Genomic DNA, 57435 nt, shown 5'->3' on the forward strand with positions numbered 1-57435 from the left:
CCCGCTCCCACAATGGCTCCCAAGGCAATGACGCCAATGTTCATGGCCGAGAACACCAGTGTGGGATTCTCCGGGAAAATCTGGTGAGCGCGGATGTAGAAGAAAATATTCCCGAAATTCAGCAAGCCCAGTACCAGACCGGCCAGCAGGCTGCCTCGGTGCCAGACCGTACGCTTGGCCAAAAGCCAGCATAGCATCAGCACTCCTGCCAAGGAGAAGGACACGACCAGACTGCTGGAGAAGGCAGCCCCGGCTTTGGAGAGCTGTTTGAACATGATGTCGATCACGCCATAGCCCAGCCAGACAGCCAGCAGCATCAGGGCGGGATGTCTGGCGCCCGTGTCCTGCTTACTGGTTTGGTGGGGGCGTATCAGCAAGCACAGCAGGGCGGTCAGAGCCAAGCCTATGCCCAATAGCTTCTGGCCACCCAGATGCTCGCCAAACAAGAGAAAAGCTGCCAGCAGGGGAAGGAACAGGGACAGACGCTGGGCGGCATCGCTCAACACAATACCGGCCTGTCGTACTGCTGCCGCCATGAACAGAAAGACACTAGGCAAAAGCACGCCCAAGGCAATCAGAATCCACCAGGGCGTGGAGGGATTGAGCAGGCTGCTGGGGTGGGGTTGCAGCAGTACCAGGCTAAGCGTGACGGCCACCCCGTAGTTGACCACGATGGCCTGGGCCACATCGATCTGCCGCTGACGCGCGACTTTCAGCAGAATGGAAACCGCCACACTGCACAGAATGCTGGCAATCAGGGTGAGCATATTAGAGGGCCTCGACCATAGCGCGTGGACGGGCTTGTTCCAAAGACAAAGGAGGTTCGGACAGTGTGGTTTTGGCCGCTTCCAGCTGCAGGCGGGCAAACAGGTCCTGGTCCGCCACAAACTGCGGGTTGCCGGTCGTCAGCAATTGCTCGCCATAGAAAATGGAGTTGGCACCCGCCATAAAGCACAGAGCCTGGGTGCTGTCATCCATGGTTTCGCGACCCGCTGACAGGCGTACGGCGCTGGTGGGCATCAGGATACGGGCAATGGCAATGGTACGTACGAACTCGAAGGGATCCAGATCATCAACCTGGTCCAGCGGTGTGCCCGGCACTTTTACCAACTGGTTGATAGGCACGGACTCGGGATAGGGGCGCATATTGGCCAGCTGAGCCAGCAAACCAGCACGCTCGCGACGGCTTTCGCCCATGCCGATGATTCCGCCGCAGCAACTGTTCAAACCGGCTGCGCGTACGCGTTCCAGTGTGTCCAGTCGGTCCTGATACGTGCGCGTGCTGATGATCTGGCCATAAAACTCGGGAGAGGTGTCCAGGTTGTGGTTGTAGTAGTCCAGACCGGCATCTTTCAGGCGCTCGGCCTGACCGTCTTTCAGCATGCCCAGGGTGACACAGGTTTCCAGCCCCATCGCTTTGACGGCACTGACCATATCAATGACCTGATCCAATTGTTTTTCTGTAGGCGAGCGCCAGGCAGCTCCCATGCAAAACCGCTGTGCGCCCTGTGCCTGGGCAGCGCGGGCCGCTTCCAGTACCTGCTCCAGGGGCATCAAGGGTTCAGGTTCCAACTCGGTCTGGTATTTGGAGGATTGCGGGCAGTAGGAGCAATCCTCGGGACAGGCACCTGTCTTGATGGACAGCAGGCTGGAGAGCTGGATTTGATTGGCCGGGTGATGCTGTCTATGTACGGTCTGCGCCTGGAACACGAGGTCCATAAAGGGCAGCTCGTACAGCTCCATGATGCGACGAATCGTCCAGGGTGCGGGGGTATTTACAGACATGGCAGGCTACCTTATTCAGTGACGCGGCTATGCTAGGTTCTCTGTCTGTGAAAGACGACTCCAGGGCCTGTCTGATAGTGAAGGTTTTCGCTGCCACAGGGCTTATCTCAGTGATAGTTAAGCGAAATTGTTGCTAACTTCGCTTAATTTGCTTTCTTGTGGTCGATACAAATTGTTTCTTCGCTATTGTTTTCAAAATGTTTCCTCGATTGATTCAGCACCGGATTACCTCGGGCTTGAGCTTTTCATCCGAGGTAAACTGACAGGCGATTTTGCGAGAGGATAAGCATGCATGTGTTCGAGCGCCGCATCACCGTGGAATGGGGTGATTGCGATGAGGCCGGGATTGTTTTCTATCCCAATTATTTTTATTGGTTTGATTGCACGTATCAGGCGTGGTTGCGGCAAGTCGGTTTAAGCCAGCGAGTCTTGCGACAAGAATATGATGCGGTAACGCCTTTGGTGGATGTCGGTGCCAACTTCCGTGCCCCCGTTACCTACGACCGCGAGATCCGCGTTTGCGTGCAGGTGGCTCAATGGCTGGAGCGTCGCTTCAAGCTTGAATATCAAGTCTTCAATAGGGATGGTGTGCTGGTCGCAACCGGCCACGAGTGGCGCGCCTGGGCACAGGTCTTGCCGGAAGGGCGGCTGAAAGGGGCAGCCATTGCTGAAGGTTTCCGCCAGCGTTTAGAAGGGAACGGGGCTGTTTGAATCGGCCTGAGCAGACACGGGCAGGCGCTGCTGCACTTGATGCAACTGCGGCTTGCCATTGAGCGGGATATAAACAAAAGCCAATTGCTTGAACAGGCGTGCTTGCCAGCGTGCTTGCTGCAGGCTGATGTCCAGCACCAGCAGGCTGGGTTCGTCCGGCCATTTGCCTTTGGGGTCCAGGTTCACGGCGGGCCACCAGCGCAAATCCAGCTTCTGCAAATCGCGCAGCAGGCTCTCCTGAACCGCATCGTTGAATGCACGGCTGCAAATTTGCGCACCTGGATTGCAGGCCGTCAAAATCGCCGCGCCACGGCTGTTTTCTTGTTCCAGTAATTGGTTCAGCGGGCGGTTGAGCTGGCCGATGCGCACGTCCATATCGCCCTGTGGGCTGTGTACACGGTAGATCGCCTTCTCGAAAGCGTGAGACAGGGCGGCGGGCAGGTCTTTCTGTGTAGACATAAGCTATCTTGCGTCGTTCTGTTCTCCGGACCCACAAGACTGGCAGTGGGATGCATGGTTTGTTTGTGTTCAAACCACGCATCCATTATTTACACAGTTTCAGCCTTCAAGCAAGTTATGAGACGCGTGGATCCTGGATTCGATTCCAGATCGAATACAAGCTGGGCAAGAACAAGAGCGTCAGGATGGTGCCAATGGCCGTGCCGCCGATCAGTGTCAGAGCCATGGAGCCCCAGAACACGGAGAAGGACAAGGGGATGAAGGCCAGCACCGCTGCCAGTGCCGTCAGAATAACGGGGCGGGCACGCTGTACCGTGGCCTCAATCACGGCATCGTAGGGGGATGCGCCTTCGGCCCGGTTGGTCTTGATCTGTTCAATCAGAATCAAGGTATTGCGCATCAGAATCCCCGCCAGACCAATCAGCCCCAGAATTGCGGTAAAGCCAAAGGGCTGCTGGAAAATCAGCAAGGCGGGCACGCTGCCGATCAGGCCCAAGGGGGCGGTCAGGAACACCATGATCATGTTCGAGAGCGAGCGCACCTGAACCACGATAACGAGCAGCATCAAGGCAATCATGACCGGGAAGACGGGCAGCAGCGCGTCGTTGGATTTCTTGGCCTCGGCGGTAATCCCGCTCATCTCGATCAGGTAGCCAGGGGGCAGGGACGCCTGCAAGGAAGCGAACTCCTTCATCACCCGATTGGCCACTTCTGCCGGTTGTACGTGCGGGGCAATATCACCTCGTACCGTCATGGTGGGCAGGCGGTTGCGACGTGCCAGCTTGGGCTCTTCCTGCATGATTTCCAGCTTGCCGACTTGCTCCAGGGGCAGGTTCCGGCCCTGGTCATTCATGACGGTCAGACCGGAAAGACGGGTTGGATCATGGCGGTTGATGGCCGAGCTGCGCGCCACAACCAGCACATTACGCAAGTCCTCGCGGTATTCCGCAACGGTTGTGCCATCCAGCTGCAACTGGATTTGCTCGGCCAGACTCTGGCGATTCAGGCCCAAAGCTTGCAGACGTTGCGGGTCCACATCCAGCTTCAGGACAGGCACACGCGAGCCCCAGTCCACGTTCACCTGGCGCATGTCCTTGTCGGCACGCATGACAGCCATGGCTTGTTCGGAAATATCACGCAGCTTGTCCAGATCGGGGCCACGCACCAGAAACTCCACCGGGTATTTGGTGGATGGCCCGAACACCAACTGAGTAGCCCGAACTCGTGCTTCAGGGGTCAGACCATCGGCCACCACCTGGCGGAAGCGTTGCAACAAGGCGTCGCGGTCGTGATGATCGGCCGTCAGCACCACCAGACGCGCAAAGGAAGGGTCAGGCAGTTCAGGGTTGTAGGACAGGAAGAAACGCGGCGCACCTTGACCGGCATAGCTGGTGACCAGCCTGGTTTCGGGTTGCTCGCGCAACCAGCTTTCCACCTTGCGAGTGACCATCTGGGTGGACTGGATGCCGCTGCCTTCGGGCAACTGCACTTCTACCAGCAGCTCGGGCCGGTCAGAGGTGGGGAAGAACTGCTGCTTGACGAAGCCCATGCCCACCGCCGCCAGCACGAAGGCAGCCACCACGATGCCGGCTACCAGGTATTTGTGGTGTACCGACCAGGCAATCATGCGGCGCAGACGCATGTAGTTTGGAGTGTCGTAAATGGCTTGGTGACCGCCAGGACGGGCAGGAATCGCGGGCAGCAGTTTCACGCCCATGTAGGGGGTGAAGGCCACGGCAACCAGCCAGGACGTCAGCAGGGCGGCGGCCAGAATCCAGAAAATATTGCCGGCGTATTCCCCGGCAGAGGAGCGGGCAAAGCCTACCGGCAGGAAACCGATAATCGTCACCAGTGTGCCGGACAACATGGGGGCTGCCGTATGGTTCCAGGCATAGGCGGCCGCCTTCAGGCGGTCCATGCCTTCTTCCATTTTCACGATCATGATCTCGATGGCGATAATGGCGTCGTCCACCAGCAGGCCCAGCGAAATAATCAGCGCGCCCAGCGTCACCCGGTCAAACACCTTGCCCGTCATCATCATGATGACGAACACCATGGCCAGCGTCAGGGGAACGGCCGCTGCCACCACAATGCCGACACGCCAGCCCATGCTGACCAGACACACCAGCAGCACCACGCTCAGCGCGGCAAAGAACTTGAACATGAACTCGCCCACGGCGGAGGCAATGTTCACCGACTGGTTGGTGACCGTATCCAGCGAGAAACCCAGAGGCAGGGCAGCGGCTATATCTTCCCGTGCCTTTTCCAGATCCTTGCCCAGATACAGGCCGTTGTAGCCCTCTTGCATCACCACATCCAGCAGCATGGCAAATTCGGCGTTGTGGTGAATCTCGAAGCTGGGCGGGTCCTCGTATCCTCGGCTGACGGTAGCGATATCACCCAGTCGTAGCGTGTGGCCTTGCACGTAGATATAGGTATTGCTGATGGCCTCTACATCATCCAGCCCGGCGCTGAGGCGCATGTGAATGCGCGGCCCATCGGTGCTGACGGCGCCACTGGCTGTCATGGCGCTGCGCTTGGACAAGGCTTCCAGAATCTGTTGCGGATTGAGCTGCAGATTGTGCAGCTTGGCCTCGTCCAGATCGATAAAGATGCGCTCGCTTTGTTCACCCAGAATATTGACCTTCTTGACGCCGGGAACTTGCAGCAGCTGGCTGCGTACTTTCTCGGCCTCGCGGGTCAGCAGGCGTGGCGGCAGGCCGGGTGCTTGCAGTGCAAACAGGCTGAAGGACACGTCCGAATATTCATCGTTCACAAACGGCCCTTGCACGCCTTTGGGCAAGCGTGGGGCCTGGTCCTGCAGCTTCTTGCGTAACTGGTAGAACTCGCTTTGAACGTCTGCGGGCGGCATGGTGTCTTTCAGGGTCACCACCATCAAGGCCGTGCCGGGGCGGGTCACCGTCTCTACCTTGTCAAACCAGCGCAGCTCCTGCATGCGCTTTTCCATGGGTTCGGCGACCAGGTCCTGCATTTCCTGAGCGGTGGCTCCGGGCCACATGGCGGTGACGGTTAGCACTTTGACGGTAAAGGCCGGGTCTTCAGCTCGGCCCAGCTTCACGAAGGAGTAAATGCCGGAAGCTGCCAGAGCAATGATCAAAAATAGTGTGATGGCCCGCTCACGCACCGCCAGGGCGGAAAGATTGAAGCGGCCTGTCATGGCTTGGCCTCGCGTGTTTCTGGACGAACTTCCTGGCCTTCATGCAAAAGGTTCGCTCCCAAGGCCACGATGGGCGTGCCAGCGTCAGGGCCCTGGGAGAGGAAGGCGTGTTCCTGGGCCAGCTTGGCAATGGTGACAGGCTGCCAGTGCACGGTTTTCTGATTATCAATGACCCATACGCCGGGGCCTTTGCCGGCATCGTAAATGGCGGTCAGCGGCACCTGATTCAAGGCGTCTGCGTCCGGAGGAGTCAAATGCACGATCGCGCTGGAGCCCAGTCGGGGGCTGATGCTCTGATCCTCAAAAGAGAAACGGGCCTGATAGCTGCGCGTTGCCGGGTCGGACGATTGGGCCAGTTCGCGCAACTGGGCGGGCAGGCTTTCCTGGGAGTCTGTCAGCTCGATCGTGGCGCGGGTGCCCAGTGGAATATTCCACTGTTCGGGCAGGCTGACGATCACATCACGTTGGCCGTCCTGGGCCAGGCGCAGCACGGCTTGTCCGGGGCTGACAACCTGGCCAACATCCGCCAGCTGGGCGGTAATAATGCCGCTGGCCTCTGCTTTCAGCGAGCTGTATTGGTCTGCATTACGAGCAATCTCAGCCTGCGCCTGGGCGGATTTCAGATTGGCCTGGGCGCTACGCAGTGACTGTCTGCTTTGCTCGTGAGCCTGACGAGAGACACCGCCCTGATCCACCAGCAGGGACAGGCGCTTGTAATCCGACTGGGCTTGCTCGGCCTGCGCCTGAGCCGCTTGCACAGCCGCCAGACGCGCGCGGTGATCCAATTGCAGATCCTTGGGGTCCAGTGTCATCAAGAGCTGGCCTTTTTCCACGTGCTCGCCGTTCTGGACCTTGCGCGTATCAATCTTGCCACCTACTCGAAAGGCCAGTGGGCTTTCAATGCTAGCGCTGACCAGACCCAGAAAACGTCGCTGCTGATCGGCCTTGGGCTGGATCACGCTTTGAATGACCAAAGGCGCCTGGGTGCGAGGGTCAGCCTCCTGCGTTTGTTGGCTGCACCCCATCAGGACCAGGGCGGCGGACAAACTCAAGACGGGGCTAAGAGAGCGAAGAAGAGCCATGCAGGACTCCGGGTAGGTAAATAGTTGGATGAACTGTAACTTGGGGCGTGATGTTCAAGGCATCAGGCTGCGCAGGATAAGCTGCGTCACCACCAGCAAACCCTGACGGGTTTTTTCAGGGGGATGTATTTCCAGCAAGACAGGGTGCAGACAGGCGGTCAAGGCAAACAGGATGCCTTGCACCACCTCGTCCAAAGGCGTGCGGCGTTCAAAGTCACCGCTTTCACGACCTGCGCGCACCAGGGCGGTGATCTGGGTCAGCAAGTCCTCTCTGTGCTGGTCCACCGTTGCCCAGTTGTTTTGCAGTGCCTCAATCACCACTTCTTGCATGCGGCCTTCCTGCAAGAACAGCTCCAGGCTTAGGTTGCAGGCAGTTTCAATGAAATGGCGCAGACGTTCAATCGGCGGCAAATCACCTTCAACAATCTGCTGCAATTGCACATGCATGCCATTGAGGACGGAATGGCAGATCGCTTGGCCGATAGCCTGCTTGGAGTCGAAAAAACGGTATAGATAAGCGCTGGAGACGCCTATGGATTTGGCCAGGCTGGCAACAGAGGTCTTGCGATACCCGTAGAGCCGGAAATGCGTATTGGCCTGCTCAATGATCTGTTCGCGGCGATGATGCTCGGTCGGACCACGCTGGCCCAGAGTACTGGCTGGCATAGAAGTTGAATGTTGAAGTAACGATAACGCAATACATTAACTTCAACGATCGGATACGACAAGAGAATTGTCAGTTGTATGGGGGGAGGGGGGGTAGGTGTTCGTCTTGTTTGTTTGCTTAATTTGAGTCCTTCGCTGGCAAAGGGAAACCCCCATAAATCATTGGTGGTTTCTGTGTCAAAATTACTCAATAATTACGATCTTTATAATCAATGTTGGGGTTTGGGGGAGCGATGCCGCCTATTAATCAAGTGCTTCCATACTTTAAGCGGCGTCTTAATGGTCATTGCTTGGTAGTGAGTTCTTCTGGTGATCATCTTTTTTTGAGCGATCAACAAGTTCAGATATTGGATAGTGGTCAGGTTCACCTTTTTCCTTTAGAGGCCCAGGCACAATTAAAATCTCGTTTCTTTATCGCTGAGAACGATTGGCAGGGTTCTCGTCGTTTGTTGGTATCACGCAAAGCTGCACGCCATGAAACTGTAGAGACAGGGGTGGGATTGCATATCATTGTGCTGACATTGCAATGTGCACACTCTTGTCAGTACTGCCAAGTTAGCCGTTCCTTGGCTGATACGGGGCATACGATGTCCTTGGAAAACTTGCTAGAAGCTTGTCGCAGCATTTTTCAAAGCCCCGCTCAGTCCTTGACTGTCGAGTTTCAGGGTGGGGATCCTCTGCTGAGATTCGACCTGCTTGAAAAAGCGATTCTATATATAGAAGAGTTAAATCAGAATTTTGGTCGAAAGATCCGATTTGTAGTTGCATCGACTTTGCATCAACTTACGGAGTCGATGTGCCTGTTTTTTCAAAACCATCAGGTTGTCCTTTCGACAAGTATTGACGGACCAGCGGCATTACATAATCGTAATAGACCTATACCTGGTCGAAATTCTTATGAGCGAACCCTACAAGGGATAGAGCTGGGACGTCGTATGCTGGGGGAAGAGTCGGTTTCAGCATTGATGACAACAACTAAGCTGTCTTTGTCCTTTCCTGAAGAAATTGTGGATGAATACGTTCGTTTAGGCTTTAGAGATATTTTTTTGCGGCCGCTTAGCAGTTATGGTTTTGCCAAGCGAAATCAGAGTCTGTTGGGGTACGAGCTGGATAGATTCCATGAGTTTTATCAGCGGGCATTCGAGAGGGTGCTGTACTGGAACCGGAAAGGAGTCGAGCTGCGCGAGGTTTATGCATCCATCATTTTGAATAAGATTTTGTCTCCATTTGATGGGGGCTACGTGGACCTGCAAAGTCCTACTGGGGCAGGGCATAGTGTGATGGTCTACAACTACGATGGTTATGTATATCCCAGTGATGAGGCGCGTATGCTTGCTGAGTCAGGGGACGTGTCTTTGAGGCTAGGCCGTATCGGGGTGCCATTGGATGTGTTGCAGGCGTCATCAACTCAGCAGGCGCTGAGGCAGGCTAGTTTGGTGACGGAGATTGCCGCTTGCTCCGCCTGTGCGTTTCAGACGTTCTGTGCGCCCAACCCGGTGGACTCCCAAGCTCAGTTTGGTGTTGTGGATGCCCCTGTACTGGAAACTGAGCATTGTCTTCGACATCAATGGTTGTTCGACTTCTTTTTCGATCGAGTGAGTTCGGCTACTGAGGATGAATTGGATTTGTTTTATGCGTGGGCGCGTCCTTCTATTGAGGAGGTTTATTAATGCGTCGGGTAAAAGCAAACTTCGAGGCGACCGAGTTGCATGGTGTGTGGCAGGTTGTGAGGTGTGAGGAGCTTGCGTCGCAATGGCGCCCCGACTTGCGCTTTATGGTGCAGGTAGCAAATTCTGTTGAGCGCGAACGGGTCGTTCAGTTCAGGGCGGCAGGCTTAGAGAATGTTGCTTGGGTGGAGTCTGAGGATGTGATGGCAGGAGATGTCCTTGTGCCCGAGCGGCATTTGAATAGAGCGGCCATACTCCATCGCCCATCGGATAAGCATCATGGTTTGCAGTTAACCAATCGTTGTAATAGCTACTGCATGATGTGTTCACAGCCCCCTACGCCGCAGAATGATGATTGGATGGTGCGAGAGGCAGTCGAGGTGATTAGGCATATGCGGCAGTCTCCTGCGGTGTTGGGTTTAAGCGGAGGGGAGCCTTTATTATTAGGCGAGCGCTTGCGAGAGGTATTGGACGCAGTAGCAATCCATCACCCTGATACTCAGGTTGAGGTTCTGACGAATGGACGACTGTTAGCGGACTCAGGCTTGAGCCAAGCTCTTTTGTCTGATCTAACTCCGAGTGTTACCTGGTTAGTGCCTTTATATGGCCATGCTGATTTTTTGCATGATTTTGTCGTTCAAGCGCATGGGGCTTATGAGCAAACGATAGAGGGGCTGTTGAACTTACAGGCACACTCGCAGCCCGTTCAGCTGCGTATTGTATTGATAAGGCCCGTCCTGGAAAATTTGCAGGAGCTATGTGTCTTCATTGGACGTAATTTACCCTTTGTGCGGGAAGTCGCCTTGATGGCGTGTGAGCCTATTGGTTTTGCTTTGGCTAACAGAGAGATGTGCGAGGTTGATCTTGTCGATTGGCATGAGATCTTGTTGAGGGCCACGCGGGAGTTGAGGCGACATTCTGTGCCTTTCCTCTTTATGAACACGCCTCTATGCACGTTGCCGCGAGAGCTCTATGGATATGCACATCAGAGTATTTCTGATTGGAAAAATGTTTACTCAGCAGAGTGCGATGAGTGTGATGTAAAGCCTAGTTGTTCCGGTTTCTTTGCCTGGCATGAGCGTGGTTGGAAGCCATCCAAAACGATAAAACTATTGCTAGAGAATGTGGAATGAGTCGCTTCATTAAAAATATCAGTTTGTTCCTGGCAAGCATTACGCCATTTTCCGTAAAGTCTGCTGATGCGAGAGTGACAGTTACCGACCTGGCGCTCGATGCTTTTTCCCTTCCTCAGGCAGTGCCTTTGCGGCCTCTCAATTTTGAGACAGATAATTTGTTTGCGGCACATCGCTCGCACTCCAGTCATCGGTCTCACTCTAGCCATCGTTCACACTATTCAGGTTCGAGCGGTCGTACATATTCAGCGCCTGCGCGGGTGCCTGTTACACCTTTGTATGGGGGAGGGGCAACGGCCACAACTCCACGCTCGCTTGCGCCATCAAGTGGCCGCTCTTCTTCTGGCGCAGCAGCGGGAGCAGGTACAAGTGCCGCCGGGGCGGTCGGAGCAGCGATGGGGAATGTAGAGTTAACTCGTAGTGAGAAATTGAAATTGCAGGTGATGCGGGTGCAGATTCAGCTTATCTCTCTTGGTTTGTATGACGGGGCTGTGGATGGTGTTCTGGGGGCGCAAACGGTACAAGCACTTAAGCAGTTTCAGCTACTAAAGTCTTTACCGGCTAGTGGTCAGATGACAACTGAAACGATGAATGCTCTGGGCGTGCCAGTAGTGAATTAAAGGCAGCCCGGGTATTCAAGGGATATCTCTGCGGGGTTTTTGCAGTGTATTTGCAGACATATCCCGCGAGGTATATCTCTCTTGAAGGTGAGGTAAGACGAATTAAGAGCTTGCTTGGGCTATTTGTGAAAATAAAAAAAGCCTGACAGATCGAAATCTATCAGGCTTTTTGAATTTTTTGGCGGAGCGGACGGGACTCGAACCCGCGACCCCCGGCGTGACAGGCCGGTATTCTAACCAACTGAACTACCGCTCCGCAGCGGTGCCAAGCAAAAGCTTTGGCGTCCCCTAGGGGATTCGAACCCCTGTACCCACCGTGAAAGGGTGGTGTCCTAGGCCTCTAGACGAAGGGGACAGGACTTACAACTAAATCGTCGTTTTGGTGGAGGTAAGCGGGATCGAACCGCTGACCTCTTGCATGCCATGCAAGCGCTCTCCCAGCTGAGCTATACCCCCAATTTTCTTTACTTCGTTTTTTAACTGCGTCAAAAAACCAAAGTATCGAAATAAGTGTCAGGCTTGACGAGGCTTGCCACTTCAAACTGCTAAAACCAGTCCGGGACTGATTTTTAAATCTTTTGGCGGAGCGGACGGGACTCGAACCCGCGACCCCCGGCGTGACAGGCCGGTATTCTAACCAACTGAACTACCGCTCCGCAGCGGTTGCCAAGAATCTTGGCGTCCCCTAGGGGATTCGAACCCCTGTACCCACCGTGAAAGGGTGGTGTCCTAGGCCTCTAGACGAAGGGGACAGGACTCTACAGCTAATCTTCGTTTTTTGGTGGAGGTAAGCGGGATCGAACCGCTGACCTCTTGCATGCCATGCAAGCGCTCTCCCAGCTGAGCTATACCCCCATTTCGGTGTTCTTTTTTGTCGACCACCAACGAAGAATTGAGATTATGAAGGTGTTTTTGCCTTTGTGCAAGTCTTTTGAAGAAAAAAACCAAAATAAAGTAAAAAAATCTTCAGGGGGGCCTGACGGGGAGGGAGGAGCCAGGACGACGACGGGTCTTCCTGATGGGTGGAGGGGTGAAAAAGCGACTTGGAATGAGTATGGGAGATGCTTGTATCTTTTTGTTTTATACGGGTTTTTTGTGTCTTATTTGTGTCATAAAATTTCATTTGTGGCGTAATAAAAAGAAATGCTTTCAATTCCTGTCGTCGTTTTTTTGTTCCTTTCAGGGTGCCGTAATTCCCTGCTTAGGCGCATAAATGAAGGGTTTATGAGAAATTTGCGCAGCTCTGTAATCTAATGATGTTATGCTTCGTTGAGTAACATTTCACCTGCAATAATTACGTTTTGTAGGCCGATCTCTTAGCCTGCATTTTTTTATTTAATGGCGCTATGTCAGCAAAGCAGTGCATATCATCACCTCTGCCAGTTCCAGTGGATGCACAAAGACGAATCAGTTTGAGTGCTTTGCTGATTTGGGTGCTGTTGGTCTGGCTGTTGTTGATCTCGGCAACGGTTACTGTCATTTACAAGCAAAATCAGGCGGAAACTCGTCAGCAGGTCAGTAGCGGCCTCTTGCGTCAGCTCTCTGACATCAGCTATTCCGTGGCCTTGGCCGCGCCCGCCAGCTCGACTCCCGCTCGTTTGCGCCAATTGGACCAACAGTTCCAAGGGGTGGTGCATTTGCTTCGGGAAGGGGGCATGGTTGATGGAGTCATGTTGCTGCCACTGGACAAACCCTTGCTGGGCCTGGTGTCCCAGCTGACCAATGAATGGCAACGGCGTTTGATGCGCCTGGATTTCCCGGTCAGCTCGGAGCAAGTGCTTTTGCCTGCCGCCAGTCTGAACGCGGAAGACTCCCTGTTTCGCCACAACACCCAGCAATTGCTGGATGCCTTTGACGCCTCGCGCGAAAGCATGCGTGCCCAGCATCGCTGGATCGTGTTTTTCATGCTGAGCCTGGATTTGGTTGCGCTGTGCCTGTCTTACTTCATGTTGCGAGCCTGGGCCGCTGAGCCTTTGCGACAGCTGATGGCGCAAGGGCGAGCCTTTACGACTGGCAACTACCGGGCCAAAAGTACCAGTGCCGGCACTAGTGAAACGCGTTATCTGTCACAAATACTGAATTCCTGCGGTTTGCAGATTCAGCAGCTGGATGCTCAGCTTTCTATTCAGCAACGCAATTTATCCCAGCTCAACGCCCTATGTCGCAGTTTGAGTCACAACCCTTTATTGGGAGTTTATTTATCCCGTGATGGCCGCTTTGATTTCGTCAATAAAAAGCTGGCCGAGACATTGGGATATAGCCGCGCGCAATTGCGTCAGGAGTTCACGGTTGATCAGGTTTTTCTGGCGCCGCGATTTCCTTCCTTGACTCAGGTGGTGCCCGATTCGCGATCTGGCGGCAGCAGCTTGCGCTATGAAACGCGGGCACTACGCTATGATGGCAAATCCATTGATGTAGAAATTTGCGCTATTCCCATTCAGCTGGACGGCCGTATGGGAATGGTAGCGGTGGTGCAGGACATCACCACGCGGGTACGCAACGAAGTGACAGGCCGTCTGGCCGCTGTGGTATACGAGAACACTTGCGAAGCAATCGTGGTGACGGACCGTTTTGGTCACGTGGTGGATGCCAATCCGGCTTTTAGCCGTATTACGGGTTATGAGCTGGACGAAGTGCGCGGCCGCACCCTGTCTATCTTGAACTCCGGCCGTCAGGACAACGAGTTCTACCGCAAGATGTGGCGCGAGATTTCAGAAACGGGACGCTGGCAGGGCGATATCTGGAATCGTCGCAAGAATGGCGAAGATTTTGCCGAACGCTTGACGATCAGCACGGCCTGGAATCCGGATGGCACGGTGTATCGCCATATTGGCTTGTTTACCGACATTACCAGTCATAAAAAGCGTGAAGCGCAGATGTGGAAGCAGGCACATTACGACCATTTGACTGGCTTGCCCAATCGTCAGATGTTCCAGGATCGCTTGCAGCAAGCTCGCGAACAATCCCGCCGTACCGGTTTGCCGTTTGCGCTGATTTTCATGGATCTGGATTTTTTCAAGGATGTGAACGACTCCCTGGGGCATGAGAAGGGTGATGTGCTGTTGCAGGAAGTGGCCCAGCGTTTGCAGCGCTGCGTACGGGTAACGGATACCGTGGCCAGGATAGGCGGGGATGAATTTACCGTCATTATTTCGGATATCAGTGATACCTCCATTGTGGAGCGCACCTGTCGCTGCCTGTTGGACACCATTGAAGAACCCTTCCAGTTGGGCAAGAACTCGGTATCAGTCTCTGCCAGCCTGGGCATTACCCTGTTCCCCGAAGACGGTGATGATGCCGGTCAGCTGTTGAAAAATGCGGATATGGCCATGTATGCCGCCAAGGCTTGTGGCCGCAATCAATATTGTCGTTTCTTGCCTGCCATGAGCGAAGCCGTGGAAGCACGTTTGCGTTTCTCCCAGGACTTGCAGAAAGCCTTGAGCGAGCAGCAGTTTCAGCTTTATTACCAGCCTATCGTGGATCTGCGTACGGGGCGTGTCACGCGTGCCGAGGCCCTGATTCGCTGGGAGCACCCGCAGCTGGGCTTGGTGCCGCCATCAGAGTTCATTCCTTTTTCCGAAGATTCCGGGCTGATTGTCCTGATTGGTGAATGGGTTTTCGAGACAGCTGCCCAGGCTGCTGTCGTGCTACGGCAGGAGCTGGACCCGGCTTTCAGGGTCAGCTTGAACGTGTCGCCTGCGCAGTTCAAGTTGAATGGCTCTTGCGCGCGCGGTTGGGTGGAGTATTTGCAGAATCAGGGCATCCCGGGGGATGCGCTGGTCGTGGAAATTACCGAACGCTTGTTGCTGGACGACCAAGGGCAAGCCTTGCAGCAGTTGCGCTCCTTGCGTGAGTACGGCATGAGCGTGGCGCTGGATGATTTCGGCACGGGGTATTCGTCCCTGTCGCACCTGAAACGTTTTTCCATCAATGTGCTCAAGATCGACCAGTGTTATATCCGTAATCTGGCCTTGAGCAGTGAAGATCTGGTGCTGACCCAAGCCATGATCGTCATGGCTCAAAAGCTGGGTTTACGCGTCGTGGCCGAAGGGGTAACCAGCCACGAGCAGCTGGATTTGCTCAACAACGCGGGTTGCGATTTCATGCAGGGCTATTTGTGCTCCACGCCTATCCCGGCCGATGAGTTCGTGGATTGGTGCAAGACCTGGAATCGGGAGCATGCCGGCGGCTTTGCAGGGCGGCTCAGTGCAAATGCGCCACAGACTTTACAGTAGGCAGCGGGGCCTTCGAAGCCAAGCTGTCACTGGTAAAGCCTGTGGGGGGATGAATCCTTGATCGTTCAAGGCTGACGGCGAGAGCGCCAGGCAAAAAGAATCAGCAACAGACCTGCCCAGATCAAGAAGGGCAGATTGCCGTACTTCACATAGGGAGTCAGGCCCGTAGTGCCCTGGACTTCCACATCCAGCACGCCCGGGGTCAGGGGCGGCAGAACCGCACGAATACGGCCATAAGGATCAATGGCTGCCGTCATGCCGGTATTGGTGGCACGTAGCATGGGGCGGCCGGTTTCCAGAGCCCGCATGCGCGAGATCTGCAAGTGCTGGCTCAAGGCCCAGGAATCGCCAAACCAGCCCAGATTGCTGATGTTCAGCAGCAAGGTAGCGCCTTCTTGGCCGGGGCTGCCTTGTACGGCCTGGATGATCTCTTCACCAAACACGTCTTCATAGCAGATGTTGGGGGCCACACGGCCTTCCGCCATCTTGAAGGGCGCTTGCGGCAAGGCGCCGCGATGGAAATCTCCTAGCGGAATGTTCATCATGTCCACAAACCACTGAAAGCCGGTGGGGATGAACTCGCCGAAAGGCACCAGATGATGCTTGTCGTAATAGCTGGCCGTGCTGTTGATGATGTCCTGGGGTTGAGTCTCCGGGCTGATCAACAAGGCGCTGTTGGTGTAGCTCAGCTTGCCGTTGACAGTGCCACGGTCCATGGGCACGCCCAGTACCAGATTGGCCTGATGGCGCTGTGCCAGCTCTGTCCAACGCAGCCAGAAGCTGGTTTCCAGACGGTTTTGCAAAACAGGGATAACCGTTTCAGGCAGTACAATCAGTCGTGGAGCGTCTTCAGGAGACTTGGCCGGTAAATTGGCCAGCTCGTAGTAACGCTCTATGCCTTCACTCATATTGGGACCGAACTTGGCGCTTTGGTCGATATTGCCTTGCACCAGACGGGCAATAAAGGGCGCGCCATGGGGCTGAACCCAGGCAATATGCGGCAGGCTGATACCGATCAGGCCAAAAATCATGGCAATACCAATGCCGATCGCGCTGGAAGGGCTTTGGTTCTTGTCTTTGGAAGCGGCAAACTGTGCAATCACGGCGGCGCTGAAGGCCGATAGCCAGGCCAGACCATAGACGCCGATAACGGGTGCCCAGCCGGTAAACATCCCTTCCGCGTGGGCGTAGCCGATATTCAGCCAAGGGAAGCCAGTCAGCAAATTGCCACGCAGCCATTCGCTGAGTGCCCAGCAGCTTGCCCAGCCTGCTGATAACAGCAATCGTGGTAGCCAGGCATCACTATCGTGCTTGGGGCGCAGCTTTTGCCAAACTGCCGAAGCCAGAGCCGGGAAGACGGCCAGGGCCGCGGCCAGCAGCAAAACGCCCAGGGCGGCCATCCACGAGGGCATACCACCATACTGGTGCATGCTGATGTAGAGCCAGTAAATCCCTACGCCAAAATGACCCAGTCCGAACAAATAGCTGCGACCAAAGGCTTGACGCACGGACTTTGCAGCCATGATCTGTGAGCAGGCAATGGCCAGCAAGGTGATCTGGTAGAAGGGCAGAATCCAGGATGGCAGTGGGCCAATGGAGAAGGACAGGGCATGCAAGCCCCCCAGGACCAGCAATAAAGCGACGCCAAGCGCCTGGGGTAAAGGTTTGGAATCAGGCTTGTTCAAGATCAGGCTCGGCGGGTGTGGCTCGCTGAACGTGCAACCATAGGGCTCGCTTGGCATCGGCACGTACAACGGTGATGCTGATGCCATCAAGCTGGGCCACATCGCCCCGGCGAGGGATATGTCCCAATTCGGACGCTAGCCAACCACCCACGGTGTCAAAGTCATCGTTAGGCAGGCTGGTCTGGAACGCTTCGTTGAAATCCGGGATTTCAGTCAGGGCCATGACACGCCAGCTGTCGGGGCCGGCCTGGAAAATGGTCTGCTCGGCATCTTCATCGTATTCATCTTCGATGTCGCCCACGATCTGTTCCAGCACGTCTTCCATGGTGACCAGGCCTGCTGTGCCGCCGTGCTCGTCAATAACGACGGCCAGATGATTGCGGCTGCCACGGAACTCATGCAGCAAGACGTTCAGGCGCTTGGTCTCGGGGATAAATACGGCAGGACGGATCAGCGGACGCAAATCCAGTGTGGGATTGGCAATTGACAGCAGCAGGTCCTTGGCCAGCAGGATACCGATGATATTGTCGCGCTCCGTCTCGTAGATCGGAAAGCGGCTGTGGCCCGTCTCAATAATGATGGGCAGCATTTCGGTCAAAGGCTTGGCGATGTCCAGCATATCGATCTTGGAGCGGGGCACCATGATATCGGCCACGGTCTTGTTGGCCATATCCAGCGTTCCGGCGATCATGGACAGCGATTCGTCGTCGATAACTTTGCGGGCGTGGGCCGCAACCAGGACAGACTTAAGGTCTTCTCGGTCTTCGGGTTCGTGACGCCGATTGAAAAAAGCACTTAAGCGAGAGATGGGATTGTTTGAGCTGGCCTTGGAAGGGCGGGGCTCGGGGTCGGGAGCAGAGTCTGACATTGTCCGAAGGACGAGTTAAGGAAGAATCAAGCATAACCGAAAAATGATGACAAGGTATGTACCTGTCATCATTCGGAATGCGCGAAGGGCGGTGAGTATCAAGGCTGTTTTATGATCGCCGGTTGCAGGCGACCGGGACGGGCGAGTCTAGCGTTCCTGATACGGATCGGGGATGCGAAGGCTGGCCAGAACGGCTGTTTCCAGTGCCTCCATGTCCTCGGCCTCGTCCTCTTCAATGTGGTCGTAACCCAGGGAGTGCAGACAGCCGTGCACAACCAGGTGGGCTGCGTGGTGCAGAAACGGTTTTTGCTGTTCCTGGGCTTCACGCTCCAGAACGGGCAGGCACAACACGATATCCCCGCTGACCACGCCATCTTCGTCCTGACCATATTCAAAGGTCAGTACATTGGTGGCGTAATCGCGTTCCCGGTAGCTCAGGTTCAGGCTTTGGCCTTCTTCGGCGTCCACAATGCGCAAGGTGGCGGACAGGGCGGTGAAGCGATCTTCGGGGTGGATGCGTTCGACCGCTTTATCAATCGTGCGCTGCATCCAGCGGCGGATACGGGAGCGGCTCAGCTCGGGGCAATCAACAGCGTACTGGACGCTTAAGGACAGATCAGGCATCACCAGCTCGTTCGTAGGCGTCCACAATTCGCGCAACCAGAGGGTGACGCACCACATCGCGGCTGCTGAAACGTGAGCAGGAAATACCCTGGACGTTTTCCAGTACCTTGACGGCATGATTCAAGCCACTGCGCTGACCTTTGGGCAGATCCACCTGGGTGGGGTCGCCGGTAATCACGGCCTTGCTGCCAAAACCGATGCGGGTCAGGAACATTTTCATTTGTTCCGGCGTGGTGTTCTGGGCTTCGTCCAGAATCACAAAAGCATGGTTCAGCGTGCGGCCACGCATATAGGCCAGCGGTGCAATTTCGATGATTTGCTTCTCGAACAGACGCTGGACTTTCTCCACGCCCATCAAGTCATACAGAGCGTCGTACAGAGGCCGCAGATAGGGATCGACTTTTTGCGCCAGATCGCCGGGCAAAAAGCCCAGACGCTCCCCCGCTTCTACAGCGGGCCGTGTCAGCACCAGACGGTGCACGGATTCACGTTCCAGCGCATCAATGGCGCAGGCCACCGCCAACCAGGTCTTGCCGGTACCGGCCGGGCCTATGCCGAAGTTGATGTCGTTGTTCAGGATGTTGCGCAGGTATTCGCGCTGACCGGGCGTGCGGGGACGCAGATCACGCTTGGCGGTGCGCAGGGAGATTTCTTCCTGGCCCACGGGAGGCAGCTCGGGCAAGGGCTCGGGCTTTGCCTCTTTTTCGTGGCTGCGACTGGCGCCCAGCTCCACCAGACCCAGCTGAATATCGTCAATATTCAGCGCGCGGTGCACCGCGCGCGAATGGAACCAGTCAATGGCCTTGGCAGCCTCCTCCGCGCGCTCGCCTTCAATCGAAACATGGCTGCCACGCCGACGCAAGGTGACGTCGTAGGCAATGGCAATCTGCTTGATGTTCTCGTCCAGAGGGCCACACAGATTGGCCAGATGGGTATTGTCCCCGTCCAGGCGCAAGGCAGTGGGCATGCGGCGGCGTTGGCTAGTCATAGATCAGGCTCCTGCAACCCGGTCATGGGTCACGATTTCTCCGCGCAGGGTGTTGGTCAGTACTTGGGTCACGTGCACATCCACAATTTGTCCGATCAGGCGAGGGTCGCCGGGGAAGTTGATGATGCGGTTGTTTTCGGTACGGCCTTTCAGTTCCGAGTCGTCTTTGCGCGAGGTACCTTCGACCAGAATGCGTTGCACGCTGCCGACCATGGCCTGGCTGATGGCCTGGGCCTGCTCGTTGATTTGCGCTTGCAGGCGGTGCAGGCGGTCCAGCTTTTCTTCTTTGGTGGAGTTGTCTTCCAGGTCGGCGGCGGGCGTGCCGGGGCGACGGGAATACACAAAGGAGAAAGACTGGTCGAAATTCACATCGCGAATCAGCTTCAGTGTCTTCTGGAAATCTTCTTCCGTCTCACCGGGAAAGCCCACGATAAAGTCCGAGGACAGGACGATGTCGGGACGGGCCTCGCGCAGGCGGCGGACGATGGATTTGAACTCCAGCGAAGTGTAGCCGCGTTTCATTGCAGCCAGAATACGGTCGCTGCCAGCTTGCACGGGCAGGTGCAGGAAGGGGACCAGCTTGGGCAGATTGCCGTGGGCGGCGATCAGGCGCGAGGTCATTTCCTTGGGGTGCGAGGTGGTATAGCGAATACGCTCGATACCGGGAATCTCGTGCACGTATTCCAGCAGCATGGCGAAGTCGGCAATTTCGCCGGCAACATCGGTAGGGCCACGGTAGGCGTTCACGTTCTGGCCCAGCAGTGTCACTTCACGCACACCCTGGTCGGCCAGGTCAGCTACTTCCATCAGCACGTCGTCAAAGGGGCGGGAGACTTCGGGGCCGCGGGTGTAGGGCACCACACAGAAGCTGCAGTACTTGCTGCAACCTTCCATGATGGACACAAAGGCCGAATAGCCTTCCACTCGTGCCGGGGGCAGGGCGTCGAATTTTTCGATTTCCGGAAAGCTGATGTCCACTTGCGAGCGGCCGCTGTTGCGGCGCTTGACGATCAGTTCGGGCAGACGGTGCAAGGTCTGTGGTCCGAACACCACGTCCACGTAGGGAGCACGACGAATAATGGTGTCGCCTTCCTGACTGGCGACACAGCCACCCACGCCAATCACCAGATCGGGATTGAGCGCCTTCAAATGCTGAACCCGGCCCAGATCCGAGAACACCTTTTCTTGCGCTTTTTCGCGCACTGAACAGGTATTGAACAGGATGATGTCTGCTTCTTCGGGGTTGGTGGTCAACTCCACGGGGCGATCCTGATTCAGGATGTCGGCCATTTTTTCGGAGTCGTACTCATTCATCTGGCAGCCAAAGGTGCGAATGAAGAGTTTGCGGGCAGGCTTGGTGGCAGCGTCCGCGCTGGCGGGGGTAGAGAGTGTGGTGTCGGTCATAGAAGGAGCCGTGACGGGTGTATATCCCGCGGGCCATTGAAAATGATGAATCGAGCATTATAACGCCCAGCCTCCCATGAGCCACAAGCAAGCAGGGACTTCGGTGGTAGGACTTGTTGCAGACATGCTGCCACTTTGAGTGGCGGCGGCCGAAAGCAGCCGTGTCAGGGCATCGAGCTGGATCAGGATTTTCAGCCAGGTTCTGCTTGCGTCCTGTTTTTGTGGATTATATGATTCGTATATGGAACATATAAGGAACAAGAAATGGGTATCGTGAATATTGATGACGACTTGCACGACCAGTTGCGCAAGGCGAGCTCGGTTTCATGTCGCTCCATCAATGCGCAGGCGGCTTTCTGGATACGTATGGGACTGCTGTGCGAACTGAATCCGACCTTGAGCTTTAACGAGATTGTTGCTCGTGAAATGAAGGCGGCGGGTCTGGGTGAGCCCGCTGTACCGCTGGACCACACGGAGCCAGCATGATCAAGACGGCGGATGAAATTGCCTTGATGGCCGAGTCGGGTCGTTTGCTGGCTCAAGTATTCACGCGCCTGGATCAGTTGGATCTGATTGGCATGAACACCATGCAGGTCAATGATCTGGTCGAGAACTACATCGTTCAGGATCTGCAAGCCCGGCCCGCCAGTAAAGGGCAGTACGGTTATGCCTATGTTCTGAACTCCTCGCCCAATCAAGTGGTGTGCCACGGTATGCCGTCCACTGCGGATGTGCTGAAAGAGGGCGATATCGTGAACTTTGATATCACCCTGGAGAAGAACGGTTTTATTGCAGATTCCAGCAAAACCTACACGGTGGGGCAGGTTACGTCTGCTGCGCAAAAACTGGTCGATGCCTGCTATATGGCGATGTGGACGGGTATACAAACTGTACGTCCCGGCGCAACACTAGGGGACGTAGGATTCGCCATTTCGCAGTACGCGCGCAAGAATGGCTATTCCGTCGTGCGGGATTATTGTGGACATGGCATTGGGCGAGAAATGCACGAGGCACCCGAGGTTCTGCATTGGGGTACGCCGCGCACAGGCTTGCGATTGAAGGAGGGCATGGTGTTCACCATTGAACCTATGCTGAATCAAGGCGGTCATGCGGTGCAAACCGGGAAAGATGGCTGGACCGTACGTACCTGTGATGGCTTGCTGTCGGCACAGTTTGAGCACACGGTGGCTGTGACAGAAAGTGGTGTGCGTGTATTGACGCTGCGGCCGGATGAAACCATCCCGTATTAATTAAGTCGTCTGCGACCATTTCGGTCCCCACACCGTCGGCTTGTAGTGACTTATCCGATCCTTGTTGCTTGTGATCTGAAAATGACTGTGGCAAGTTCTATCGCTTCATGGAAATGAGACTCGCTGTAGGCATCGCTGGAGCTGCTATAGCAGTGAAGTTTTGCCATATTGCCGTCGCAGTATCGCTTACTGTATAGCCGTCGTGCCGAAGTATTCCTTCAGATAAATATAGGGTGGCAGGCGTTTGTTTTATTGAGGGCCGGAGCAGGTCGGCGGGCGAGTCAGGTTATTCGCCGCGGGCAGAGACCAGATGCGGGGTGCAAGGGTCGTGCTGTTTGAGGAGCACGCTTGCGGTTTGTCCGAGGGACAAACCGCGCTCCGAGTTCACGACCCGCCCGCATCTGGCCTCTGACAAGGGGACCCGTGCGCAGCACGGGCGAATGACCCGCCAAGCCGACCTGCTCCGGCCCTCAATAAAACAAAAAGAGGCTTACTGCTGCCACCCTATTACTTGCAATCCAGCAGCCCTAGAAATAAAAAAGCCCGACATTGTTTTAATGTCGGGCTTTTCTTTAACAGCGACTAAAGAAGCAACTTAGCCTTCTACAACCTCGCCGCCTTCGTCTTTCTTGATCGGCTTGACCAGATCCTCACGTTTCACGCCCAGCCACATGGAGATAGCGGCGGCCACGAACACAGAAGAGTAAATACCAAACCAGATACCGATGGTCAGCGCCAGCGAGAAATTGTGCAGCGTGGGGCCGCCGAAGAAGAAAATCGACAGCACCATCATCTGGGTAGAGCCGTGGGTGATGATGGTACGCGAGATGTTCTGGGTAATGGACAGGTCAATAATCTCCGATACCGACATCTTGCGCTGCTTGCGGAAGTTTTCACGGATACGGTCCATCACCACAACGGATTCGTTCACGGAGTAACCCAGCACAGCCAGAACACCGGCCAGCACCGACAGCGAGAATTCCCATTGGAAGAACGCGAAAAAGCCCAGAATGATGACCACGTCGTGCAAGTTGGCAATCGCACACGCCAAGGCCAGCTTCCATTCAAAGCGGATGCCCAGGTACAGCAAGATACCGGCGACCACAAAGGCTAGGGCCATCAAGCCGTTATGCAGCAGCTCCTGCCCCACCTGTGGGCCAACGAACTCCACACGGCGCAGTTCCACGTCCGAGTGTTGCTGCTTCAAGGCCTGGAGCACTTGCTCGCTTTGCTGGGTAGAGTCTTGTCCGTCCAGAACGGGCAAGCGGATCATGATGTCCTGTGAAGTCCCGAAGTTCTGTACCTGGAAGTCGGTATAGCCTAGCGACTGAATCGAGCCGCGTACATCTTCAACCTGCACGGTTTGCTGATAGTGCACTTCCATGACCGTACCACCGGTAAATTCGATGGACAGGTGAAAGCCGCGCACAATAATGAAAACAACCGCTGCGATAAACGTCAGAAAACTGATCAGGTTCAGCACCAACGCATGGCGCATGAACGGGATAGTGCGGTGAATACGAAAAAATTCCATGATGCTTTATGCCTGTAGTTGGGCCAGGCCGGTTTGCACCGGCCCCGGCGCTTTACTTCTTGTCCTGTGGCTTCCAGACCTGGCCGATAGAAATCCCTTGCAGGCGACGACGGTTGCCATACCAGAGATTGACCAGGGCACGAACCCCAACCACCGAAGAGAACATGGAGGTCAGAATACCGATCACGTGTACCACCGCAAAACCACGGATGGGACCGGAACCGAAGGCCAGCAAAGCAACACCCACAATCAGACTGGTCAAGTTGGAGTCAAAAATAGTGGCCCAGGCACGATCAAAGCCCAGGTGAATGGCTTGTTGCGGTGAGGCGCCATTGCGTAATTCCTCTCGGATACGCTCGTTGATCAGCACGTTGGCGTCAATGGCCATACCCAGCGTCAGCGCAATGGCCGCAATACCCGGCAAGGTCAAGGTTGCCTGCAGCATGGACAGCACGGCCAGCAGCAAGAGCACGTTGAAGGTCAGGCCAATGGTAGAGAACAGACCAATCAGGTGGTAATACAGCATGATGAAGATCGCAATCGCAATAAAGCCGTACAGCGTGGCGTTAAAGCCCTGGCGAATATTGTCGGCACCCAGGCTAGGACCAATGGTGCGTTCTTCAATAATGCTCATGGGGGCGGCCAGCGAACCGGCACGCAACAGCAGGGAGATATCGGCGGCTTCCTGAGCATTCATGCTGCCGCTGATCTGTACCTGGCCGTTAGGAATTTCGCTGCGGATAACCGGAGCCGTCACCACTTCACCCACGCCATTTTCAAACAGCACAATGGCCATGCGCTTGTTGATGTTGTTGCGGGTGATGTCGCGGAAAATCCGCGAGCCCTTGTTATCCAGTGTCAGGTTGACGGTGGGCTGTTGGGTTTGCGAATCTCGGCCGGGCTGGGCGTCCTGCAGGTTTTCACCCGTCAGGATGACCTGACGACGCAGCAGCAAGGGGGCGCCGCCACGTTCGGTGTAGCGCTCCAGACCAAAGGGCACGGTGCCCGAATTCAACGCGGCAACAGCAGCAGGGGAGTCCTCCACCATACGCAGTTCCAGCGTGGCGGTACGACCCAGAATTTCCTTGGCCTTGGCTACATCCTGCACACCGGGCAGTTGCACCACGATGCGGTCGGAACCTTGCTGTTGAATCACAGGTTCGGCCACGCCCAGCTCGTTGATACGGTTGTGCAGAGTGGTGATGTTTTGCTTGAGTGCGTTGGATTGCACCTGAATGGTGGCTGCTTCTGTCATGCGGGCGGTCAAACCGCTATCGCCGGCAGGAGTGAATTCCAGGTCAGGCATGGCGCGGCGCATTTCGGACTGGGCGCGGTCGCGCTCGTCAGCCGACGCAAAGCTCATGCGCAGGGAATGACCATCACGCTCAATGTTGCCCACGGGTACTTTGGCCTCGCGCAGCACGCTGCGGGCATCAGCCACCATGGAGTCGTAGCGGGCTTGCAGTGCGCCCTGCATGTCCACTTGCAGCAGGAAGTGCACGCCACCACGCAAGTCCAGACCCAGGTGCATGGGGTGGGCGCCCAGTGCGGTCAGCCAGGCTGGCGACGCAGACACCAGGTTCAGGGCGACGGTGTAGTCGGGGGCGACCGCCGTGGAGTCCTTGTTCAATTCACGCTCGATCAGGTCTTTGGCCTTGAGCTGAATATCGGTGGACTCAAAACGGAAACGCGCAGTGGCGCTGGGTCCGTTTTGCTCAAAATACGAGCCCGTCGTAGGAATATTGTTTTTCTTGAGCAGCTCTTCAACGTGGCTGATCAGGTTGGTTTCAAGCCGGACCGTGGATTTGGCGCTGGAAACCTGCACAGCAGGAGACTCACCAAACAGATTGGGCAAGGTATAGATCAGGCCGATCGCCAGCGCGACCAAGACGATGACATATTTCCAGAGGGGATAACGATTCATGGGATATCTACGACGGGTGCAGAAATGGCAACCCCGGACCGAAGTCCGGGGTCGGAGGCATTACAGCGACTTGATGGTGCCTTTAGGCAGAACAGTCGTAACGGCCACGCGTTGGACCAGAACTTCAACAGGCTTGTCGGTCAGGTTGGCCACTTCAACGGTCAGGTAGTTGTCGTGAACTTTGCTGACTTTGCCCAGCAAACCACCGGAAGTGATGACTTCGTCGCCTTTGGCCAGGTTGGACACCAGGTTGCGGTGCTCTTTCTGACGCTTCATTTGAGGACGAATCATCAAGAAGTACAGCACAACGAACATCAAGATGATGGGCAGCATACCCATCAAGGCATTTTCGCCGCCAGCAGCCTGGGCGGGGATGAGAGTCAGAATGTCAACAGCGGACATGTGGGGCTCCTGAGGATTTTTTTGTGTGGGTTGTCAAAAACTAACGGTGTATTGTAGCGGCACTTTATTGCGGTATCACAAACAGCGTGTCATTCAATGCCGCGCGCCCGATCCTGATGGAATTGTTCCCGCCAGGCCGCAAAACGCTTTTGCTCAATGGCATCACGCATCTCTTGCATGATCTGCAGATAGAAATGCAGATTGTGCAAGGTATTCAAACGCGAGCCGGTAATTTCATTGGAACGCTGCAAATGATGCAAGTAGCCACGCGAGAAATGCTTGCAAGTATGGCAGGTGCAGCCGGGGTCCAGCGGGCGGGTGTCATCGCGGTAGCGGGCATTGCGTATCTTGATGTCGCCGTAACGGGTAAACAACCAGCCATTGCGCGCATTGCGGGTAGGCATCACGCAGTCGAACATGTCCACACCCTGGCTGACCCCTTCCACCAGATCTTCCGGTGTACCCACACCCATGAGATAGCGGGGGGCATGGGTGGGCAGTTTCGGAGTGGTGTGCGCCAGAATGCGCATCATGTCTTCTTTGGGTTCGCCTACGGACAGGCCGCCAATGGCGTAGCCCTCAAAGCCGATCTCGGTCAGGCCAGCCAGGGATTCGTCGCGCAGGTCTTCGTACATGCCGCCTTGCACGATGCCAAACAGGGCGTTGGGATTGGCCAGCTTCTTGAATTCCTCACGCGAACGGCGGGCCCAGCGCAGGGACATGCGCATGGATTTGGCCGCTTCGGTGTGCGTGGCCGGGCGGTCGTCAATCAGGTAGGGCGTGCATTCGTCGAACACCATGGAAATGTCGGAGTTCAGGGAATACTGGATTTGCATGGAGACTTCTGGCGTCAGAAACAGGCGCTCGCCGGTGATGGGGGAGGCAAATTTCACCCCTTCCTCGGTAATCTTGCGCATGCCTTTCAGGCTGAACACCTGAAAACCGCCCGAATCCGTCAGGATGGGCTTGTCCCACTGCATGAAGTTGTGCAGGCCCTTGTACTTGTCCATGACATCCGTGCCCGGACGAAGCCACAGGTGAAAGGTATTGCCCAGAATGATCTGCGAGCCAATCTCGTTCAACTCGTGCGGCATCATGGCCTTGACGCTGCCATACGTGCCTACTGGCATGAAGATGGGGGTTTGCACCACACCGTGGTTCAGGGTGATCTGGCCACGGCGAGCGGCGCCATCGGTGCTTAAAAGGTCAAACTTCAGTCCACTCATGGGGTAGGAGGCTCAATGAACATAGCATCGCCGTAACTAAAGAAGCGATACCGGGATTGGACGGCGTGCTGGTAGGCACGTTGTATGGGTTCGATCCCCGCCAGAGCCGATACCAGCATCAGCAAGGTGGACTGGGGCAAATGGAAATTGGTGATCAGCGCATCCACCCACTGGTACTGGAAGCCGGGGGTAATAAAGAGGCGCGTGTCGCCTTCAATGCTGCCATCGGCGCAGCGCTGGTTCATGCCGGGCTCTTTGCTGGCGGCCGATTCCAGCGAACGTACGCTGGTGGTGCCCACGGCAATGACGCGGCCACCGGCAGCGCGGGTGGCGTCAATCTTGGCCAGGGTGGCGGCGGGGACGTGGTAGCGCTCGGCGTGCATGACGTGCTCGCTGATATTGTCCACGCGCACAGGCTGGAACGTGCCTGCACCTACGTGCAAGGTCACAAAGGCCTGGTCCACGCCTTGCTCGCGCAAGGTGGCCAGCATGTCGTCGGTAAAGTGCAGGCCAGCCGTCGGGGCAGCCACGGCACCGGGGTGGCGGGCGTAAACAGTCTGGTAGCGCGAGTCGTCTTCTTCGTCGGCTGCGTGGGTAATGTAGGGTGGCAAAGGCGTTGCGCCGTATTGCTCCAGCATGTCCAGCACAGGCTCGTGAAAGCGCAGGGCAAACAGGGCATCCTCACGCCCGGTGCAGTCGGCCAAGACACGGCCTTCGGCCAGTTCCAGCAAGGTGCCGGGTTTGGGGGACTTGCTGGCGCGGATATGGGCCAGGGCCGTATCGGGGCCAGTCACACGCTCGATCAGCACTTCGACCTTGCCGCCACTGCTTTTTTGGCCGTGCAGGCGAGCCTTGATGACGCGCGTATCGTTAAAGACCAGCAGGTCCCCCTTGCGCAGCAGGCTGGGCAGGTCGGTGAACTGGCGGTCATGCAATTGGCTGGCACCGTCCAGATGCAGCAGACGGCTGCCCTGGCGCTGGGCCGGAGGGCTTTGAGCGATCAGATCAGGGGGAAGCTCGTAATCGAACTGGGCGATAGTTAAAGAGGGGTCGATGCTCATGGTTTGTCGTAAAGGGCCGCTGGCCAGAAGGCCGGGCCTGATGGGGTAACCGACTATTTTAACGCTTTGCCGCCAGATTGCTGAAACGGCCATATCCGTGGTGTTTTTCTTTCGGTATGCTTGGGTCTTTCCTGAATTGATCTGTTGGAGACGAGGGCATGGGCGTTTTAAAGGCAAAGCCTGTTTTGAGTCGTTGCAAGCATGTGGCCCTGGCCGCCTTGCTCATGGTGCAAGGCGCATCACTAGCCCTGGCCCAGGCCCTGCCGCCCGAACTGGCTTCGGTCTGGAATGCCAGCCGCTTGCCGCAATCGTCCCTGTCCATTGTGGTGGACGAGGCCGATGGCCCACGCATGATCGGCGTCAACCCCCAGGAGCCCCGTAACCCTGCCTCGGTAATGAAACTGGTCAGCACCTGGGCAGGTTTGTCCGCTCTGGGGCCAGAATATACCTGGCGCACCACTTTGATGGCCCAGGATGGTCTGCAGGTGGACGAACAAGGCACCTTGAAAGGGCCTTTGTATATCAAGGCCGGGGGCGATCCGTTTTTGACCGTGCCGCAATTGTGGGACATGTTGCGCGAGCTCCGCTTGCGTGGGGTGAAGAATCTGACCGAAGTTATTGTGGATCGTTCCATCTTCGGAAATGTCACCATCAATCCGGGCGACTTTGACAATGCGGGCGACCGTCCCTATAACGCCAGCCCGGACGCCATGATGGTAGGGTTGGGCGCCTCTCGGCTGGTGTTTCAACCCGACACCCAGGCGCGCAAATGGATAGCGATTATCGACCCGCCTTTGCCCGGCGTGCGCGTACAGGGTGAAGTCGAGTGGTCGACGGCAACTTGTCCCGGTTCGCCAGTCGTTGGCACCCAGATTCAGCCCGAAGCCGGTGGCATGGTGGTCCGTGTCAGTGGCAAGGCCGCCGCTTCCTGCGGCGAGTTCAGCGTCTACCGTTTGGTGCATTCCCAAACCGAATTTTTCGACAAGCTGTTCCGCAGCCTGTGGCGCGATCTGGGCGGCACCTTGGCACGCGACATCAAGGCAGGCCGTGTGCCTGCCCGTGCCCAGGCGATTACCTGGCATGACTCCCAGTCCCTGTCTGACCTGATTCGTCTTGTTAATAAGCAAAGCAATAATGTGATGGCCCGCACCATCCTGCTGACCGTGGGCGCGGAAATGAATGGTCCCGGTGCCACCGTGGCCACTGGCGAGCGCGCTGTCATGAGTGTGCTGGGCCGTCAGGGGGTAAATACAGCGGGCTGGACGGTGGACAATGGCTCGGGCCTGTCCCGTAATGCCCGCGTCACGGCGGGCGGCATGGCTGACATGCTGAAAGTTGCCTGGCGCTCGAACTGGATGCCCGAGTACATTTCCTCCTTCGCGATCTCCGGTGTGGACGGTACGGTGCGTTCGCGCTTGCGCGATGACGAGGTTCAAGGCCGTGCCCACCTGAAAACCGGCACGTTGCGCGATAGCCGTGCACTGGCCGGTTACGTGCTGGGAGCCAGCGGAAAGCGGTATATTGTCGTCATGATGGTCAATGACGAACGTTCTGCCTCTGCCCGACCCTTTTTTGATGCGGTGGTGAAGTGGCTGGCAGTACGTTAACGATCACGATAGTGAGGGCTGCTGTGCAGTGGCCCTGTTTTTGGTTAGTCCCTAATTTGATGAAGCAATCATGCCCATACACGAAATACGCCACCCTTTGATCCGCCACAAACTGGGCTTGATGCGCAAGGCAGATCTCAGCACCAAGAATTTCCGCGAAATGTCCCAGGAAATTGCTTCCTTGCTGACGTACGAGGCGTGCAAGGATTTGCCTCTGGAACCCACCACGATTGAAGGCTGGTGCGGCAATGTGGAAGTGGAAAAGCTGGCTGGCAAGAAAGTGACGGTTGTGCCCATCTTGCGCGCCGGTATTGGCATGCTGGACGGGGTGTTGAGCTTGATTCCTGGCGCCAAGGTCAGCGTAATCGGTATCGCCCGTAACGAAGAGACTTTTGAAGCCCAGACTTATCTGGAGCGCCTGGTCGGCGAATTGGACCAGCGCCTGGCCCTGATTATCGACCCCATGCTGGCAACCGGCGGTTCCATGGTGGCCACCATTGACTTGCTAAAGAAAGCTGGCTGCAAGAACATTCGCGCACTGGTGCTGGTGGCGGCCCCTGAGGGCATCGCCACTCTTGAAAAACACCACCCTGATGTCCATATTTACACCGCGTCCATTGATCAGCATCTGGACGAGCATGGTTATATCGTGCCGGGACTGGGTGATGCGGGCGATCGTATTTTTGGTACTCGTCAGAAGGTTCAGGACGGCGAGGTTTAAGTCCAGAACTTGTTGTGCTTTTTTACAATCCCTTGCCAGTGCCCCAGAGGCGATAGGCATAATAAAGAGTCAAACTTAAGTTTCACTGAATCAGGATGTACATGAAACTGAATGCCTGGATGTCTGCACCGCTGTTGGTCATGTTGGGCCTGAGTTCGGCTCAGGCCGGTTTGTGTGACGTCCCTTTCATGCGTGATGGTGGACAGGTACAACTGACCGGCTCGGGCTTTCTGGCCTTGGGCGCTGACCTGGCTTTTTCCGACGTGAAGAAGCAGGGCGGTGACCAGTGCCAGGCTCGTGTACAAGGCAAGGCCAGCGTGGCTCTAGCAGGCTTGCCTGCCAGCAAGCCCAATATCGACTATGTCATGACCGTGCGCGATGGCCGCACCCGCTTCCAGCGTGATGATGGTCGTGGCGGCCTGGAGACCGTTCAAGGTTCGTTTGACTTGCGCCTGCTGGGGCTGTTTTCTTACGAGCATGGTGGGCTGCAGGAAGGACAGACCTTCCCCCGCCAGGATTTTCAGATCAATCTGGACAAGCGTACTCAGGCCAATGTTCTGCGCGTTCATACGGGTGCCAAAACTGTGGGTGCTCAACAAACCGTGCAGACGGCCTTGGGCAGTTACCAGTGCTGGCCTATTCGTTATCAGCGCGAAATCGAGCCTACCCAGGCCAGTTTCAGCGGCATCAGTCTGCCCATTCCGGGGATCAATTCCCAGGTTACCGACTGGTACTGTCCGGATGTGCAAATGGTCATGAAGCAAGAAAGTATTCAGAACGGTGTACCGTCTACGGTAGATGTGACCCAACTGAAGTAAGCCTGTGATGTATTGTTCACAGGTTCACCGAGTATCTTTATCCTGAAAACAGCGGGCTAAAGAATTTTGTGTGGCGCTGCTATGGCGCCAGTCACTTGGCGATACGTATTTGTCGCGTGTCCCTTTCAACTGCAAGGAGTTATTTATGGCTACCAAGAAAAGTGTGGAAAACAGCGGAGACAAATTTATCGAAGAAGTGAAAGCGAGCCTGGATGAGGCCGAAAAACTGATGCGTGAGGCAGCCGAAGCCACGGGCGACAAGGCCGGTGAGCTGCGTGAAAAAGCCTTGCGCTCATTGCGTCTGACCCGGGACTCCTTGCACGATGCTCAGGAAGCGGTGGTTGACCACAGCCTGCGTGCAGCCAAGGCAACCGACAACTATGTCCATGACAAACCCTGGCAAGCCATTGGCGTGGCCGGTATTGTGGGCCTGATGTTCGGCATGCTGATCAGCCGTCGTTAATCTGTCTGTGCTCTGCGCTGCGGGCCCTTTGCGGGGCTGCAGCAGCATAAAAAGTAGCCCTGCCGATCTGGATTTAGCGATCCAGATCGGCAGCCTCTTAGAAATCAGGCTCTTGTCGTTGCATGCAATGGCAGGATGTCGCAGAGCAGGGATAAATCATGGCGCTTAGGCAAACTATCAGTCAGCTTGGTTCTACCTTGATAGGGGCTGTCAGTACTCGGCTGGAGCTGTTTGCTCTGGAAGCGGGTCAGCAAAAGGCGAGCCTGATCACTATCTTCAGCATGGTGTTTGGCGCACTGCTGTTCTCCACGCTGGCAGTGCTGGTGTTCAGTTTGTTGCTGGCTTTGTACTTCTGGCCTACGGATTATCGCTATTGGGCTTTGGGTGTGCTGGTCGTTCTGTATGCCGGTTTGGGAGTGGGGCTTTTCCTGGCCGTACGCCGTCGTCTGACTACTGGCCCGATTCCTTTTTCGGCCACCTTGTCCGAGTTGCGTCGCGATGTCGCGTTTATTGAGCGCTTGAGGGATTCCGAGGGAGACGGGAAATGAGCACGAAGCAAGAGAGCATGTCCGCCCAGGAGCGGGCTGTGCGTATTGAACTGTTGCGAGTCCGCGCTTCCCTGGAGCGGCAAACCATGTCGTCCCAGATCCATTCCCTGGGGGAAGACTTAAGCCCCGGCAATTTGTGGAACAGCGTCAAGCCTTCGGGTTTGAGCATGGGTGGGGTGGTCACCAGTGCCTTGTCCTTGTCGCGCCGTTATCCCTTCTTGTTGTCCGGTGCCTCGGCCGTGCTGAGCAGTTTTGGCGGGCGCTGGATGCGTATCGGGGCCTTGGCTCTGGGAGCCTGGAAACTGTTTGATTCTTCCAAGTCGGCACGTGAAAAAGCACGCAATGTCCTGGTGCCGGTACGACGCAACACCGATGCGGACGAGTAAGTCTGCTTGTATGTTCGAAAACCGGCCCAGGCCGGTTTTTTTTTATGTGCGCTTGAGGGACCGTGTTCAGCCGACTGGTTTTTGAAGACGGCAAGGCTTATGCTCCGATAATAAATAATTCCAGAACAAAGCTATCCACATCAGGAGACATAGCCCGTCATGCAGGTGCCATTACTGAATGCCTTAAGAACCTTTACGGTGTCGGCGCAAAGGTTGAACTTCACCAAGGCGGCAGAAGACCTGCTGGTCTCTCCCTCGGCAGTCAGTCACCAGATCAAGGTGCTGGAGGAGTATCTGAGCTGCAAGCTGTTTTTGCGTAAAAACCGTTCCCTGGAGCTGACGGATCAGGGCCAGTTCCTGTTTGACCGTTTGCAACGGCCTTTTTACGAGATCAATCAGGCCTTGAGTGAATTGCGCATGCCTCACGGCAAGAGCCGTATCAATCTGTCCTTGCGGCCCTTTGTGTCCAGCATGTGGTTTACCGGGCAGCTGGGGGATTTCTGGCTGAAGCATCCGGACATTGAAATTAACTTGCTGCACCGGCTGCAGGCACCGGACTTTTTCAGGGACAACATCAATTTTGCAATTGTCTGGGGCAAGCAGGGCGACTGGCCGCAGTTGCAGACCTTGCGCATCATTCCCGGAAATTTGACACCTGTGTGTGCGCCGTCTTATTTGCAGGCGCATGGCCAGATCACGTCCCCGGCGGATCTGAACCAGCATGTGCTGATTCACGAAGAAAATCAGCTGTGCTGGGAGCAGTGGTTGCGCAAGGCGGCGGGGCAGGAACTGACGGCCAAGAAGAGTTTTCACATTGATGACACCAATGTGCGCATGAATGCCGTCTTGAATGGCCAAGGGGTGATGCTGGGCTGTCCGGCCTTGTTACGGCCTTTGATCGACAAGAAGGAAATTGTCCAACTGTTCGATGTTTGCCTGGAAGAGTACGCCTATTTCTTGGCCTACCCCAAGGAGGCGAACCTTAGCCGACAGGAGCAGGAGTTTGTGGATTGGGTCGCATCGATTGCAATTCGCTAGGCGGTAGTTGCTTGATGGTTCCCATGTGTTGTGCTCGGTGACCGGGCTTTTTTCGCTCTTTGCTGACCTTGTCGCTGTTCCTGCGTCTTTAAAAAAACCTGCATATTTGCAGGTTTTTTTATGTATTGGCCTTCCCGAACCAGGCTGGATGCACATCGCACTTCGTTCATTGCTCATTTCTCATCGATCAGGGTGTGGAACCCCGATCTGACGCGCGTGGCTGGAGGTTTTATCAAGCTCCGCCTAGTTCTCACACCGCTCATACCTAGTCCCAAGTAGCTGACACGCAGTCCTCAATCGGGCTTTACGTCGTCGAGAACGGCCTCATTTTGCAGTGTTTGCGATCCACCGCTTTCCCTTCATCCCGATTCAACAACAAAAAAAACTCATCGTTCCGTCAAATTTGCTCAATTTTCAAGCGTCGCTCCCTGTCGCATGATTGGCCTGACCTAATAAAAGCCATTCATGGTGCTCATGCAAACCAGAGGAGATATTGAGATGAATACCGCTCTACGTTCGCCCATTGCGATTGAAGAATTTGACCGCAGCTACTTTCAGCAGGAAACCGACGAGGTTTTCGCCTTGCCCCCCGAGTGCTTTACCTCGGAAGAGTTTTTCCAGTTTGAACTGAATGCCGTCTGGAAAAAGCAGTGGTTCTGTGTGGGCCGTGCAACTGACATCCCCAATGCCGGCGACTTCTTCACTTTCGACGTAGGCAATGACGCCTTGTTCGCTATTCGCACCCGCGAAGGCGGCATTAATGTGCTGTCCAACGTCTGTCGTCACCGCAATATGCTGTTGCTGGAAGGGGCAGGCAATGTGCGCCGCATTAGCTGCCCCTTGCACGCCTGGGTCTACAACATGGAAGGCGAGCTGGTTTCCGCCCCTGGTCTGACCGATACCGGCGCCAGCTTTGACCCCAAGAGTGTCTGTCTGCCCAAAATCCGTGCCGAGGTTTGGGAAGGCTTTATCTTCATCAACTACGACGCCATGGCGCCCGCCTTGCATACTCGCCTGGGCAATCTGGGCAAGCAGCTGGCGAACTACCGCATGTCCGAGCTGAAGTCCTCGGAACCGCTGAAGATGGAAAGTTTCGACTGGAACTGGAAGATCTTCAATGACGAGTGCTACCACTGCAGCTTTCTGCACGCTTCGTCCTGGGGCGGCATGTACGAAACCAATCCGGATCGTGTTGATGAAACCGCTGTCTTCAATGATGTGGCCAATGGCATAGTCTCCTACAACCTGCTCTCCACCCACAAGGACGCCGCGCCTACGCATACCGGCTCCATCTTGCAACCGCCCATGGATGGTCTGACCGACCAGGAGCGGACCCAGCTTTCTTACGTGACCGTGGCTCCCAACCTCTTGCTGGTCGCCATGCCCGATAAGGTGAAGTACTTCATGTGGCTGCCCAAAAGCGCCAAGCAGTCCACCTACGGCGTGTCCTGGATGTACCCGCAAGAAACGCTGGAACGCGAGGATCACAAAGAGAAGTTCGATCAGGAACACGATGATCTGTACCCCGTGATGATCGAGGACCTGTTTGCCTGGCGTCGTTCGCATCAGGGCATGCAATCCAACTTTGCTTCCCGTGGCCGTTTGACCAATGAAGAGCTGGTCATCAAGCGTTTGCAAAACTGGCTGATTGATCTGTACCGCGCCGAAGAGCGCCGGGTGGACGAGCAAAGCCGGGTGTTGCCGATCCGAGCGATTGCCTAAGGGAGCAGGAGCAGCATCATGCAGCAAACTTTGCAAACACGCGTGCTGAAGAAAACCAGGCTGTCAGAGCGCGTTGTGGGCCTGACCCTGGGTTTGCAAAACGGGGGCGCGTTCCCCGTCTGGGAGCCGGGGGCGCATATTGAACTGGAACTGGCGGTGTCGCAGACCGAGCCGCTTTACCGTCAGTATTCGCTGTGTGGCCAACAGGCCAATACCCGCGAATGGCAAATTGCCGTTCTCAAAGAGGAAGCCGGGCGGGGCGGCTCTGCGTATATCCATGAGGTGTTGCAGGAAGGTGATGCGCTGGCCGTCAGCATTCCGAAAAATCACTTTCCCTTTGCTGCAAACACGAAGTGCTTCTTTGTTGCCGGCGGCATAGGCATCACGCCTATCGTGCCCATGGTCCAGGCCGCGGCGGCAGCGGGTCTGGACTGGCACTTGCTGTATCTGGCAAGAAACGCAGCGGATTTTATTTTCCTGCAAGAGCTGCAAGAAGTGGATGGCGCGCGTATCACCACGCATGCCTCCAATCAGGACGGGCTGTTTGATCTGCAAGGCGCATTGCAAGCGCTGGATGCACAGACCGTCGTCTATTCCTGCGGTCCGCAGCCTTTGCTGGCCGCTTTGGAAAACTATCAACAGGAACAGGCTGATATTGGCTGGCAGCTGGTGCTGGAGCGTTTCTCGGTAGAGACCGACCCGGCCATGCTGCAAGGCAAGGGCTTCACCGTGACCTTGCAGAAGTCGGGCAAAAGCATTGCGGTAGCAGAGGATGAAACGATTCTGGCTGCCTTGAAACGGGAAGGCATACGGGTCAAGTGCTCATGCCAGAACGGCACCTGCGGCACCTGCGAGACCGTAGTGATTTCCGGCCTGCCTGAGCATCGGGATTTTGTGCTGTCGCCAGAAGAGCGGCAGTTGAATGAAACCATGATGATCTGCGTCTCGCGCGCCTTGTCGGCCGAACTGGTTTTGGATCTATAACAATAAACAGGAGAAACACCATGAAGAAAGTGGTGGTTACAGGCGGCTCGGGCCGTGTGGGCTCGTACGTCGTACAGCAATTGATGCAGACCATGGATGTGGTCGTGGCGGATCTGAAACCCAGCCAGCATCAGGTTTCCTTTATTCAAACGGATGTGATGGATCTGGAGGCCGTGCGTGCGGCCACCCAAAATGCCGATGCCGTGATTCACCTGGCGGCGATTGATTTCGACTGGAAGGCGGCCGAGGAGCAGTACATCAACGTCAATGTGCGCGGCACCTGGCATGTGCTGCAAGCCTGTCGCGAAAACGGCGTCAAGAAAGTGGTGCTGTGCTCCAGTATTTCAGCCTGCGGTCTGTCGGAGATGCGCGCCGATTGGAAGCCTCAGTATCTGCCTGTGGACGAGGCCCATGAAAACAAGCCTTATCAGGCCTACAGCGTCAGCAAGATCGTCATGGAGCAGATGGCAAAAAGCTTTAGCGAGGCCAGCGATATGGAAGTGATCTGTCTGCGTCCGCTGGCCGTTGTGCTGCCGGAAACCATTGCCGAGTACATCCAGTTCGTTGACAGCCCGCAGCGTAACTGGCTGTTCTATTACATCTGGGCTGCGGATCTGGCGCGTGCCTTTGAGGCCGCCGTGAATCTGCAAGGTTTGCGCTACGGCGTGTTTTTCATCAGCGCAGACGATAGCTCCCACCCCCTGGCAACCACAGACTGGTATCAGCAGATTATCGGCCCTGTGCCTGAAATCAAGAACCCGCGCTGGTATCAGAACAATCCCCGTGCCTCCATTTTCAGCAGCCATGCGGCCAAGGAAATTCTGGGCTGGCAGCCGAGCACGGACTTTCAGCAACTGCGCCAGGAATACGCGGTGGAAAAAGACCTGGCGTGAAACGCCCAGGTAACCATGACGAATACATTGAACACGGAGGCTTGAGCATGACGGGAATTAAAACCGGCACCTTGGATTGGACGGGCGACAACCCTTTTATTTACTTGAAGACCGACCCTGAGCAGGACTGGTCGTCCTTGTCCCTGTACTTTCGCATTGCCAGCTCGGCGTATGGCAGCGGCCAGGCCATCCTGGTTCTGGACAAGCCCTACGAGGACGGGCAGAACAGTGACGCGCGTTTGCTGATCACGGATAACAAGCCCTTGGCCGAGTATCTGGTGCAGGATTTCGTGCGTCATTTCGGTCTGTTTCGCAAGGCGGTGGCGCTGGATAAGTTGCAGGTCTTGGGTGACGGTGTTTTCCAGACCGTAAACCGTTTCCCTGAACTGGTCAGCGAGTCAGTTACCTCCGCCAGTGCTGGTCTGACGGTGGAGCTGCAATGGCATCAAATGACGCAGCCAGCGATTTGTGTGGACCTGCCACAAAGCCAGACCCAAACCCAGAAACACGAAATGATGTGTGTGTTCCACCCGGCGCAGCAAGCCAGGGTGCTGATCAATGGCACCGCCCTGCCAGGCAACACCATAGAGCGGGACTTTAACGGCTCGCGTGCGCAGTCCGCCAGCCTGGCGAACAGCGAAACCTGGGTGCGCGTGGCGTAAGGAGACGATATGGCTCAGCATGTAGAGACGCAGGCCGTGATGCCCGCCTGGACAGGAGTCCGGTCCCTGCAATCCATTTTGCCCTCGCAAGGCCGTCTGGTCCTGCATGCCGGGCCACCGTTTCGGCATGCACAGGAGTTGCCTGCCGCAATCCGAAATTCGGCTTTGATCGGCATTCTGTATGAGGGTTGGGCGGACAACAAACAAGAGGCGCAAGCCTTGCTGGACGCAGGGGGCGTGCAACTGGCTCCCGCGCAGGATTACGGAGTGGTGGTGCCATTGGCCGGAGTGGTGACGCCGTCCATGTATTTGATTGAGGTCAGCGACAGCAATCGGCCCGGGAGCAAGAAATACTCGGTGCTGAATGAAGGCATGCAGTGGTGCACCCGCCTGGGTATTTTTGCCGACGAAATGGTGCCGCATCTGCGTTGGCTTCATCAGGATTTGGGTGCACGGCTGGCTGCACAGTTTCAGGGGCCGGTAGATCTGGCTCCCATCGTTCAGGCTTCCTTGCTGAATGGTGATGATGGCCATGCTCGTACCATGCATGGTTCCAGGCAATTGGCCGACATTATTGTCTCCTGGGGCATTAATGACGACGCCAGCCAGAGCTTTCTGTACGGCGCAATGGCCTGGGCCTTGAATTACTGGATGGCCGCCAGTGCCTTGATTCTGGCAAACCAGACGCCGGCGGATGGCGTGGATGCCATCGTCAAAGTGGGCGGTAATGGCTTGCGCTTTGGTTTGCAACTGGCCAGCTCCACGACCTGGCTGGTTACAGACGCCCCTGTCATCGCCGGCAATAAAGAGCCGGGCAATGAGCAGGCACAAGCGCTGGGAGCCTTGGGTGATAGTGCGGTGGTGGATTTTGTAGGGCTGGGTGGCCAGTGTCTGGATCTGGCTGGGATTAGCGCCAGGAATCTGCACGCCTTTTTGCCCTCGGACTACCTGACTCGTCAAGGCCAGTTCCTGAAAACTCGCTTGCCCTTTCTGGCTGGGCGCAATGGTATTAGCGATTTTGCGCAGGTGATCGCCAACAATACCGGGCCGTTGGTGCTGCTGGGCATGATCGACGGTGCCGGGGAACGTGGCCGTGTTGGTGGTGGGGTGGCGACGGTGGACGCCTCTTTATTGCAAGCTCTCAAGGAGTGGCAGCATGAAACGACAGTGGTTTAAGCTGCCTTTGCATCAATTGCTGCACGCTCTGCATACGGGCGAAGCCAGTCTGCCGGAGATCGTGGCTTCCTTCTACGAGCGCATTGCCATACGCGATGACAGGATTGGTGCCTGGCAGTATCTGATTGATCAGGACGACTATCTGGCCGAGTACGAAAGTCGCAGCGATTTCTACAAGGCCTCGCCCTTGATGGGCCTGCCCTTTGCGGTCAAGGACGTGATTGATACGGCGGGTATTCCCACCACAATGGGCTCGGCCATTCACCAGGATCGGATTCCGGATATGGATGCTTCCTGCGTGACCGCGATGAAAGCGGCAGGCGGCATTTTGATGGGCAAGACAGTTACGACCGAGTTTGCTTACTTTCAGGCAGGCAAGACGAATAACCCGCATGATGCCGAACGCACACCCGGCGGCTCCTCCAGCGGCTCTGCTGCTGCCGTGGCTGATTTCATGGTGCCGGTAGCCTTCGGCACACAGACAGCGGCATCGGTCATACGGCCCGCATCCTACTGCGGCTGCATTGGCTATGTAGGCAGCAAGAACGAGTTTTCCTTGCGCAATATTCAGCCGCTGGCTCATTCTCTGGACTCCCTGGGCATACTCAGCAACGATGTGCTCGACACGCTCTTGCTGCGCAATATCCTGCTGCACAAACCCTTGAATCTAAGCACGCCAGGGGCGCAGGCGGCTTGTGTGTTCGGTGTTTTCTCCGGGCAGGCACTGGGCGACGTTCAGGACAAGATGCTGGAGACTTTGCAGGCCTGCCAGCAGGATTTGTCGGAACAGGGGCATACGCTGGTGGATTTTCCCCTGCAGGACGCCGTTGTTGAATTGACGGCCTTGCATGCCCAGATCATGGCTTATGAAGTGGCCCGGAATCTGGTGTACGAGCAACAGCAGCATGAAACCTTGAGCGCCCATATGCAGTCCTTGATGAGCACGGGTCTGTCTTTTCCCTACAAGGAGTACATTGCTGCCTTGCAAGGAGCGGACACGCTCAAACAGGCGATGCTGCAGTGGTTTGAGGATAGTGGGGTGGATTTCATTCTGGCACCTGCGGCAGCCGGTGTTGCGCCTTATAAAACCGAAGGAACAGGGGCGCCATTCATGAGTCGTGCCTGGCAGTTACTGGGCTTGCCGGTGGTGTCTTTGCCGTTGGGTTATTTCCAGAAACTGCCCATGGGTTTGCAGTTGATTGGTAAACCGCATCAGGATGATGTTTTGCTTTTACAGGCGCGTCAGTTGCAGCAGCGCTTTTTAAACAGCAGCTCAGTTCTGACGGCATAATTTTCTTTTTTCTTTTAGGCGTCCTGTTTTTACAGGGCGCTTTTTTTGGGCTGCGTTTTTATAGTTTGGGCAGCAGATACTTTTCAAATAGCCATTTCAAACCATACAGCGCCCCGAAAATAATCGCGGCAATGGCCAGGAAATCCGCGCTGAAAACGCTTTGCTGTTTGTGGGACAGTTCCATATAGATGTGCTCGTCAGCGGGCCGGGCATACGTCATGGGAACGGCCGCCTTGGGCAGAGTCGCTTGCAGGACGACATAGCTGCCATCGTCGGCCGCTTGCAGCAGCAACTTATCCACCTGCGTGGGGGCCAGACCGTCATAATGCCCCGGCTTGCACAGCTGTTGGGCTCCCTGGGCCCAGTTGTCATTGCTTTTGGGGCAGTAGGCCTGGATGCGGTAACCATTGCTGAATTGAACCGTCAGCCACCCTTGGGCATGCGAGTCGGCGTCGCTGCTTACGGTTACGTCGGTGAGGCTGATGGTGGTCATGGTGCAAATCCCTTGGGCAGAGCAGGCGCATTCTTCAGTCTGTTTACGGTAGAAAATGAGTCTATATTTGGCGCGGGCTACAGAAGGCTATTCTATAGAAGCCGGTATGGGAATACCGTTTCTGTATGGGCAGAATCAGCTTTATGTGAATTGCTTTTAATGTAAATCAATGCTCTTTTCCCATAAAAAAAACAGCCCTGTAAAACAGGACTGTTGATTGCGGAAAACCAGCGGGAGTAAAGAAGGCTTAACTGGCGCCTGCCTTGCCCATGCTGACGGCCGGTTTGGCATCATGAGCCGGTTCGGTGTGATAGCGGCGCAAAGGCTTGTTGGCGGTTTCGGGCATCAGCACCGTCACCCAGAAAAAGCACAGAACGGCGACCACCGTGACGTAAAACGCGGGAGCCAGATAGCTGCCTGTTTGTGCCGTCAGCCAGATGGCCAGGTAGGGTGCGGTGCCACCAAAGATCGCGAAGGTGATGTTGTAGCACATGCTCGAAGCGGTATAGCGCATGTCGGTGGGGAACATCTCCGAGAGCAGGGTGACGGCCACCACACTGGCAGCCACCTGGCCAATACCGATAATCAGCATGCCGAAAATGGCGGCCTCCAAAGAAGCTCCCTTGCTGACGATCATGTAGGCTGGAATGGTGAACAGCGCATGCCAGACAGCAGCAAATTGCATCATGCGACGGCGGCCCACCCGGTCCGAAATCACACCGGCAAGTGGGGTCAGGGCGGTGACAAACAGCAGGGCAACCATGTTCGCGGTCAGGGACTGGACGGAGGACAAGCCAATGACCGTGCGCAGGAAGGTGTTCATGTAGGTGGAGAAAATGTAGAAGGACAGGGCGTACAGCACGATAAAACCGCCCAGCTTCACAATATTGGAACCCTCTGCCTTGAAGACCTGGGAGGCGCTGTAGCTAAGCTGACCTTTTTTCTCCGCACGCATCTGCTGGAACTCGGGCGATTCGGCCAGATGGTCCCGAATGAAGAAGGCCACGATGCCCATGGGAACGGCCAGCAGGAAGATGGTGCGCCAGCCCCAATCGCCCATGGCCTCGGTACCGATAATTGCGGCCAGACCGGCGCTGATCCCTGCGGCCAGTGCAAACGCAAAGTAGGTGGCACCGGACATGGCCCAGGCGTAGGAGTTGCGCTTGTTCATGGGGCTGTGTTCAACAGTGTAGATGGTGGCGCCCGTATATTCTCCACCGGCTGACAGCCCCTGAATACAGCGGATGATGATCAGCAGAACCGGAGCCCAGATGCCAATGCTGTCATAGGTTGGAATCAGACCAATGGCCGCGGTCGAGCCGGACATCAGCAAGACGGTCAGGGCCAGAATCTTCTTGCGGCCAATGCGGTCGCCCAGTCGGCCAAAGTAGATCCCGCCCAGGGGGCGAACAATAAAGGACACCAGAAATACTGCAAAGGTGGCCAGCAAGCCCGCCATCTTGTCTTCCGAGGGGAAGAAGTTTTGTGCGATGTATACGGCCATATAGCCGAACAAGGCAAAGTCAAACCATTCAACGATCGTACCGGCCGCTGAACCCATCATTACTTTCTTGATGTGACCCGTATCGGTATGTTCCGATTCGGCCACGGTGCTTTCCCTTTGCATACTTATGTCTCCTCAAGTATTGGGACTATCTGTTTTTTGAAATCAAACCCTGTGGGGGTAGCTGGTTTTTTTATTATTTATACGTGTCTGTCTTTTCTTGGTATTGGTTGAAAGCTCGGTAAGAGCATCGCTTGCAACAGGATGAGTTCCTCCTTTTTGTGGGGCTGGGCATCCGGTCCTGGCATGCTTGCAAAGCGCCATCCAGTGCGTGCTAGATAAGCTAATCCTCTGCAAATTGCTTGTCCATTCACTATTCGCGCACTATTATTGATCGCGATGTTATCAATCTAAAATATGAGCGTAACCATGATTCCCGCACGTCTGGATTTGCATCACCTGCGCGCCTTTAAAACGGTGGCCGAACAGTTGCACTTCAAGAAGGCGGCGGAGCTGCTGCACATCACGCAACCGGGGCTGACACGCATCATCAAAAAGCTGGAAGACGACTTGCAGGTGGATCTGTTTGAACGCAGCACCCGCCAGGTCAGGCTCACCGCCGCAGGCTTTTTGCTGCTGCAGGAAATCGAGCAGGTTTTTGTGCATCTGGAGCGTGGTATCGAGCTGGCCCAGAAAGCCAAGTTTGGCGATATCGGACACCTGATCATTGCCTATAACGACTACGCGGTGCAGGACGTGCTGCCCAGAACGCTGGAGCACTTCAAGCAGCAGTATTCGAACATCACAACCGATTTGTTATATATGCCCACGCAGCAGCAAATCCAGGGCTTGCAGCAGGGCAGCCTGGACCTGGGCTTTGGCTTTGCCTTCTCTGATGATCCCGAGGAACTGGGCGTGCAGTGGAAGCCGGTCTGTCATGATGACCCTATCGTTCTTTTGCAGAGCGATCACCCTTTGGCAAAGGAAAAATCCATTCCCTTGGTGGATCTGGCCAATGAGCGTTTTGTGGTGGGCAGCAAGACGCATTGGCAGGTCTGGCGGCGCTATTTTTATTCCCTGTGCCGACATGCCGGTTTTCATCCTAATTCCGTGCAGGAAGCCAGCACCATTACCGGCATCATGAGCATGGTGGCGGCCGATATCGGCATTGCCGTCTTGTCGCAGTCCTTGCGCAAGTACGTGCACCGTGATCTGGTGGCCATTGATCTGGACTTGTCGGGTCAGCATCCGCAGTCCTTCATCAACATCATGTGGCAGGAAAGCAATGCCAATCCCTGTGTGCCTTTATTCATCCAGACCATTTCGTCGGAGCTGATGGCGGCCAGTGCGTAAGGCTTGAGTATTTCTCATGGACCCTTGATGAGCGGTCATGATGCCAGGGAGGCGGTTTTGCTACATTGCCATTTTCAACCCTACTCCCCTCGCTATGAGCACCTCCGAAATACAGTTTGGCCTTGATCATGTCATGTTGCGCGTCCTGGATCTGGAGCGATCCCTGGCGTTCTATCGCGATATTCTGGGCATGCATGTTGTGCGTCACACGGACTATGAGTCCGGCCGCTTCACCAATGTGTTTCTCAGCTTTGATCAGAGCACGCAGTCCAGTCTGGAGTTGACCTGGAACTGGGACCAAAAAGAGCCGTATGAGAAGGGCGGGGCCTTTGGTCATCTGGCCTTGATGGTCCAGGACGTGCGTCAGGCGGTACGTTATCTGGAAGAGCAGGGTGTCAGGATCAAGACGCCTCCCAAGCAGATGAATCACGGCAAACGCACGATTGCCTTTGTGTTTGACCCGGATGAGTACCTGATTGAACTGGTGGAGCCGCTGGCCTTGCCAACCTGATATGGGTGTCGGGTGTCGTGTGGGGTGCCCCGCCGTGATGAGCTGAATAAAACAAAGACCATGCACCCTTGCGGTGATGGTCTTTGTTTGTTTTTGACTGCGGCGGATGAAGGCGCGTTCTGGTTTACAGCCCCAGCGACCCCCACATATCGTCCACTTTTTTCTTGGTGGATTCATCCATCTTGATAGGAGTGCCCCATTCGCGCTGGGTTTCTCCGGGCCACTTGTTGGTGGCATCCATACCCATCTTGCCGCCCAGTCCCGAGACCGGCGAGGCAAAGTCCAGATAGTCGATAGGTGTGTTCTCGACCAGCACGGTGTCGCGTACCGGGTCCATACGGGTGGTCATGGCCCAGATCACTTCCTTCCAGTCGCGCGTGTTCACATCCTCGTCCACCACCACGATGAACTTGGTGTACATGAACTGGCGCAAGATGCTCCAGACACCAAACATCACGCGCTTGGCATGGCCTGCGTATTGCTTGCGAATCGACACGACGGCCAGGCGATAGCTGCAGCCTTCGGGTGGCAGGTAGAAGTCTACAATTTCAGGCAATTGCTTGCGCAGCAGGGGCACAAAGACTTCGTTCAGTGCGACGCCCAGAACAGCAGGCTCATCGGGTGGTTTGCCAGTGTAGGTGCTGTGGTAAATCGGGTTGCGGCGCATGGTGATGCGCTCAACGGTAAAGACCGGGAACCAGTCCTGCTCGTTGTAGTAGCCGGTGTGATCGCCATAAGGGCCTTCCAGCGCCATTTCGTAGCTGCTGTCGGCGGGCGGCTTCATGCCTTCGGGGACTTCGGGAGCCAGGGCATCCGGGTGGTTGCTGGGCAGGATATGGCCTTCCAGCACAATTTCAGCCCAGGCGGGCACGGACAAGTCGCTACCCAGGGCTTTGGCTACTTCAGTGCGCGAGCCGCGCAGCAAACCGGCAAATTGGTATTCGGACAGGCTGTCGGGCACGGGGGTGACGGCACCCAGAATGGTTGCGGGGTCGGTGCCCAGAGCCACAGCAATTGGGAAAGGTTTGCCAGGGTTGGTCAGGGCGTGATCGCGGAAATCCAGCGCACCACCACGGTGGGACAGCCAGCGCATGATCAGCTTGTTATGGCCAATCAGCTGTTGACGGTAAATGCCCAGATTCTGACGTTTGGCATGAGGGCCTTTGGTAATCACCAAACCCCAGGTCAGCAAGGGGGCCACGTCGCCGGGCCAACACAATTGCAAGGGGATCTGGTTCAGGTCCACATCCTTGCCTTCCAGCACCACTTCCTGACACGCGGGAGAGCGGACATTCTTGGGGCTCATATCCCACAGGGCGGACTTGAGCATGGATACTTTGGACAGCGCGTCACGCATCCCGGTGGGGGCTTGCGGCTCTTTCAGATTGGCCAGCAGTTCGCCAGTGTCGCGTAATGCCGACACATCCTGTGCACCCATGCCCCAGGCGACGCGTTGCGGCGTGCCGAACAAATTGGCCAGGACAGGCATGGCGGCTTTGGCGCCTTGATGCTGGGCGTTTTCAAACAAAAGCGCCGGTCCACCGGCACGCAGTACCCGGTCACTGATTTCAGTCATTTCCAGCGAGGTGGAAACTGGCTGCGTAATCCGCTTCAGATCGCCCTTGGCTTCCAGCTGGGCAATAAAGTCTCTCAAGTCACGGTATTTCACAGAAGAACGGGGCTCCGCTTGCAGATATTTTTGGTTAAGACCTTGAACAGGTTCTAAGGTTAACATCGGGCAGTTAGCAATACTAAGGATGATCCCATGGGCTTCCAAGATATGGACTATGTACTTAGTCGCTCGGCCCGCACCCTGACGTATCGCATCGGTGAGTTTGTGCACGTATGTGCCATGTACCTGGGCATCGCCGTACTGGTAACGATCGCAGCCTGTGTGGTTGTGCCATCGATGCGCGCTCAGTTTAACCAGCTTTATACCGGTCTCGTGCAAACCCTGCGCCCCGAGGCGGTGAAATACGATGCGTACAGCCAGGCGGTCTGGCCTGCGGATAAAACCCAGCCAGCCCTGTCGGAAGATGGCGAGGACTTGAGTCAGACGGAACAGCAGCAAGCGGTTTCCACGTACCAGGGTTTCATGAAGAATCTGCGTGCTTCGGTAACCGGGCAACCCATTGCGGGCGTCACGGCGGCTCAGCAGCAGGCCTTGCGCAGCTATTTGGCGCGCAAGTACAAGATTGCCTATTCGGTGGCGGGGGCCTTGATCCACACCGCTTTTATTGTGGGCAAGGAAAAGAACCTGGATCCGCAGCTGATTCTGGCGGTGATCGCCATTGAATCACGCTACAACCCCTATGCAGAAAGCCATGTGGGTGCGCAAGGCCTGATGCAGGTGATGACCAAAGTCCATAAAGAGAAGTTCGATATCTATATGGAAGGCACGCTGGCGGTGTTGAGTCCGGAGGCGAATATCCGCGTGGGCGGGCAGATTCTGTCCGACTGTATCCGTCGCCGTGGTTCGATTGAAGGTGGCTTGGCCTGTTATGTCGGGGCGACTGGGCCTAGCGATGGCGGCTATGGCGCGAAGGTGCTGGCTGAACGTCGCCGTATTGCCTTGGCCTCGGGTATCCCGATCCGGGCACGCTAAGTAGTCTGAATAGCAAAAGAAATCGGGCCTTGCGGCCCGAAATACGTTAATGGAAGTGGGCAGCAAGGCCCGGCAGACTGAAAAGATGCGGGGCTTAGCGGCCCAGAAATTGCCCCAGACGGCTGATCGCTTCTTGCAGGCGATCCATGCCGGTCGCGTAGGACAGGCGCAAGGTATAGGGTGCATGGGCCGTACCAAAGTCCCGGCCCGGCACAGCCGCCACACCCGCCTCGTGCAGAAGTTGCTGCGAGAAGGCATCGCTGTCCTGGCTGTATTCGCGAATATCCGTATAAATATAGAAAGCGCCATCCGGGCGTACCGGTACGCGCAAGCCCAGACGCTCCAGCTCGGGCAGCAGATAATCACGACGCTGCTTGAAAGCCAGGCGGCGCTCTTCATAAATCGCCATGGTTTCAGGCTCGAAGCAGGCCAGAGCGGCATGTTGCGCCAAAGAGGGCGCGCAGATCGCCAGACTGGCGGCCATGCGCTCGCACGCCTCGCTCATCCAGGTGGGCAGAATCAGCCAGCCCAGACGCCAGCCTGTCATGTGGAAGTACTTGGAAAAGCTATTGATAACAATAATGTCCTGATCCAGGGTCAAGGCGCTCAGTGGTGCTTCTTCGTAAAACAGACCCAGATAAATCTCGTCCATGATGATGAAGCCATCGCGGGCGCGCACTTCCTTGATCAGTTCTTGCAGAGCAGGGCGGGAAATTGTCGCGCCAGTGGGATTGTTGGGCGAAGCAATCAGAACGCCGCGGGTCTTGGGACCCCAGTGCTCGCGAATGTGCTGGGCGCTTAGCTGAAAGCGTTCCTCTGCCGAGGCGGGGATCAGGCGGGCTGTTCCACCGGCAGCCATGATGAAGTTCTGGTTGGCCGGGTAGGACGGATCGGGCATCAGCACTTCGTCGCCGGGATTGATCAGGGCCAGCGTAGCCAAAGACAGGGCACCGGAGGCACCCGCCGTGACCACAATACGCGAGGGGTCGACACGGGCCTGGAACTGCTGCTCGTAATACAGGGCGATGCGTTCACGCAAAGCTGTCAGACCGGCAGGGGCGGTGTATTGGCTTAAGCCTTGATTGCTGGCCTGATGCAGTGCATCGACCACGGCTTGAGGGGCGGTAAAGTCCGGCTCGCCTATGCCCAGGCTGATAATGTCGCGGCCAGTGGCCTTTAAGGCATTGGCCTGTTTGAAGAGTTCAACAGCATGAAAAGGAAGAACGTGTTCGGTACGACTGGCGAGGCGGGACATACGGCAAATCTCGGGTAAAAAGTGTATTGTAGGACCTTGCTCAAAAGGGCGTTAGGTGGCTGTGGCATGTGCGTGTGCCCTGTAGGGGTGCAAACCGGCGGGCCAGTGAGACTCAAGTTTAGGTTTGTTGCAGGAAAAGTCTATGGTTTCTTCGTCGCGGCGTGCATTTTTGATGGGGCGTCGTCCTCCCCAAACAGCGTGGCAGACATTTTGTTCGCGCTTGAAAGCCCGAGTCCAGGGCGAGTGGTCCGAACTTAACGCTGAGCCGCATCACGAGCAGGCCCGTCTGGAGCCTGCCTCCAGTGCGGACGTGCATATGGTGTTGACGCTGGCCGCCGAGTACGGTGTGACGGTGTGTCTGGAAGGTGTGCCGCAGGCCAGTGAAGCCGATGGCCCCATGATTGTGCTGGCCCCAGGCCGGCAGATGGCCCGCTGTGACCGTCTGGAACCGAACTCCAATCGCTGGTTTGTGCAGCCCGGCTGTCTGCTGGGCGAGATGGAAGCCAAGGGTTTTCAAGGTCTGGCCGATGCTCCGGCTGGCATGACCGTCGCTGCCTGGCTGGCCGACCGGCGTCAGCATGACTGGCCTAGCGGTCGCACCGCCTTGTCGGGCGTGTTGCACTGCTCGGTCATTCTGGCGGATAACACGCAAGCGGCCTTGGGCCCCTTTGGACAGGAAAACCGCAATCCCCTGGATAGCCTGCGCATGCAGCAGTTGATTCCGGCCTTGTTCCAGTTGATGGGCGAATCGGAAACCCAGGCCCTGCGACAAGAGCAATGGCCCTGCCGCTATCGTCTGGATGCGCTGGAGCCGGTTGAAGGCGAGGGCATCAATCTGGCTCATCTGATGCTGGGCCACGGCGGTGATTTGGCCTGGGTGGAATGGCTGGTGCTGGATGATGCCGTTTTAAGTGGCTCGGACCCGCAAGATTGGTCCTGGCCGAATCAGGAGCAGTCCTGGCAGGCTCAGGATGTGGATAGCCGCATCAAAGCCCTGTTTGATCCTGCGGACCGATTCTCCTATCCGGGCCAGACGCTCTAAGTTTGTCCTGGCCTGTGCTTGACCCATGTTGTAACTCAAGGGCTAGAATGGTCCTTGCTTTGGCCTTGAGGGCCAGGCAAGGAGACCGGGGTTCGGAGACAAGAACAGCATTCAGCGTATCAAGCCACGTACTTGTTTGAATTCACGCTGACAGGCAATGGCAGCGTTCTGGCGATCCCGGTCCGTTTTAAATGGATTTTTGGGTAGGTATACAGCATGGACGCCAATTTTCGGAAAGCAGCCCTGGAATATCACGAGCAGGGCAGGCCCGGAAAGTTATCGGTCACGCCGACCAAGCAACTCTCCAACCAGCGGGATCTGGCGCTGGCGTATTCGCCCGGGGTTGCGGCTGCTTGCGAGGAAATCGTCAATGATCCGCAAAATGCCTTTCGCTATACCGGTCGGGGCAATCTGGTTGGGGTAATTTCCAACGGCACCGCGGTGCTGGGCCTGGGCAATATTGGCGCGCTGGCCTCCAAGCCGGTCATGGAAGGCAAGGCCGTGCTGTTCAAGAGCTTTGCAGGTCTGGATGTCTTTGATATCGAGATCAATGAAACCGACCCAGACAAGCTGGTGGATATTATTGCTGGTCTGGAGCCGACCTTTGGCGGCATCAATCTGGAAGACATCAAAGCGCCCGAGTGTTTCGAGGTGGAGCGCAAGCTGCGCCAGCGCATGAGCATTCCTGTTTTCCACGACGACCAGCATGGCACCGCGATTTGCGTGACGGCCGCCTTTCTGAATGGCCTGAGCGTGGTGGAAAAAGACATCAAGCAGGTCAAAGTGGTGACTTCCGGGGCCGGTGCTGCCGCGCTGGCTTGCCTGGACCTGATGATTGATATGGGCCTGCCGCTGGAAAATATCTGGGTTACCGATATTGATGGCGTGCTGTACGAGGGTCGCCCCGGTAATCCTGTGCCTGAACTGGCTCGTTTTGCCAAACAGACCGACGCCCGTACCTTGAGTGACGTGATTGATGGGGCCGATGTGTTTCTGGGCTTGTCCGCCGGTGGCGTGCTCAAGCCCGAGATGCTCAAGAACATGGCTCCCCGGCCCCTGATTCTGGCCTTGGCCAATCCAAATCCCGAGATCCTGCCTGAAGATGCCCACGCCGTGCGTGACGATGTGGTCATGGCGACCGGCCGTTCGGATTACCCGAACCAGGTCAATAATGTGCTGTGCTTCCCTTATATCTTCCGTGGCGCGCTGGACGTGGGAGCCACCACGATTACGCGCGGTATGGAGAAAGCCGCTGTGCTGGCCATCTGTCAGCTGGCGCGTGAGGAGCAGGATGAAGGCGTAGCCGCCGCTTATGGCCTGGAAGAAGTTTCTTTCGGTCCGTCCTTCTTTATTCCCCGCCCCTTTGATTCGCGTCTGATTGTGCGTATCGCCCCTGCGGTTGCCAAAGCGGCCATGGAAGAGGGCGTGGCGACCCGTCCGATTGCGGATCTGAACAGCTACATCTATCAGCTGCGCCAGTTCGTCTACAAGTCCGGCTCCTTCATGAAGCCGATTTACTCGCTGGCCCGTGGCCTGGTGCAAGACGGTGCCAAGTCGCGCGTGGTGTTCAGCGAAGGCGAGGACGAGCGCGTCCTGCGTGCGGTACAAATTATTGTGGACGAAGGTCTGGCCAGCCCGATTCTGGTGGGGCGTCCTGCTGTTCTGCAGCAGCGTATTGAACGCTATGGCCTGCGTCTGCGCTTGGGTATTGATGTGGAAGTGACCAACCCCGAGCAGGATGATCGTTTCCACCGTTACTGGACCAGCTACTGGGAAATCATGTCGCGTCGCGGTATCAGCAAAGAGATGGCGCGTGTGGAAATGCGCCGTCGCCCAACCTTGATCGGCGCCATGATGCTGCACCTGGGTGATGCCGATGGCATGATCTGCGGCACCGTGGGGCGCTACGAGAACCATCTGGAACTGGTGGATCAGGTGATTGGCAAGGCTCCGGGCGTGGAGACTTATGCGGCCATGAATATCTTGCTGCTCAGTGAACGTACCGTGGCCTTGACGGACACGCACGTGAACCATGATCCCGATTCGGATCAGGTGGCCGAGATCACCTTGGCAGCGGCTCGCAAGATGCGCCAGTTCAATATCGAACCCAAGGTGGCCCTGCTGTCCAGCTCCAACTTTGGAACCAACGACTCGCCTGCCGCCGTCACCATGCGCGGTGCGCTGGAGCGCGTGCGCAAGCTGGACCCCAGCCTGGAAGTGGACGGGGAAATGCACGGCGACTGCGCGCTGGATGAAAAGGCCCGCCATCAAATCCTGCCCACCTCGGCCCTGACGGGCGAGGCGAACTTGCTGGTCTGCCCGAACGTGGAAGCCGGCAATATTGCCTACAACCTGCTCAAGACGGCTGCCGGTGGCAACGTGGCGATCGGTCCCTTCCTGTTGGGGGCACGGGCACCGGTGCACATCATGACGTCTACTTCCTCGGTACGCCGTATCGTCAATATGACGGCGGTCACGGTGGTGGATGCCAACGTCGCTACTGAAGGCTGATAGCTATCATGATCCAGCGCTCTCCCGCTCCTGCGGCATTGGTCCTGAATGGGGGCGGGGCGCGCGGCGCGTATCAGGCTGGAGTGCTGGCCGGTTTGCTGGAGCTGCTGGACCCGGATCGCAACCCTCAGTTTCGCAATCCCTTCGATATTATTTGTGGCTCTTCGGCAGGCTCCATCAATGCTGCCGGATTGGCTTGCCGTGCTGACAAGCCTCACGAGGCTGTCGACCATATACAACAGCTGTGGGGCTCGCTGCGCACCAACGATATTTTTCATGCCGACCCCTTGCAGTTGCTGGCGACCAGTGTGCACTGGGTGGCCACGCTGGCCTTGGGCTGGCTGGCCCCGCGTCTGCGTGACCATGTGCCGCACTCCATGCTGGACAACTCACCGTTGCGGGACCTGCTGGAAAAGAGTCTGGACTTTGATCGCTTGCAGCGCAATCTGGCCCAGCAGCATGTCGGCGCGCTGGCGATTACGGCAGCGGCATACACCACGGGTGAGCACCTGACTTTTTATCAGTGTGACGAGCGTATCCGACCTTGGACGCGTAATCTGCGCCGCGCCATCCCCGGGGTGATCGGGGTGGATCACCTGATGGCTTCCAGCGCGATTCCCTTCATGTTTCCGGCCCAGTCCTTGCAAGTGGGCAAGCAAACCCAGTGGTGCGGGGACGGGACGATGCGCCAGCTGGCACCCATCAGCCCGGCGATTCATCTGGGGGCGCACAAGGTCCTGATTGTGGGCACGGGATACGCGGACAACACCTACCATGAGCAAGAGTGCGAAGATCCGCCCTATCCCTCTTTGGCGCAGATCAGTGGCTATGCTTTATCCAACATATTCCTCGATAGTGTGTCAACGGATATTGAGCGTATGGAACGCATCAATACATTGCTTGCCTATATGCCTGCAAATGTATTACAAAGCCAATCGCTGCGTCCTGTCAGCACGTTTGCCATCACTCCCAGCCGCTCGCTGGATGAAATTGCCACTCGGCATATTCATCAGATGCCAACTGCTGCACGTACCCTATTTCGAGTACTTGGTGTATCTTCAAAGTCCGGTCCGACCACAGGCGGTGCATTAATTTCATATTTGTTATTCGAGTCCGGCTACACCCAAGAGCTGATCGAGTTAGGAAAGACCGATACCATGAGTCGTCGTGAAGAAGTATTAGCGTTTTTTAAGGAAGCGTCCTGATGAGCCAATCCCTGACTTTGCAAGAAGTTTTGCAACAAGGCGGCGTGCTCGACGCAACGGGCCTGACGGCTGCTGATTTTCTGGAGCAGGCACAGGACCAGGGGCTTACCGCCCTGGAAGTAAGTTGCGATCGTGCGCGCAATCGTTCCGCTGTGTTGCGAGCAGTCGCCAAGGCTGTCGATTACCCTGAGTTTTTTGGCGGCAATCTGGATGCACTCTACGATTGCCTGTGCGACACCGTGCTGGACCAGAAAGCAGGCCTGGCCCTGTGGCTGGACAATCTGCACAGTGGTGATCCTGCATTGGAAAAAGACGCCCAGGCCATTTTGGGTGTATGTGAAGATGTGCATGCCTGGGCCTCGAATAACGAGCGCCGTTTTGTATGTGTCGTTCTGCACGCTGGCAAGCATCCTGACCCTGAACCGGGTGAGACTCCTGCTTCCTACTCCAGCCAGGACGAGGAATAAGCCTTATTCCCAGCCTTGCAAGGCGCTGATCGCCGCTGTCAGCGCCAGGGCGGCGGTTTCGGTTCGCAGCACGCGGTGCCCGAAACGAATCGCCTGAGCCTGGGCACTCAGTGCCACCTTCTGCTCTTCGGGCGACCAACCGCCTTCGGGGCCAATCAAGATAGTCATGGCCTGATCTTGCGGTCCAATGGCCTGCGCCAACTGTTTGGGCGCATCGGGATCACAGAACAGATGCAGGCCAGTTTCAGCCTCGCGAAAATACTCGGCCAATGTCAGCGGGGCTGACAGTTCCATCAGGCGGTTGCGACCGCATTGCTCGCTGGCCGACTCAATCACTCTTTGCCAATGGCCCATGCGTTTGGCCTGCCGCTCCGCGTTCAGTTGCAGAACACTGCGTTGTGCGCGAATCGGTATAAAGCGGCTCACGCCCATTTCCACGGCTTTTTCGATAATCCAGTCCATCTTGTCGCTGGAGGCAATGCCTTGCAGTACCGTAATGCGACCGGCCAGCTCGCGGACAGGTGTTTGGGCATCGCCCAGGCTGGCAAAGCCTTTTTTGCCTTCAATGCGCAAGGTGGCGGGATATTGGGTACCGAGTCCGTCGAACAGAACAATGTCCTGACCGTCCTTTAAACGCAGCACCCGGATGGCGTGATGCGCCAATGCTTCGGGCAGGACGATCTCGGTCCGGGCCGTCAGGTTCAAGGGGTGGTAGAAACGGGGAGCTGCCATATCAAGACACCATCAAGCATAAAAAACCGCACAAGCATACCGCACCGGGGCTTGGGGAAGAAAGCACAAGGCCCCAGCTCTAGTGGGGGCGATTTAGCGCCAGCAATGCTAAAATAGCGCGTTTTATAAACTAATCAGGGCCGTGAGCCGTCCGCCTGCCGGAATTGTCGCGCCGCCGCCCCAATGAGCTTCTAATGGATATTGCGTCAGCCTCTGATAAAACCCTAGCCAATGCCATCCGTGCCTTGTCTATGGATGCCGTGCAACAAGCTAATTCGGGCCACCCCGGTGCGCCCATGGGCATGGCCGATATCGCCCAGGTTCTCTGGTCCCGGCACCTGAAACACAACCCTGCCGACCCTGCCTGGTTTGATCGCGACCGTTTTGTGTTGTCAAACGGCCACGGTTCCATGCTGATCTACGCTTTGTTGCACCTTAGCGGCTACGACCTGCCCATGGACGAGCTGCGCAACTTCCGTCAGATGCATTCGCGTACTCCCGGTCACCCCGAAGTGGGTATTACCGCTGGCGTGGAAACCACCACGGGTCCTTTGGGCCAGGGTCTGGGTAATGCTGTCGGTTTTGCACTGGCTGAAGCCTTGCTGGCGCGCGAGTTCAACCGCGAAGGCCACGATGTGGTCGACCACCTGACCTGGGTTTTCGCGGGCGACGGCTGTCTGATGGAAGGTATCTCGCACGAGGCTTGCTCCCTGGCCGGTACCTGGAAACTGTCCAAGCTGGTCGTGATGTACGACGACAACGGCATCTCCATCGACGGCAAGGTCGAGAACTGGTTTGGTGACGATACGCCTGCCCGTTTTGAAAGCTACGGCTGGAACGTGATCCGCGCGGTTGATGGCCACGATGCCGCTTCGATCAATAGCGCGATTGAACAGGCTCGCCGCAACGCGAAAGAGGGCACGGGTCCTACCCTGATTTGCTGCCGTACCGTGATCGGTAAAGGCGCTCCTAATGCCGCCGGTTCCGAGAAAGTCCACGGCGCTCCACTGGGTGCTGATGAAATCGCCGCTACTCGTGCGGCGCTGGACTGGAACCACGGTCCGTTTGAAATTCCTCAGGAAGTCTACCAAGGCTGGGATTGCCGCGAAAAAGGCAGTGCTCAGCAAGCAGAATGGCAAAAGCGCTTTGACGCCTACAGCCAGGCTTATCCTGAACTGGCCGCAGAACTGGCGCGTCGTCTGAAAGGCGAACTGCCTGCCGACTACAGCGCCAAAGTACAGGCCTTTATTGAAGAAACCGCCCAGAAGGCCGAAACCATTGCATCGCGTAAAGCGTCGCAATTGGCCATCAGCGCCTTGGTCAATGTGCTGCCAGAGATGCTGGGTGGCTCGGCTGACCTGACTGGCTCGAACTTCACCGACTGGAAGGGTGCCGAAGCGGTTCGCGCCCACGCCGACGGTGTGCATTTTGGCCGCCACATCAACTACGGTGTGCGTGAATTCGGTATGGCCGCCATCATGAATGGTCTGGCTCTGCACGGCGGTTACCTGCCTTTTGGCGGTACCTTCCTGACTTTCTCCGATTACTCGCGCAATGCCATCCGTATGGCTGCCCTGATGAAGCAGCGTGTTGTGCACGTATTCACCCACGACTCCATTGGTCTGGGCGAAGACGGCCCTACACACCAGTCCATCGAGCACGCCAACAGCCTGCGCCTGATCCCCAACCTGCACGTCTGGCGTCCTTGCGACACCACGGAAACCGCCGTGGCTTGGGCATGCTCGGTCGAGCGTCCTACCAGCATTGGCATGGACGTACAGAACGGTGGTCCTAGCGCCTTGCTCTTGTCGCGCCAGAATCTGCCTTTCGTCGAGCGTGATGCGCAAACCATCCAGAACATTCGTCGTGGTGGCTACGTGCTGCGTGACGCGCAAGATGCGCGCGCCATCATCATGGCAACCGGCTCGGAAGTCGGTTTGGCTCTGCAAGCTCAGGAACAGTTGGCCCAGCAAGGGATTGCGACCCGCGTGGTGTCCATGCCTTGTACCAACCTGTTCGACGCTCAGGACAAACAATGGCGTGATCAGGTTCTGACCCCCGGTATCCCGCGCGTGGCGGTTGAAGCCGGCACCACCGGTCTGTGGTTCAAGTACGTGGGCCTGGAGGGCGCTGTAGTGGGTATCGATACCTACGGCGAATCCGCCCCGGCTGGCGTCCTGTTCAAGCATTTTGGTCTGACAGCAGAGAAGGTCGCTGCGGCCGTTCAAGAAATTTTGTAATTGGAGTCTGACATGACGATTCGCGTCGCAATCAATGGTTATGGTCGTATCGGCCGCATGATCTTGCGTGCCCACTACGAGTACGGCAAAAAACACGATATCGAGATCGTGGCCATCAACGCCTCGGGCGGTGCCGAGATCAATGAACACCTGACTCGCTATGACTCCGTGCATGGCCGTTTCAACGCCGATGTGTCGCTGGATGGCGATCATCTGGTGGTCAACGGTGACCGTATCCGCCTGCTGAGCCAGCGCGATGCGCTGACCCTGCCTTGGGCTGAACTGGGTGTGGACGTGGTGCTGGAGTGTACCGGTGCGTTCACCACCAAGGAAAAGGCCGGTGAGCACATTCAAGCTGGTGCCAAGAAAGTCATCATCTCGGCCCCCGGTGGCAAGGATGTGGACGCCACCATCGTGTACGGCGTGAACCACGACATTCTGAAGAGCACCGACACCGTTATTTCCAACGCATCGTGCACCACCAACTGCCTGGCTCCCCTGGTTGCTCCTTTGCACAAGGAACTGGGCGTGGTCAGCGGTCTGATGACCACCATCCACGCTTACACCAATGACCAGGTCCTGACCGACGTGCGTCACAAGGACATGCGCCGTGCCCGTTCGGCCACCAGCAGCATGATCCCAACCAAGACCGGCGCGGCTGCTGCTGTGGGTCTGGTGCTGCCAGAACTCAATGGCAAGCTGGACG

Annotated in this window: 50 protein-coding genes and 6 tRNA genes (2 of these 56 running past the window's edge); 29 read left to right on the forward strand and 27 right to left on the reverse strand. The window is 56.4% G+C overall.

Features of this window, described 5'->3' with window-relative positions:
- Nucleotides 1–767, reverse strand: the 5' portion of a protein-coding gene (locus Q9R35_RS06655; protein WP_042483175.1) for a hypothetical protein. Its footprint begins 85 nt before the window's first position; 767 of the gene's 852 nt are visible here — the first part of the coding sequence; it begins with the start codon at nt 765–767; its stop codon lies off the left edge, out of view.
- Nucleotide 768: 1 nt separating this feature from the next.
- Nucleotides 769–1785, reverse strand: coding sequence for a biotin synthase BioB (gene bioB / locus Q9R35_RS06660; protein ID WP_063688680.1), 1017 nt, complete (start codon nt 1783–1785; stop codon nt 769–771).
- A gap of 288 nt (nt 1786–2073) precedes the next feature.
- Here bioB and Q9R35_RS06665 point away from each other — a divergent pair, with 288 nt between their 5' ends.
- Complete coding sequence (locus tag Q9R35_RS06665) at nt 2074–2496, forward strand: thioesterase family protein (RefSeq protein ID WP_042483181.1); 423 nt, start codon at nt 2074–2076, stop codon at nt 2494–2496.
- On the opposite strand, the gene Q9R35_RS06670 is transcribed toward Q9R35_RS06665, so the two are convergent.
- From Q9R35_RS06670 to Q9R35_RS06685, 4 genes are all read right to left on the reverse strand, one after another.
- Nucleotides 2473–2955, reverse strand: a complete 483-nt coding sequence (locus Q9R35_RS06670) for a DUF3293 domain-containing protein (protein ID WP_311219572.1) — start codon at nt 2953–2955, stop codon at nt 2473–2475. The two genes, Q9R35_RS06665 and Q9R35_RS06670, sit on opposite strands and share 24 nt — an antisense overlap.
- A gap of 115 nt (nt 2956–3070) precedes the next feature.
- Nucleotides 3071–6133, reverse strand: a complete 3063-nt coding sequence (locus Q9R35_RS06675; protein WP_063688673.1) for an efflux RND transporter permease subunit — start codon at nt 6131–6133, stop codon at nt 3071–3073.
- Nucleotides 6130–7215: an efflux RND transporter periplasmic adaptor subunit gene (locus Q9R35_RS06680; protein ID WP_125303749.1), complete on the reverse strand. Its 1086-nt coding sequence runs from the start codon at nt 7213–7215 to the stop codon at nt 6130–6132. Before Q9R35_RS06680 ends, Q9R35_RS06675 begins: the two co-directional genes overlap by 4 nt.
- A 54-nt stretch (nt 7216–7269) precedes the next feature.
- The gene (locus Q9R35_RS06685; RefSeq protein WP_045930902.1) at nt 7270–7881 is read right to left on the reverse strand and encodes a TetR/AcrR family transcriptional regulator; all 612 of its coding nucleotides are present in this window, start codon (nt 7879–7881) and stop codon (nt 7270–7272) included.
- A 233-nt stretch (nt 7882–8114) separates the two neighbouring features.
- On the opposite strand from Q9R35_RS06685, the gene hxsB reads away from it, so the two are divergent.
- From hxsB to hxsA, 3 genes are read left to right on the forward strand one after another with little or no spacing between them, the layout of a single operon-like run.
- Nucleotides 8115–9551: a His-Xaa-Ser system radical SAM maturase HxsB gene (hxsB, locus tag Q9R35_RS06690; RefSeq protein WP_311219573.1), complete on the forward strand. Its 1437-nt coding sequence runs from the start codon at nt 8115–8117 to the stop codon at nt 9549–9551.
- Entirely contained in the window at nt 9551–10681 is a 1131-nt protein-coding gene (gene hxsC, locus Q9R35_RS06695) for a His-Xaa-Ser system radical SAM maturase HxsC (protein WP_042483199.1), read from the forward strand. Before hxsB ends, hxsC begins: the two co-directional genes overlap by 1 nt.
- On the forward strand, nt 10678–11301 hold the full coding sequence (gene hxsA / locus Q9R35_RS06700; protein ID WP_080723723.1) for a His-Xaa-Ser repeat protein HxsA: 624 nt from the start codon (nt 10678–10680) through the stop codon (nt 11299–11301). Before hxsC ends, hxsA begins: the two co-directional genes overlap by 4 nt.
- Before the next feature lie 179 nt (nt 11302–11480).
- On the opposite strand, the gene Q9R35_RS06705 is transcribed toward hxsA, so the two are convergent.
- From Q9R35_RS06705 to Q9R35_RS06730, 6 genes are all read right to left on the reverse strand, one after another.
- Nucleotides 11481–11557, reverse strand: a tRNA-Asp gene (locus Q9R35_RS06705).
- Nucleotides 11558–11580: 23 nt separating this feature from the next.
- Nucleotides 11581–11656, reverse strand: a tRNA-Glu gene (locus tag Q9R35_RS06710).
- 25 nt (nt 11657–11681) lie between these two features.
- Nucleotides 11682–11757 (reverse strand) — tRNA-Ala (locus Q9R35_RS06715).
- Nucleotides 11758–11880: 123 nt separating this feature from the next.
- A tRNA-Asp gene (locus Q9R35_RS06720) sits at nt 11881–11957 on the reverse strand.
- Nucleotides 11958–11977: 20 nt separating this feature from the next.
- Nucleotides 11978–12053: transfer RNA gene (locus Q9R35_RS06725), tRNA-Glu, on the reverse strand.
- A gap of 27 nt (nt 12054–12080) precedes the next feature.
- Nucleotides 12081–12156: transfer RNA gene (locus Q9R35_RS06730), tRNA-Ala, on the reverse strand.
- A gap of 557 nt (nt 12157–12713) precedes the next feature.
- On the opposite strand from Q9R35_RS06730, the gene Q9R35_RS06735 reads away from it, so the two are divergent.
- Nucleotides 12714–15536: an EAL domain-containing protein gene (locus Q9R35_RS06735; protein ID WP_086069105.1), complete on the forward strand. Its 2823-nt coding sequence runs from the start codon at nt 12714–12716 to the stop codon at nt 15534–15536.
- A gap of 65 nt (nt 15537–15601) precedes the next feature.
- Here Q9R35_RS06735 and lnt read toward each other — a convergent pair whose 3' ends face one another.
- The 5 genes from lnt to miaB form a co-directional block, all read right to left on the reverse strand.
- Nucleotides 15602–17221 carry an apolipoprotein N-acyltransferase gene (lnt, locus tag Q9R35_RS06740; protein WP_109088837.1) on the reverse strand — a complete coding sequence of 540 codons (1620 nt, stop codon included), beginning with the start codon at nt 17219–17221 and terminating at the stop codon, nt 15602–15604.
- Nucleotides 17208–18089 carry an HlyC/CorC family transporter gene (locus Q9R35_RS06745; protein WP_086060412.1) on the reverse strand — a complete coding sequence of 294 codons (882 nt, stop codon included), beginning with the start codon at nt 18087–18089 and terminating at the stop codon, nt 17208–17210. The genes lnt and Q9R35_RS06745 overlap by 14 nt, the downstream gene beginning before the upstream one ends.
- 147 nt (nt 18090–18236) lie before the next feature.
- A complete protein-coding gene (gene ybeY / locus Q9R35_RS06750) occupies nt 18237–18713 on the reverse strand; it encodes an rRNA maturation RNase YbeY (RefSeq protein ID WP_311219574.1) in 477 nt (158 codons plus the stop codon).
- On the reverse strand, nt 18706–19701 hold the full coding sequence (locus Q9R35_RS06755) for a PhoH family protein (RefSeq protein ID WP_042483213.1): 996 nt from the start codon (nt 19699–19701) through the stop codon (nt 18706–18708). Before Q9R35_RS06755 ends, ybeY begins: the two co-directional genes overlap by 8 nt.
- A gap of 3 nt (nt 19702–19704) precedes the next feature.
- Entirely contained in the window at nt 19705–21105 is a 1401-nt protein-coding gene (gene miaB / locus Q9R35_RS06760; RefSeq protein WP_042483216.1) for a tRNA (N6-isopentenyl adenosine(37)-C2)-methylthiotransferase MiaB, read from the reverse strand.
- A 264-nt stretch (nt 21106–21369) separates the two neighbouring features.
- Here miaB and Q9R35_RS06765 point away from each other — a divergent pair, with 264 nt between their 5' ends.
- Nucleotides 21370–21591: a ParD-like family protein gene (locus Q9R35_RS06765; RefSeq protein WP_086069101.1), complete on the forward strand. Its 222-nt coding sequence runs from the start codon at nt 21370–21372 to the stop codon at nt 21589–21591.
- Nucleotides 21588–22355 carry a type I methionyl aminopeptidase gene (gene map / locus Q9R35_RS06770; RefSeq protein WP_311219575.1) on the forward strand — a complete coding sequence of 256 codons (768 nt, stop codon included), beginning with the start codon at nt 21588–21590 and terminating at the stop codon, nt 22353–22355. The genes Q9R35_RS06765 and map overlap by 4 nt, the downstream gene beginning before the upstream one ends.
- A 595-nt stretch (nt 22356–22950) precedes the next feature.
- Here map and secF read toward each other — a convergent pair.
- From secF to queA, 5 genes are all read right to left on the reverse strand, one after another.
- Nucleotides 22951–23889, reverse strand: coding sequence for a protein translocase subunit SecF (gene secF / locus Q9R35_RS06775; RefSeq protein ID WP_063688654.1), 939 nt, complete (start codon nt 23887–23889; stop codon nt 22951–22953).
- 52 nt (nt 23890–23941) lie between these two features.
- The gene (gene secD / locus Q9R35_RS06780; RefSeq protein WP_042483230.1) at nt 23942–25813 is read right to left on the reverse strand and encodes a protein translocase subunit SecD; all 1872 of its coding nucleotides are present in this window, start codon (nt 25811–25813) and stop codon (nt 23942–23944) included.
- A gap of 60 nt (nt 25814–25873) precedes the next feature.
- On the reverse strand, nt 25874–26215 hold the full coding sequence (gene yajC, locus Q9R35_RS06785; RefSeq protein ID WP_042483233.1) for a preprotein translocase subunit YajC: 342 nt from the start codon (nt 26213–26215) through the stop codon (nt 25874–25876).
- 89 nt (nt 26216–26304) lie between these two features.
- Complete coding sequence (tgt, locus tag Q9R35_RS06790; protein ID WP_086069031.1) at nt 26305–27441, reverse strand: tRNA guanosine(34) transglycosylase Tgt; 1137 nt, start codon at nt 27439–27441, stop codon at nt 26305–26307.
- On the reverse strand, nt 27438–28502 hold the full coding sequence (gene queA, locus Q9R35_RS06795; protein WP_042483239.1) for a tRNA preQ1(34) S-adenosylmethionine ribosyltransferase-isomerase QueA: 1065 nt from the start codon (nt 28500–28502) through the stop codon (nt 27438–27440). Before queA ends, tgt begins: the two co-directional genes overlap by 4 nt.
- 158 nt (nt 28503–28660) lie before the next feature.
- Here queA and dacB point away from each other — a divergent pair, with 158 nt between their 5' ends.
- From dacB to Q9R35_RS06860, 13 genes are all read left to right on the forward strand, one after another.
- Nucleotides 28661–30109, forward strand: coding sequence for a D-alanyl-D-alanine carboxypeptidase/D-alanyl-D-alanine-endopeptidase (dacB, locus tag Q9R35_RS06800; protein ID WP_042483242.1), 1449 nt, complete (start codon nt 28661–28663; stop codon nt 30107–30109).
- 70 nt (nt 30110–30179) lie between these two features.
- A complete protein-coding gene (gene upp, locus Q9R35_RS06805; protein ID WP_042483245.1) occupies nt 30180–30830 on the forward strand; it encodes a uracil phosphoribosyltransferase in 651 nt (216 codons plus the stop codon).
- Nucleotides 30831–30931: 101 nt separating this feature from the next.
- On the forward strand, nt 30932–31648 hold the full coding sequence (locus Q9R35_RS06810) for a hypothetical protein (protein ID WP_311219576.1): 717 nt from the start codon (nt 30932–30934) through the stop codon (nt 31646–31648).
- Between the two features lie 145 nt (nt 31649–31793).
- The gene (locus tag Q9R35_RS06815) at nt 31794–32111 is read left to right on the forward strand and encodes a YqjD family protein (RefSeq protein ID WP_042483249.1); all 318 of its coding nucleotides are present in this window, start codon (nt 31794–31796) and stop codon (nt 32109–32111) included.
- 158 nt (nt 32112–32269) lie between these two features.
- On the forward strand, nt 32270–32659 hold the full coding sequence (locus Q9R35_RS06820) for a phage holin family protein (RefSeq protein WP_009455164.1): 390 nt from the start codon (nt 32270–32272) through the stop codon (nt 32657–32659).
- Complete coding sequence (locus tag Q9R35_RS06825) at nt 32656–33045, forward strand: hypothetical protein (RefSeq protein ID WP_311219577.1); 390 nt, start codon at nt 32656–32658, stop codon at nt 33043–33045. Before Q9R35_RS06820 ends, Q9R35_RS06825 begins: the two co-directional genes overlap by 4 nt.
- A 159-nt stretch (nt 33046–33204) precedes the next feature.
- On the forward strand, nt 33205–34083 hold the full coding sequence (locus Q9R35_RS06830; protein WP_311219578.1) for a LysR substrate-binding domain-containing protein: 879 nt from the start codon (nt 33205–33207) through the stop codon (nt 34081–34083).
- A 498-nt stretch (nt 34084–34581) separates the two neighbouring features.
- A complete protein-coding gene (locus Q9R35_RS06835; protein ID WP_042483263.1) occupies nt 34582–35805 on the forward strand; it encodes an aromatic ring-hydroxylating dioxygenase subunit alpha in 1224 nt (407 codons plus the stop codon).
- 18 nt (nt 35806–35823) lie between these two features.
- Nucleotides 35824–36789 (forward strand): PDR/VanB family oxidoreductase, encoded by a 966-nt coding sequence (locus tag Q9R35_RS06840; RefSeq protein WP_042483266.1) that lies wholly within the window; start codon nt 35824–35826, stop codon nt 36787–36789.
- A gap of 20 nt (nt 36790–36809) precedes the next feature.
- Nucleotides 36810–37682 carry an NAD(P)-dependent oxidoreductase gene (locus Q9R35_RS06845; protein WP_042483269.1) on the forward strand — a complete coding sequence of 291 codons (873 nt, stop codon included), beginning with the start codon at nt 36810–36812 and terminating at the stop codon, nt 37680–37682.
- A gap of 47 nt (nt 37683–37729) precedes the next feature.
- Complete coding sequence (locus tag Q9R35_RS06850; protein WP_042483584.1) at nt 37730–38344, forward strand: hypothetical protein; 615 nt, start codon at nt 37730–37732, stop codon at nt 38342–38344.
- Nucleotides 38345–38353: 9 nt separating this feature from the next.
- The gene (locus Q9R35_RS06855; protein WP_311219579.1) at nt 38354–39520 is read left to right on the forward strand and encodes a DUF1116 domain-containing protein; all 1167 of its coding nucleotides are present in this window, start codon (nt 38354–38356) and stop codon (nt 39518–39520) included.
- Nucleotides 39501–40811: an amidase gene (locus tag Q9R35_RS06860; RefSeq protein ID WP_063688630.1), complete on the forward strand. Its 1311-nt coding sequence runs from the start codon at nt 39501–39503 to the stop codon at nt 40809–40811. Before Q9R35_RS06855 ends, Q9R35_RS06860 begins: the two co-directional genes overlap by 20 nt.
- A gap of 58 nt (nt 40812–40869) precedes the next feature.
- On the opposite strand, the gene Q9R35_RS06865 is transcribed toward Q9R35_RS06860, so the two are convergent.
- On the reverse strand, nt 40870–41304 hold the full coding sequence (locus tag Q9R35_RS06865) for a hypothetical protein (RefSeq protein ID WP_042483274.1): 435 nt from the start codon (nt 41302–41304) through the stop codon (nt 40870–40872).
- Between the two features lie 247 nt (nt 41305–41551).
- Nucleotides 41552–42931, reverse strand: coding sequence for an MFS transporter (locus Q9R35_RS06870; protein ID WP_199265434.1), 1380 nt, complete (start codon nt 42929–42931; stop codon nt 41552–41554).
- Nucleotides 42932–43237: 306 nt separating this feature from the next.
- Between Q9R35_RS06870 and Q9R35_RS06875 the strand changes: the two genes are divergently transcribed.
- Entirely contained in the window at nt 43238–44161 is a 924-nt protein-coding gene (locus Q9R35_RS06875; protein WP_311219580.1) for a LysR family transcriptional regulator, read from the forward strand.
- 94 nt (nt 44162–44255) lie between these two features.
- Nucleotides 44256–44672, forward strand: a complete 417-nt coding sequence (gene gloA, locus Q9R35_RS06880) for a lactoylglutathione lyase (protein ID WP_045930920.1) — start codon at nt 44256–44258, stop codon at nt 44670–44672.
- 124 nt (nt 44673–44796) lie between these two features.
- Here gloA and Q9R35_RS06885 read toward each other — a convergent pair whose 3' ends face one another.
- Nucleotides 44797–46341 carry a UbiD family decarboxylase gene (locus Q9R35_RS06885; protein WP_086069038.1) on the reverse strand — a complete coding sequence of 515 codons (1545 nt, stop codon included), beginning with the start codon at nt 46339–46341 and terminating at the stop codon, nt 44797–44799.
- Nucleotides 46342–46437: 96 nt separating this feature from the next.
- Here Q9R35_RS06885 and Q9R35_RS06890 point away from each other — a divergent pair, with 96 nt between their 5' ends.
- On the forward strand, nt 46438–47277 hold the full coding sequence (locus Q9R35_RS06890; RefSeq protein WP_042483286.1) for a lytic transglycosylase domain-containing protein: 840 nt from the start codon (nt 46438–46440) through the stop codon (nt 47275–47277).
- A 94-nt stretch (nt 47278–47371) separates the two neighbouring features.
- Here Q9R35_RS06890 and Q9R35_RS06895 read toward each other — a convergent pair whose 3' ends face one another.
- Nucleotides 47372–48532: a pyridoxal phosphate-dependent aminotransferase gene (locus Q9R35_RS06895; protein ID WP_042483289.1), complete on the reverse strand. Its 1161-nt coding sequence runs from the start codon at nt 48530–48532 to the stop codon at nt 47372–47374.
- Between the two features lie 142 nt (nt 48533–48674).
- Here Q9R35_RS06895 and Q9R35_RS06900 point away from each other — a divergent pair, with 142 nt between their 5' ends.
- From Q9R35_RS06900 to Q9R35_RS06915, 4 genes are all read left to right on the forward strand, one after another.
- Complete coding sequence (locus Q9R35_RS06900) at nt 48675–49574, forward strand: hypothetical protein (protein ID WP_222653789.1); 900 nt, start codon at nt 48675–48677, stop codon at nt 49572–49574.
- Between the two features lie 216 nt (nt 49575–49790).
- Complete coding sequence (locus Q9R35_RS06905) at nt 49791–52085, forward strand: NADP-dependent malic enzyme (protein WP_042483593.1); 2295 nt, start codon at nt 49791–49793, stop codon at nt 52083–52085.
- Between the two features lie 8 nt (nt 52086–52093).
- Entirely contained in the window at nt 52094–53290 is a 1197-nt protein-coding gene (locus tag Q9R35_RS06910; RefSeq protein ID WP_311219581.1) for a patatin-like phospholipase family protein, read from the forward strand.
- Nucleotides 53290–53757 carry a barstar family protein gene (locus Q9R35_RS06915; protein WP_045930922.1) on the forward strand — a complete coding sequence of 156 codons (468 nt, stop codon included), beginning with the start codon at nt 53290–53292 and terminating at the stop codon, nt 53755–53757. The genes Q9R35_RS06910 and Q9R35_RS06915 overlap by 1 nt, the downstream gene beginning before the upstream one ends.
- A 3-nt stretch (nt 53758–53760) precedes the next feature.
- On the opposite strand, the gene Q9R35_RS06920 is transcribed toward Q9R35_RS06915, so the two are convergent.
- Nucleotides 53761–54489: a 16S rRNA (uracil(1498)-N(3))-methyltransferase gene (locus Q9R35_RS06920; protein ID WP_063688604.1), complete on the reverse strand. Its 729-nt coding sequence runs from the start codon at nt 54487–54489 to the stop codon at nt 53761–53763.
- A 194-nt stretch (nt 54490–54683) separates the two neighbouring features.
- On the opposite strand from Q9R35_RS06920, the gene tkt reads away from it, so the two are divergent.
- Together tkt and gap are read left to right on the forward strand one after the other, a co-directional pair.
- Entirely contained in the window at nt 54684–56729 is a 2046-nt protein-coding gene (gene tkt / locus Q9R35_RS06925) for a transketolase (protein ID WP_045930924.1), read from the forward strand.
- 12 nt (nt 56730–56741) lie between these two features.
- On the forward strand, nt 56742–57435 hold the 5' portion of the coding sequence (gene gap / locus Q9R35_RS06930) for a type I glyceraldehyde-3-phosphate dehydrogenase (RefSeq protein WP_009455139.1). 320 nt of this gene lie beyond the right edge of the window; 694 of the gene's 1014 nt are visible here — the first part of the coding sequence; the start codon lies at nt 56742–56744; its stop codon lies beyond the right edge, outside the window.

The organism is Alcaligenes sp. AB3 (assembly GCF_031844565.1).
Classification (GTDB): domain Bacteria; phylum Pseudomonadota; class Gammaproteobacteria; order Burkholderiales; family Burkholderiaceae_B; genus Alcaligenes; species Alcaligenes faecalis.

What these genes read in the sequence shown, in the direction of transcription:
- bioB (WP_063688680.1), bottom strand. Translation starts at nt 1,785, where the DNA reads ATGTCTGTAAATACCCCCGCACCCTGGACGATTCGTCGCATCATGGAG.
- Q9R35_RS06665 (WP_042483181.1), top strand. Translation starts at nt 2,074, where the DNA reads ATGCATGTGTTCGAGCGCCGCATCACCGTGGAATGGGGTGATTGCGAT.
- Q9R35_RS06670 (WP_311219572.1), bottom strand. Translation starts at nt 2,955, where the DNA reads ATGTCTACACAGAAAGACCTGCCCGCCGCCCTGTCTCACGCTTTCGAG.
- Q9R35_RS06675 (WP_063688673.1), bottom strand. Translation starts at nt 6,133, where the DNA reads ATGACAGGCCGCTTCAATCTTTCCGCCCTGGCGGTGCGTGAGCGGGCC.
- Q9R35_RS06680 (WP_125303749.1), bottom strand. Translation starts at nt 7,215, where the DNA reads ATGGCTCTTCTTCGCTCTCTTAGCCCCGTCTTGAGTTTGTCCGCCGCC.
- Q9R35_RS06685 (WP_045930902.1), bottom strand. Translation starts at nt 7,881, where the DNA reads ATGCCAGCCAGTACTCTGGGCCAGCGTGGTCCGACCGAGCATCATCGC.
- hxsB (WP_311219573.1), top strand. Translation starts at nt 8,115, where the DNA reads ATGCCGCCTATTAATCAAGTGCTTCCATACTTTAAGCGGCGTCTTAAT.
- hxsC (WP_042483199.1), top strand. Translation starts at nt 9,551, where the DNA reads ATGCGTCGGGTAAAAGCAAACTTCGAGGCGACCGAGTTGCATGGTGTG.
- hxsA (WP_080723723.1), top strand. Translation starts at nt 10,678, where the DNA reads ATGAGTCGCTTCATTAAAAATATCAGTTTGTTCCTGGCAAGCATTACG.
- Q9R35_RS06745 (WP_086060412.1), bottom strand. Translation starts at nt 18,089, where the DNA reads ATGTCAGACTCTGCTCCCGACCCCGAGCCCCGCCCTTCCAAGGCCAGC.
- ybeY (WP_311219574.1), bottom strand. Translation starts at nt 18,713, where the DNA reads ATGCCTGATCTGTCCTTAAGCGTCCAGTACGCTGTTGATTGCCCCGAG.
- Q9R35_RS06755 (WP_042483213.1), bottom strand. Translation starts at nt 19,701, where the DNA reads ATGACTAGCCAACGCCGCCGCATGCCCACTGCCTTGCGCCTGGACGGG.
- miaB (WP_042483216.1), bottom strand. Translation starts at nt 21,105, where the DNA reads ATGACCGACACCACACTCTCTACCCCCGCCAGCGCGGACGCTGCCACC.
- Q9R35_RS06765 (WP_086069101.1), top strand. Translation starts at nt 21,370, where the DNA reads ATGGGTATCGTGAATATTGATGACGACTTGCACGACCAGTTGCGCAAG.
- map (WP_311219575.1), top strand. Translation starts at nt 21,588, where the DNA reads ATGATCAAGACGGCGGATGAAATTGCCTTGATGGCCGAGTCGGGTCGT.
- secF (WP_063688654.1), bottom strand. Translation starts at nt 23,889, where the DNA reads ATGGAATTTTTTCGTATTCACCGCACTATCCCGTTCATGCGCCATGCG.
- secD (WP_042483230.1), bottom strand. Translation starts at nt 25,813, where the DNA reads ATGAATCGTTATCCCCTCTGGAAATATGTCATCGTCTTGGTCGCGCTG.
- yajC (WP_042483233.1), bottom strand. Translation starts at nt 26,215, where the DNA reads ATGTCCGCTGTTGACATTCTGACTCTCATCCCCGCCCAGGCTGCTGGC.
- tgt (WP_086069031.1), bottom strand. Translation starts at nt 27,441, where the DNA reads ATGAGTGGACTGAAGTTTGACCTTTTAAGCACCGATGGCGCCGCTCGC.
- queA (WP_042483239.1), bottom strand. Translation starts at nt 28,502, where the DNA reads ATGAGCATCGACCCCTCTTTAACTATCGCCCAGTTCGATTACGAGCTT.
- dacB (WP_042483242.1), top strand. Translation starts at nt 28,661, where the DNA reads ATGGGCGTTTTAAAGGCAAAGCCTGTTTTGAGTCGTTGCAAGCATGTG.
- upp (WP_042483245.1), top strand. Translation starts at nt 30,180, where the DNA reads ATGCCCATACACGAAATACGCCACCCTTTGATCCGCCACAAACTGGGC.
- Q9R35_RS06810 (WP_311219576.1), top strand. Translation starts at nt 30,932, where the DNA reads ATGAAACTGAATGCCTGGATGTCTGCACCGCTGTTGGTCATGTTGGGC.
- Q9R35_RS06815 (WP_042483249.1), top strand. Translation starts at nt 31,794, where the DNA reads ATGGCTACCAAGAAAAGTGTGGAAAACAGCGGAGACAAATTTATCGAA.
- Q9R35_RS06820 (WP_009455164.1), top strand. Translation starts at nt 32,270, where the DNA reads ATGGCGCTTAGGCAAACTATCAGTCAGCTTGGTTCTACCTTGATAGGG.
- Q9R35_RS06825 (WP_311219577.1), top strand. Translation starts at nt 32,656, where the DNA reads ATGAGCACGAAGCAAGAGAGCATGTCCGCCCAGGAGCGGGCTGTGCGT.
- Q9R35_RS06830 (WP_311219578.1), top strand. Translation starts at nt 33,205, where the DNA reads ATGCAGGTGCCATTACTGAATGCCTTAAGAACCTTTACGGTGTCGGCG.
- Q9R35_RS06835 (WP_042483263.1), top strand. Translation starts at nt 34,582, where the DNA reads ATGAATACCGCTCTACGTTCGCCCATTGCGATTGAAGAATTTGACCGC.
- Q9R35_RS06840 (WP_042483266.1), top strand. Translation starts at nt 35,824, where the DNA reads ATGCAGCAAACTTTGCAAACACGCGTGCTGAAGAAAACCAGGCTGTCA.
- Q9R35_RS06845 (WP_042483269.1), top strand. Translation starts at nt 36,810, where the DNA reads ATGAAGAAAGTGGTGGTTACAGGCGGCTCGGGCCGTGTGGGCTCGTAC.
- Q9R35_RS06850 (WP_042483584.1), top strand. Translation starts at nt 37,730, where the DNA reads ATGACGGGAATTAAAACCGGCACCTTGGATTGGACGGGCGACAACCCT.
- Q9R35_RS06855 (WP_311219579.1), top strand. Translation starts at nt 38,354, where the DNA reads ATGGCTCAGCATGTAGAGACGCAGGCCGTGATGCCCGCCTGGACAGGA.
- Q9R35_RS06860 (WP_063688630.1), top strand. Translation starts at nt 39,501, where the DNA reads ATGAAACGACAGTGGTTTAAGCTGCCTTTGCATCAATTGCTGCACGCT.
- Q9R35_RS06865 (WP_042483274.1), bottom strand. Translation starts at nt 41,304, where the DNA reads ATGACCACCATCAGCCTCACCGACGTAACCGTAAGCAGCGACGCCGAC.
- Q9R35_RS06870 (WP_199265434.1), bottom strand. Translation starts at nt 42,931, where the DNA reads ATGCAAAGGGAAAGCACCGTGGCCGAATCGGAACATACCGATACGGGT.
- Q9R35_RS06875 (WP_311219580.1), top strand. Translation starts at nt 43,238, where the DNA reads ATGATTCCCGCACGTCTGGATTTGCATCACCTGCGCGCCTTTAAAACG.
- gloA (WP_045930920.1), top strand. Translation starts at nt 44,256, where the DNA reads ATGAGCACCTCCGAAATACAGTTTGGCCTTGATCATGTCATGTTGCGC.
- Q9R35_RS06890 (WP_042483286.1), top strand. Translation starts at nt 46,438, where the DNA reads ATGGGCTTCCAAGATATGGACTATGTACTTAGTCGCTCGGCCCGCACC.
- Q9R35_RS06895 (WP_042483289.1), bottom strand. Translation starts at nt 48,532, where the DNA reads ATGTCCCGCCTCGCCAGTCGTACCGAACACGTTCTTCCTTTTCATGCT.
- Q9R35_RS06900 (WP_222653789.1), top strand. Translation starts at nt 48,675, where the DNA reads ATGGTTTCTTCGTCGCGGCGTGCATTTTTGATGGGGCGTCGTCCTCCC.
- Q9R35_RS06905 (WP_042483593.1), top strand. Translation starts at nt 49,791, where the DNA reads ATGGACGCCAATTTTCGGAAAGCAGCCCTGGAATATCACGAGCAGGGC.
- Q9R35_RS06910 (WP_311219581.1), top strand. Translation starts at nt 52,094, where the DNA reads ATGATCCAGCGCTCTCCCGCTCCTGCGGCATTGGTCCTGAATGGGGGC.
- Q9R35_RS06915 (WP_045930922.1), top strand. Translation starts at nt 53,290, where the DNA reads ATGAGCCAATCCCTGACTTTGCAAGAAGTTTTGCAACAAGGCGGCGTG.
- Q9R35_RS06920 (WP_063688604.1), bottom strand. Translation starts at nt 54,489, where the DNA reads ATGGCAGCTCCCCGTTTCTACCACCCCTTGAACCTGACGGCCCGGACC.
- tkt (WP_045930924.1), top strand. Translation starts at nt 54,684, where the DNA reads ATGGATATTGCGTCAGCCTCTGATAAAACCCTAGCCAATGCCATCCGT.